General features: G+C 66.0%; 53 protein-coding genes and 2 tRNA genes (1 of these 55 running past the window's edge). 34 read left to right on the top strand and 21 right to left on the bottom strand.

The window, feature by feature from the left end; genetic code table 11:
- Positions 1-487 carry the 3' portion of an acyl-CoA thioesterase gene (locus E3T47_RS11785; RefSeq protein WP_134556516.1) on the top strand. The gene continues 71 nt to the left of window position 1, outside the view, so the window shows 487 of its 558 coding nt (coding positions 72-558); the start codon falls outside the window, past its left edge; the stop codon is at positions 485-487.
- Positions 488-805: 318 nt separating this feature from the next.
- Here the strand turns inward: E3T47_RS11785 and E3T47_RS11780 are convergent, their stop codons facing one another.
- Both E3T47_RS11780 and E3T47_RS11775 read right to left on the bottom strand, forming a co-directional pair.
- Entirely contained in the window at positions 806-1,312 is a 507-nt protein-coding gene (locus E3T47_RS11780; RefSeq protein WP_134556269.1) for an SRPBCC domain-containing protein, read from the bottom strand.
- 71 nt (positions 1,313-1,383) lie between these two features.
- Complete coding sequence (locus tag E3T47_RS11775; RefSeq protein ID WP_134556268.1) at positions 1,384-2,964, bottom strand: phytoene desaturase family protein; 1,581 nt, start codon at positions 2,962-2,964, stop codon at positions 1,384-1,386.
- A 95-nt stretch (positions 2,965-3,059) separates the two neighbouring features.
- Here E3T47_RS11775 and E3T47_RS11770 point away from each other — a divergent pair, with 95 nt between their 5' ends.
- Both E3T47_RS11770 and E3T47_RS16450 read left to right on the top strand, forming a co-directional pair.
- Positions 3,060-5,831, top strand: a complete 2,772-nt coding sequence (locus E3T47_RS11770; protein ID WP_241982219.1) for a choice-of-anchor I family protein — start codon at positions 3,060-3,062, stop codon at positions 5,829-5,831.
- Between the two features lie 54 nt (positions 5,832-5,885).
- Complete coding sequence (locus tag E3T47_RS16450; protein WP_241982217.1) at positions 5,886-6,749, top strand: 5'-nucleotidase C-terminal domain-containing protein; 864 nt, start codon at positions 5,886-5,888, stop codon at positions 6,747-6,749.
- Between the two features lie 145 nt (positions 6,750-6,894).
- On the opposite strand, the gene E3T47_RS11765 is transcribed toward E3T47_RS16450, so the two are convergent.
- Positions 6,895-7,854, bottom strand: coding sequence for a LysR family transcriptional regulator (locus E3T47_RS11765; RefSeq protein ID WP_134556267.1), 960 nt, complete (start codon positions 7,852-7,854; stop codon positions 6,895-6,897).
- Between the two features lie 157 nt (positions 7,855-8,011).
- On the opposite strand from E3T47_RS11765, the gene E3T47_RS11760 reads away from it, so the two are divergent.
- The 4 genes from E3T47_RS11760 to E3T47_RS11745 all read left to right on the top strand — a co-directional run bounded on the left by E3T47_RS11760 (position 8,012) and on the right by E3T47_RS11745 (position 16,658).
- Positions 8,012-11,593: a proline dehydrogenase family protein gene (locus E3T47_RS11760; protein WP_134556515.1), complete on the top strand. Its 3,582-nt coding sequence runs from the start codon at positions 8,012-8,014 to the stop codon at positions 11,591-11,593.
- A gap of 205 nt (positions 11,594-11,798) precedes the next feature.
- Positions 11,799-12,821 (top strand): 3-oxoacyl-ACP synthase III, encoded by a 1,023-nt coding sequence (locus E3T47_RS11755; RefSeq protein ID WP_134556266.1) that lies wholly within the window; start codon positions 11,799-11,801, stop codon positions 12,819-12,821.
- A 25-nt stretch (positions 12,822-12,846) separates the two neighbouring features.
- Entirely contained in the window at positions 12,847-15,660 is a 2,814-nt protein-coding gene (locus tag E3T47_RS11750; RefSeq protein ID WP_134556265.1) for an alpha/beta fold hydrolase, read from the top strand.
- Positions 15,657-16,658, top strand: coding sequence for an NAD-dependent epimerase/dehydratase family protein (locus tag E3T47_RS11745; protein ID WP_134556264.1), 1,002 nt, complete (start codon positions 15,657-15,659; stop codon positions 16,656-16,658). Before E3T47_RS11750 ends, E3T47_RS11745 begins: the two co-directional genes overlap by 4 nt.
- Positions 16,659-16,702: 44 nt before the next feature.
- Here E3T47_RS11745 and E3T47_RS11740 read toward each other — a convergent pair whose 3' ends face one another.
- The 3 genes from E3T47_RS11740 to E3T47_RS11730 all read right to left on the bottom strand — a co-directional run bounded on the left by E3T47_RS11740 (position 16,703) and on the right by E3T47_RS11730 (position 18,566).
- Positions 16,703-17,065, bottom strand: coding sequence for a GntR family transcriptional regulator (locus E3T47_RS11740; protein WP_422386490.1), 363 nt, complete (start codon positions 17,063-17,065; stop codon positions 16,703-16,705).
- Positions 17,062-18,120, bottom strand: coding sequence for a hypothetical protein (locus tag E3T47_RS11735; protein WP_134556263.1), 1,059 nt, complete (start codon positions 18,118-18,120; stop codon positions 17,062-17,064). Before E3T47_RS11735 ends, E3T47_RS11740 begins: the two co-directional genes overlap by 4 nt.
- 68 nt (positions 18,121-18,188) lie before the next feature.
- Entirely contained in the window at positions 18,189-18,566 is a 378-nt protein-coding gene (locus E3T47_RS11730; protein WP_134556262.1) for a GntR family transcriptional regulator, read from the bottom strand.
- A gap of 184 nt (positions 18,567-18,750) precedes the next feature.
- Between E3T47_RS11730 and E3T47_RS11725 the strand changes: the two genes are divergently transcribed.
- Positions 18,751-19,503 carry an ABC transporter permease gene (locus E3T47_RS11725; protein WP_134556261.1) on the top strand — a complete coding sequence of 251 codons (753 nt, stop codon included), beginning with the start codon at positions 18,751-18,753 and terminating at the stop codon, positions 19,501-19,503.
- 73 nt (positions 19,504-19,576) lie between these two features.
- Here E3T47_RS11725 and E3T47_RS11720 read toward each other — a convergent pair whose 3' ends face one another.
- Positions 19,577-20,014 carry an Lrp/AsnC family transcriptional regulator gene (locus tag E3T47_RS11720; protein ID WP_134556260.1) on the bottom strand — a complete coding sequence of 146 codons (438 nt, stop codon included), beginning with the start codon at positions 20,012-20,014 and terminating at the stop codon, positions 19,577-19,579.
- A gap of 225 nt (positions 20,015-20,239) precedes the next feature.
- Here E3T47_RS11720 and ddaH point away from each other — a divergent pair, with 225 nt between their 5' ends.
- The gene (gene ddaH, locus E3T47_RS11715) at positions 20,240-21,094 is read left to right on the top strand and encodes a dimethylargininase (protein WP_134556259.1); all 855 of its coding nucleotides are present in this window, start codon (positions 20,240-20,242) and stop codon (positions 21,092-21,094) included.
- Between the two features lie 76 nt (positions 21,095-21,170).
- Positions 21,171-22,436 (top strand): ornithine--oxo-acid transaminase, encoded by a 1,266-nt coding sequence (gene rocD / locus E3T47_RS11710; protein ID WP_134556258.1) that lies wholly within the window; start codon positions 21,171-21,173, stop codon positions 22,434-22,436.
- Between the two features lie 118 nt (positions 22,437-22,554).
- On the opposite strand, the gene E3T47_RS11705 is transcribed toward rocD, so the two are convergent.
- Together E3T47_RS11705 and E3T47_RS11700 are read right to left on the bottom strand one after the other, a co-directional pair.
- Entirely contained in the window at positions 22,555-23,928 is a 1,374-nt protein-coding gene (locus tag E3T47_RS11705; protein WP_134556257.1) for an alpha-hydroxy acid oxidase, read from the bottom strand.
- 29 nt (positions 23,929-23,957) lie between these two features.
- Positions 23,958-24,665, bottom strand: a complete 708-nt coding sequence (locus E3T47_RS11700) for a FadR/GntR family transcriptional regulator (protein ID WP_134556256.1) — start codon at positions 24,663-24,665, stop codon at positions 23,958-23,960.
- 86 nt (positions 24,666-24,751) lie between these two features.
- Here E3T47_RS11700 and E3T47_RS11695 point away from each other — a divergent pair, with 86 nt between their 5' ends.
- Positions 24,752-25,495 (top strand): dienelactone hydrolase family protein, encoded by a 744-nt coding sequence (locus E3T47_RS11695; RefSeq protein WP_134556255.1) that lies wholly within the window; start codon positions 24,752-24,754, stop codon positions 25,493-25,495.
- A 59-nt stretch (positions 25,496-25,554) separates the two neighbouring features.
- Here E3T47_RS11695 and E3T47_RS11690 read toward each other — a convergent pair whose 3' ends face one another.
- The 4 genes from E3T47_RS11690 to E3T47_RS11675 form a co-directional block, all read right to left on the bottom strand.
- Positions 25,555-26,475, bottom strand: a complete 921-nt coding sequence (locus E3T47_RS11690; protein WP_134556254.1) for a 2-hydroxyacid dehydrogenase — start codon at positions 26,473-26,475, stop codon at positions 25,555-25,557.
- Positions 26,476-26,550: 75 nt separating this feature from the next.
- The gene (locus E3T47_RS11685) at positions 26,551-27,456 is read right to left on the bottom strand and encodes a DMT family transporter (RefSeq protein WP_134556253.1); all 906 of its coding nucleotides are present in this window, start codon (positions 27,454-27,456) and stop codon (positions 26,551-26,553) included.
- 183 nt (positions 27,457-27,639) lie between these two features.
- Entirely contained in the window at positions 27,640-28,971 is a 1,332-nt protein-coding gene (locus E3T47_RS11680) for an MFS transporter (protein WP_134556513.1), read from the bottom strand.
- Positions 28,972-28,976: 5 nt separating this feature from the next.
- Positions 28,977-29,480, bottom strand: coding sequence for a MarR family winged helix-turn-helix transcriptional regulator (locus E3T47_RS11675; protein WP_134556252.1), 504 nt, complete (start codon positions 29,478-29,480; stop codon positions 28,977-28,979).
- A gap of 78 nt (positions 29,481-29,558) precedes the next feature.
- Between E3T47_RS11675 and E3T47_RS11670 the strand changes: the two genes are divergently transcribed.
- Positions 29,559-30,407 carry an alpha/beta fold hydrolase gene (locus E3T47_RS11670; RefSeq protein ID WP_134556251.1) on the top strand — a complete coding sequence of 283 codons (849 nt, stop codon included), beginning with the start codon at positions 29,559-29,561 and terminating at the stop codon, positions 30,405-30,407.
- A 9-nt stretch (positions 30,408-30,416) separates the two neighbouring features.
- The gene (locus E3T47_RS11665) at positions 30,417-31,469 is read left to right on the top strand and encodes a lipoate-protein ligase LplAB (protein WP_134556250.1); all 1,053 of its coding nucleotides are present in this window, start codon (positions 30,417-30,419) and stop codon (positions 31,467-31,469) included.
- A 65-nt stretch (positions 31,470-31,534) separates the two neighbouring features.
- Here E3T47_RS11665 and E3T47_RS11660 read toward each other — a convergent pair whose 3' ends face one another.
- Positions 31,535-31,873 carry a GNAT family N-acetyltransferase gene (locus tag E3T47_RS11660; RefSeq protein WP_134556249.1) on the bottom strand — a complete coding sequence of 113 codons (339 nt, stop codon included), beginning with the start codon at positions 31,871-31,873 and terminating at the stop codon, positions 31,535-31,537.
- Positions 31,874-31,922: 49 nt separating this feature from the next.
- Here E3T47_RS11660 and E3T47_RS11655 point away from each other — a divergent pair, with 49 nt between their 5' ends.
- Positions 31,923-32,912, top strand: coding sequence for a DNA-methyltransferase (locus tag E3T47_RS11655; RefSeq protein ID WP_134556248.1), 990 nt, complete (start codon positions 31,923-31,925; stop codon positions 32,910-32,912).
- A gap of 33 nt (positions 32,913-32,945) precedes the next feature.
- On the opposite strand, the gene E3T47_RS11650 is transcribed toward E3T47_RS11655, so the two are convergent.
- Positions 32,946-34,361: a GH1 family beta-glucosidase gene (locus tag E3T47_RS11650; protein ID WP_134556247.1), complete on the bottom strand. Its 1,416-nt coding sequence runs from the start codon at positions 34,359-34,361 to the stop codon at positions 32,946-32,948.
- Between the two features lie 192 nt (positions 34,362-34,553).
- On the opposite strand from E3T47_RS11650, the gene E3T47_RS15945 reads away from it, so the two are divergent.
- Positions 34,554-34,691, top strand: a complete 138-nt coding sequence (locus E3T47_RS15945; protein ID WP_166805709.1) for a hypothetical protein — start codon at positions 34,554-34,556, stop codon at positions 34,689-34,691.
- A gap of 35 nt (positions 34,692-34,726) precedes the next feature.
- Positions 34,727-35,431, top strand: a complete 705-nt coding sequence (locus E3T47_RS11645) for an amidase domain-containing protein (RefSeq protein ID WP_166805708.1) — start codon at positions 34,727-34,729, stop codon at positions 35,429-35,431.
- Here E3T47_RS11645 and pgm read toward each other — a convergent pair.
- Positions 35,428-37,044: a phosphoglucomutase (alpha-D-glucose-1,6-bisphosphate-dependent) gene (pgm, locus tag E3T47_RS11640; protein ID WP_134556245.1), complete on the bottom strand. Its 1,617-nt coding sequence runs from the start codon at positions 37,042-37,044 to the stop codon at positions 35,428-35,430. The genes E3T47_RS11645 and pgm overlap by 4 nt on opposite strands.
- Before the next feature lie 35 nt (positions 37,045-37,079).
- Between pgm and pheA the strand changes: the two genes are divergently transcribed.
- Both pheA and E3T47_RS11630 read left to right on the top strand, forming a co-directional pair.
- On the top strand, positions 37,080-38,036 hold the full coding sequence (pheA, locus tag E3T47_RS11635) for a prephenate dehydratase (RefSeq protein WP_134556244.1): 957 nt from the start codon (positions 37,080-37,082) through the stop codon (positions 38,034-38,036).
- Positions 38,033-38,503: a hypothetical protein gene (locus E3T47_RS11630; RefSeq protein ID WP_134556243.1), complete on the top strand. Its 471-nt coding sequence runs from the start codon at positions 38,033-38,035 to the stop codon at positions 38,501-38,503. The genes pheA and E3T47_RS11630 overlap by 4 nt, the downstream gene beginning before the upstream one ends.
- A 71-nt stretch (positions 38,504-38,574) precedes the next feature.
- Here the strand turns inward: E3T47_RS11630 and E3T47_RS11625 are convergent, their stop codons facing one another.
- Positions 38,575-39,561 carry a diacylglycerol/lipid kinase family protein gene (locus E3T47_RS11625; RefSeq protein WP_134556242.1) on the bottom strand — a complete coding sequence of 329 codons (987 nt, stop codon included), beginning with the start codon at positions 39,559-39,561 and terminating at the stop codon, positions 38,575-38,577.
- 75 nt (positions 39,562-39,636) lie between these two features.
- Between E3T47_RS11625 and serS the strand changes: the two genes are divergently transcribed.
- The 5 genes from serS (at position 39,637) to E3T47_RS11600 (ending at position 43,513) form a co-directional block, all read left to right on the top strand.
- Positions 39,637-40,917, top strand: coding sequence for a serine--tRNA ligase (gene serS / locus E3T47_RS11620; RefSeq protein ID WP_134556241.1), 1,281 nt, complete (start codon positions 39,637-39,639; stop codon positions 40,915-40,917).
- Complete coding sequence (locus E3T47_RS11615) at positions 40,914-41,729, top strand: HAD family hydrolase (protein WP_134556240.1); 816 nt, start codon at positions 40,914-40,916, stop codon at positions 41,727-41,729. Before serS ends, E3T47_RS11615 begins: the two co-directional genes overlap by 4 nt.
- 118 nt (positions 41,730-41,847) lie before the next feature.
- Positions 41,848-41,932: transfer RNA gene (locus E3T47_RS11610), tRNA-Ser, on the top strand.
- Positions 41,933-42,017: 85 nt separating this feature from the next.
- Positions 42,018-43,319 carry an LCP family protein gene (locus E3T47_RS11605; protein ID WP_134556239.1) on the top strand — a complete coding sequence of 434 codons (1,302 nt, stop codon included), beginning with the start codon at positions 42,018-42,020 and terminating at the stop codon, positions 43,317-43,319.
- Positions 43,320-43,422: 103 nt separating this feature from the next.
- Positions 43,423-43,513 (top strand) — tRNA-Ser (locus E3T47_RS11600).
- Between the two features lie 40 nt (positions 43,514-43,553).
- On the opposite strand, the gene E3T47_RS11595 is transcribed toward E3T47_RS11600, so the two are convergent.
- The 3 genes from E3T47_RS11595 to E3T47_RS11585 form a co-directional block, all read right to left on the bottom strand.
- Positions 43,554-44,684 (bottom strand): tyrosine-type recombinase/integrase, encoded by a 1,131-nt coding sequence (locus E3T47_RS11595; RefSeq protein WP_134556238.1) that lies wholly within the window; start codon positions 44,682-44,684, stop codon positions 43,554-43,556.
- A gap of 99 nt (positions 44,685-44,783) precedes the next feature.
- Positions 44,784-45,356, bottom strand: coding sequence for a hypothetical protein (locus E3T47_RS11590; RefSeq protein WP_134551485.1), 573 nt, complete (start codon positions 45,354-45,356; stop codon positions 44,784-44,786).
- Positions 45,357-45,434: 78 nt separating this feature from the next.
- A complete protein-coding gene (locus E3T47_RS11585) occupies positions 45,435-46,034 on the bottom strand; it encodes a helix-turn-helix domain-containing protein (protein ID WP_134551484.1) in 600 nt (199 codons plus the stop codon).
- Positions 46,035-46,138: 104 nt separating this feature from the next.
- On the opposite strand from E3T47_RS11585, the gene E3T47_RS11580 reads away from it, so the two are divergent.
- From E3T47_RS11580 to E3T47_RS11550, 7 genes are all read left to right on the top strand, one after another.
- Positions 46,139-46,348 carry a helix-turn-helix transcriptional regulator gene (locus tag E3T47_RS11580; RefSeq protein WP_233200524.1) on the top strand — a complete coding sequence of 70 codons (210 nt, stop codon included), beginning with the start codon at positions 46,139-46,141 and terminating at the stop codon, positions 46,346-46,348.
- Between the two features lie 178 nt (positions 46,349-46,526).
- The gene (locus E3T47_RS11575) at positions 46,527-46,940 is read left to right on the top strand and encodes a hypothetical protein (protein WP_134551483.1); all 414 of its coding nucleotides are present in this window, start codon (positions 46,527-46,529) and stop codon (positions 46,938-46,940) included.
- Between the two features lie 437 nt (positions 46,941-47,377).
- A complete protein-coding gene (locus E3T47_RS11570) occupies positions 47,378-47,740 on the top strand; it encodes a single-stranded DNA-binding protein (protein WP_134551482.1) in 363 nt (120 codons plus the stop codon).
- 60 nt (positions 47,741-47,800) lie between these two features.
- Positions 47,801-48,184, top strand: coding sequence for a hypothetical protein (locus tag E3T47_RS11565; RefSeq protein WP_134551481.1), 384 nt, complete (start codon positions 47,801-47,803; stop codon positions 48,182-48,184).
- Between the two features lie 331 nt (positions 48,185-48,515).
- Positions 48,516-48,776 carry a hypothetical protein gene (locus E3T47_RS15940; protein WP_166805707.1) on the top strand — a complete coding sequence of 87 codons (261 nt, stop codon included), beginning with the start codon at positions 48,516-48,518 and terminating at the stop codon, positions 48,774-48,776.
- Positions 48,777-48,961: 185 nt separating this feature from the next.
- Positions 48,962-49,702, top strand: a complete 741-nt coding sequence (locus E3T47_RS11555) for a hypothetical protein (RefSeq protein WP_134556236.1) — start codon at positions 48,962-48,964, stop codon at positions 49,700-49,702.
- Complete coding sequence (locus E3T47_RS11550) at positions 49,699-51,618, top strand: type IV secretory system conjugative DNA transfer family protein (protein ID WP_134551479.1); 1,920 nt, start codon at positions 49,699-49,701, stop codon at positions 51,616-51,618. The genes E3T47_RS11555 and E3T47_RS11550 overlap by 4 nt, the downstream gene beginning before the upstream one ends.
- A gap of 27 nt (positions 51,619-51,645) precedes the next feature.
- Here the strand turns inward: E3T47_RS11550 and E3T47_RS11545 are convergent, their stop codons facing one another.
- Positions 51,646-52,581, bottom strand: coding sequence for a DNA-processing protein DprA (locus tag E3T47_RS11545; protein ID WP_166784253.1), 936 nt, complete (start codon positions 52,579-52,581; stop codon positions 51,646-51,648).
- 615 nt (positions 52,582-53,196) lie between these two features.
- Between E3T47_RS11545 and E3T47_RS11540 the strand changes: the two genes are divergently transcribed.
- The 4 genes from E3T47_RS11540 to E3T47_RS15935 form a co-directional block, all read left to right on the top strand.
- On the top strand, positions 53,197-54,381 hold the full coding sequence (locus E3T47_RS11540; RefSeq protein WP_241982216.1) for a hypothetical protein: 1,185 nt from the start codon (positions 53,197-53,199) through the stop codon (positions 54,379-54,381).
- 19 nt (positions 54,382-54,400) lie between these two features.
- Complete coding sequence (locus E3T47_RS11535) at positions 54,401-54,730, top strand: pilin (protein ID WP_233200523.1); 330 nt, start codon at positions 54,401-54,403, stop codon at positions 54,728-54,730.
- An 8-nt stretch (positions 54,731-54,738) separates the two neighbouring features.
- Positions 54,739-55,434, top strand: a complete 696-nt coding sequence (locus tag E3T47_RS11530) for a hypothetical protein (RefSeq protein ID WP_134551477.1) — start codon at positions 54,739-54,741, stop codon at positions 55,432-55,434.
- Positions 55,435-55,445: 11 nt separating this feature from the next.
- On the top strand, positions 55,446-56,675 hold a 1,230-nt coding region (locus tag E3T47_RS15935), incomplete at its 3' end, for a hypothetical protein (protein WP_166805706.1).

The following is a 56,675-nucleotide window of genomic DNA, read 5'->3' as shown; positions in this document are numbered from 1 at the left end:
GCGCACCAACTTCGTGACGATGCCGACCGACCTGGACATTTTGCGGCACATGAACAACGGCGTCTACCTGTCGATCATGGACGTGGCCCGCTTCGACATGCTGCACCGCACCGGAGTCTGGGCCATCTTCCAGGAGCGCGGCTGGTACCCGGTCGTGGTCTCCGAGACCATCAGCTTTCGCAAATCGCTCACAGTCGGCCAGAAGTTCACGGTGGAGTCGCGCATCCTCGGCTTCGACGAGAAAGCCGTGTACGTCGAACAACGCTTCGTACGACCGGATGCCGACGGCTCACCCGAAATCTACTCCCACGGCTATATTCGTGGCCGCTTTCTCAAGCGTACCGGCGGCGTCGTGTCGATCGATGAGCTGCTCGAGGCCATCGGTGTCGCCCCCGACAATGTGAGTGTTCCCGATTGGCTGCTCGAGTGGAGTCACCATGCAGCCGCTCCCGCGGCGCGAGCTCCCGCTCCCAGCATCTGGAACTAGCCCTCTGCAGCCAGCTGAATCGGTAACCCAACAAAGCCACGACCAGCGTCAAGTGCGCCAGTACGGTTCGAGGCCGGGGTGTTAGAAAGCGAGAGAACCTCAATAACATATTGACTTTTTATTCGAGTCATCTGCGAGCTTGGAGGGGGAAGAGCGAGGTTGTTTCGGCCGCACTGAAGTGCTCCGCGCTTGCGAATACCGGCTCGAGACGCGACGCGCGACCGTACCCTGCACGCAGGCGCGCGGGCAGGCAAGCGAACGACAGATGCCCTCGTCGGCACCCACTATGGCGGTCCGTAAGGGTGAAAACTGCCGGGATCAGGCGGTGCGCACCGGAACGATGAGGTCCTTGTAGAACTGAGCGTGCGCTGGGTAGTAGTGCTCCCACGCGGGCAACGGCAGGCCGGCGCGGGAGGCGACCAGTCGATCGAGGTAGTAGTCCCAGCCCGGCCCCATCGTGGCGGCCTCCGAGGGGGAACGCAAGCGCTGCCCGAACGTGAGGTTGGTCATGCCGTCGCCCTCGACCAGGTGGAACAGCGCGCGCCAGGAATCCTCCCCCTCGCCGAAATCGCCGCTGAAGCGGTGCGGAGGCTGGCACTCGCGAATGCTCACGTACTCCCACTTGGCGTCCGGCTCCGCCGTCATCCTGAACTTGACGGCGCCGGTGGCCGGCGAACCGGTGTAGGTGCCGATCCACTTCTCGAGCTCGGCCGGGCGGGTCAGGCTCGCCCACACTTTTTCGATCGGCGCGTTGAACAACCGATTCAGCATGAGATACAGGCCGTCCTCGCGGTGAACGAGGCGTCCGGTGGGCTTGGCTGACATGGTGACCTCCACTGTGAGTGAAACGCGAGTCTTAGCTCAGGCTAGGCCACTTTGCGCCCCTCGGCTATACATCACAGGCCCTCCAGAACGGCCATGGCGGCGTTGTGGCCGCCCAGTCCACTGACCCCGCCGCCGCGCCGGGCTCCGGCCCCACAGATCAGGATCTGTGAATGCTCGGTGGCTACTCCCCACCGCTCGGCGGAGGTGTCGCGCGGCTCGTCATCTTCCAAAAACGGCCACGAGAGCGCGCCGTGAAAGATGTTGCCGCCGGGCATGTTAAGGACGTGCTCGAGGTCCAGGGTCGTTTTGGTTTCGATGCAGGGGTGACCGTCGGCATCCGTCATGAAGAGCGCTTCGACCGGCTCGGCGAGCACAGAATTGAGTGAACGCAGCACGGCGGCCTGCAGCTGGGCCCGCATCGCGTCGTTGTTCGCCTCGGTGAGCGCCCGATTCGGGGTGTGCAGGGCGAACACGGTGAGGGTGTGTGCGCCGGCCGCGGCGAGCTCGGGCGAGAGAATGCTCGGATCGGTCAGCGAATGGCAGTAGATCTCGCACGGCAGCATGGCGGGAATCAGCCCGGCCAGCGCCTGCTCGAACGCGGTCTGCAATTGTTCGTACGACTCATTGATGTGAAGGGTACCGCCAAAAGCGGCCTCGGGCGACACGCTCGCTTCCCGAAGCCGCGGTAGCCGGGTCAACAGCAGGTTGACCTTTACCTGCGCGCCCTCCGGCTTCGGCTGCGCTGGCGACGAAACAGCGGATGCCACGCCTCCCGCCGCCAACATCCCTCGCAGCACCCACGGCGCCACGTTCGCCAGCACGACCGCGCCCGTCACCGTCTGCAGTCGCCCGTACTGCCGGAAGGTCACAGCACCGTCGGGCGTGAGCGTCTCGACATCGGCGCCGACTTCGAGACGAGCGCCGGCCTCGCGTGCCGCGCGTTCGAGCGCCCCGGTCACGGCGCCCATGCCGCCGGTCGGTACAGCCCAGTCGCCGGTTTCGTTGCCGATCACGTGGTACAGAAAGCAGCGGTTGGCGTCGAGACTCGGGTCGTTCAGGCTCGTGAACGTGCCGATCAGGCCGTCGGTGGCCACGACGCCCCGCACGAGGTCGTTGGCGAACCGGTCGGTGATCGCCTCGCCGAGCGGCCGCTCGATCAGCGACGTCCACAGCGCGTCGTCGCCGACCAGCCGCCGGGCCTCCGAGCGTGTGAGCAAGGGTTCGCACACCGTGGGAAACACTGCTCGGGCCAGCCTCGCGGTGTCGTCGTAGAAGGCGTTCCAGGAATCGAAATCGGGCTCGGCTCCGAGGCGGGCGAACGAGGCCCTGGTCGCGTCGGCGTCGTCGTGGTCTACGAGGAGCCCGGCAGAAGAGACCCCCGGCGTATACGACGAATACCGCCGCCGGGCTAGCTCGATATCAAGCCCCAGCTCGCGAATGATTCGCGTCGGCAGCAGGCTCACCAGGTAGGAGTAGCGCGAGAGGCGCGCGTCGACACCGGCAAAGGCATTCGCTGAAATGGCGGCGCCGCCGACCTGGGGCTCGCGTTCGAGCACGAGCACGCTGCGGCCGGCCTGGGCGAGATAGGCGGCGGCGACCAGGCCGTTGTGGCCGCCACCGATGATCACGACGTCGTGCGTGGGTTCGCTCATGCCCAGATCCTATCGAGGGCTTGGAGTCACCTTGCATTCACCTACGACCGTTAAAAAGAAAGGTATCCAATGTCTGTGCCCAGGAGGATCACCGCATGAGCGCCTTTCGACGCCCCGCACGACGCAGAATTCCCATTGTCGCCCTGGCGGCCGCCGCCTGCGCCGCGCTCGCGGCCGCGCCCCTCGTGTCGGCGGTGCCGACGGCATCCGCTGCCATCGTCACGGCGCCCATCACCGCGAACGGAGCCGACCCCTACTTCGAGATGGCGCCGCTCGGCAGCTACGAGACCGGCACCTTTGACAAGTCCGCCGCCGAAATCGTCACCTACCACGCCGGCAGTGAGCGACTCTTCGTGGTGAATGCTGAACAGGGTGCCGTCGACGTGCTGAGCATCACCGATCCCACCGCGCCAGCCAAGCTGTTCGCTCTCAAGGCTGAGGGCGCCCCGATCAGTGGCGGCAGCGAGCTCATTCCGGAAGGGTCGACCGCCAACTCGGTTGCCGTGCGCGCCGACGGCCTCGGCGCCATGGCCATTGAATCGCCTACCAAAACGGATGCCGGCTGGCTCGTCTTCTTCGACGCCAATGCCTCCGAGCCCGACGTCCTGGGCGCAGTGACCGTCGGCGCGCTGCCCGACATGGTGAGCATCTCGGCCGACGGCACCTACGCCGTCGTGGCCAACGAGGGCGAGCCGAACGCCGACTTCACCATCGACCCCGAGGGTTCGGTGAGCGTCGTCACTCTGCCGGGCACCATGGCCGCACCGGCGCAGTCGGCTGTTGCGAATGCGAATTTTCACGCCTACGAAGCCAATGGCGGCAGGACGTTGCACGAGGACGTTCGCGTCTTCGGCCCGACGGTCAACACGGCGTTCCCGATCTCGGCAAACCTCGAACCCGAGTATGTAGCGATTGACGGAGTCACCGCCTACGTGGCCCTGCAGGAGGCCAACGCCGTCGCCGTCGTCGACCTGGTCACTGCGAAAATCACCGATGTCTGGCCGCTCGGCTTTCAAGACCACGGCATCGCCGGCAACGGTATCGACGCTTCCGATAAGGACTCGACGGTCAACATCTCAACCTATGAGGGCCTGAAAGGCATGTACATGCCCGACGGCATGAATGCCTACACGGCCACGGATGCTTCCACCGGCTCGGACGCCACCTACCTGGTCACCGCCAACGAGGGTGATGCCCGCGAGTGGGGCGACTACGTGGAGGGTAAGCGGGCCAATAAGCTCACCATCTGCGCCGACAGCCCGCTCTTCGGCAAGAACACCGATGCCCGGCTCGGGCGCCTGAACGTGACCACGGAAAACGGCTTCAACACCGCCAAAAACTGCTACGACGAGCTCTACTCCTTCGGCTCGCGCTCGTTCTCGATCTGGAACACCGACGGCACGAGGGCCTTCGACTCCGGCGGCGACTTCGAACGCATCACCGCCGCGGCGAACCCCGCGTACTTCAACTCCAACCACAGCGCGTCCAACCTCGAGGGCCGCAGCGACGACAAGGGACCGGAGCCGGAGAACCTCGCCATCGGCGACATCGACGGCCGCACCTACGCCTTCATCGGCCTCGAACGGGTCGGCGGCATCATGGCCTACGACATCACCGACCCGACCAACGCGGAGTTCGTGACCTACCTCAACAACCGCAACTTCGCCGCCGATGCCGCCACCGACCTGTCGGCGGCCGGCGACCTCGGCCCGGAGGGCGTCACATTCATCTCCGCAGCAGACTCACCGACCGGCAAGCCCATGCTCGCCGTCGGCAACGAGGTATCCGGAACCACCACGATCTTCTCGATCAACACCATTCCGACCGAGATCCAGGTACTCGGCATCAACGACTTCCACGGTCGCCTCGAAGCCAACGCCAGAAACCAGGAGGCCGGCGCTGCCGCGCTCGCCGGAGCCGTCGCGCAGTTCAAGACCGAAAACCCGAACACCCTGTTCGTATCCGCGGGCGACAACATCGGCGCCTCCACCTTCACGTCGTTCTCGCAGCAGGACGAACCGACCATCGACGCCCTCCTCGCGGCCGGGCTGGACGCATCCGTTGTGGGAAACCACGAGTTCGACGCAGGCTGGGACGACCTCGAGAACCGGGTCAGGTCATCGTTCGGTGACCCGCGCTATGCGCTCGGTGCCAACGTTTACCTGAAGGGCACGAAAACTCCCGCCCTGAGTGAGTACTGGGTGAAAGAGGTCGACGGCGTACGGGTCGGCTTCGTCGGCACCGTCACCGAGCAGACCGCCTCGATGGTCTCCCCGGCCAGCATCGCCGACATTGAGTTCGGTGACCAGCTCGAAGCCGCCAACCGGGTGGCCGCGCAGCTGCAGGACGGCAATACGGGCAACGGCGAAGCCGATGTCATAGTGCTGCTCACCCACGAGGGTGGTGTCGGAACTGACTGCGCCGCGATCGGCGCCGCCGATACCCTGTACGGCGATTTGATTCGCGGCGCGTCAGCCAACATCGACGCGATCCTATCTGGGCATACCCACGCCACCTACAACTGCTCCTACCCTGTCGACGGCTGGACCGACGGGCTCGAACGCCCGGTGATGCAGAGCGGCCAGTACGGCATGAACCTCGACCGGGTGAACATCTTGGTCGACCCGACCAGCAAGGCGGTTGTCTCGCTGACCAGCTCCCTCGTCGATCTGCACAACGGATCGGCCGGCCTGTTCCCGGCTGACCAGACCGTGGCGCAGATCGTAGCGGATGCCGCGACCCAGGCTGCTATCGTCGGCTCGGTCGAAGTCGGTGCCATCAGCGCCGACATCACCCGGGCCTACAGGGGTGTGGCAGAAGATCGAGGTTCAGAATCGACCCTCGGCAACCTCGTCGCCGACATTTAGCTCTGGGCCACCTCGAACGCGGACTTCGGCGGCGAGCCGGCCGAGATCGCATTCATGAACCCCGGCGGCGTGCGCACCGACCTCAGATTCGGCGAAGACGGAAAGGTGACCTACAAAGAGGTCGCCACCGTGCAGCCGTTCGCCAACACCCTCGTAACGATGGACCTCACGGGCGCCCAGCTGCGCGCGGTGCTAGAGGAGCAGTGGCAGCCCAGCCGCTCCAAGCTGCACCTCGGTGTCTCGGACGGCTTCAGCTACCTCTACGAGCCCGACGCTGCACAGGGCGAGCACATCGTCGGCATGTCCCTGAACGACGTGGCGATCTCCCCGACCGAGGTCTTCCGCGTCACGACGAACTCGTTCTTGGCCTCGGGCGGCGATAAATTCATGACCTTCGCCGCGGGAATCAATGCTACGGATACCGGCCAGGTCGACCTCGCGGCGACTGTCTCGTACTTCGAGCAGCACGCGCTCGTCGACCCGGCACCGCTCGGCCGCGCCGTGCTGGCCGGCACCGACTGGGCCAGTGTCGACGTCGGCGACGCGGTGTTCACCCCTGGTGAGCGAGTCACCGTCACGGTCTCCGGGCTGAACCCCGGCCAGGAGATCACCGGTACGCTCTACTCCACACCGGTCAACCTCGGCACCTTCGCGGCCAACGCTGCCGGAGTTGCCGTGTTCTCCGCCGTGATCCCGGCCAACACGCCGGTCGGGGCGCACACGCTCGTGATCACTTCGGTGGGTTTTGAGCCGATCACCGTCGGGGTGAACGTGGTCGCGAGCAGCACGAGCGCCCTGGGGTCCATCCCGGCGCTCGGCGCCGACCTCGCCCCGGCCGGCCTCGCCGCGCTGCTCCTGTTGCTCGGCGGCGGCGGCCTGGTCCTGGCCGGCCGCAAGCGCCAGGCCGCTCAGGCGTAACACCATCTCAAACGGATGCCCCGGCGCGGTCACACGTCGGGGCATCCGTCGGTCTCCCTCCCCGCCCCGCCCACGAGAGCGGGAAAGCGTTGCTTCGCTGGTACTGACGCAACGCTTTTTGCCTGCGCGGAGAAGGCGGCCTTCGCTACACCGGGGCGAGGGGCTCGAACGGCCGCGGCGGCGCGAGCGGGTCGGATTCGGTGGGCTTGGCCACCTTGCTCACTGCCCGGTCGAGGGCGCCGCGAACCGCGACGACGCCGGGACGCCCGGCACTCGACCGGCGCGCCGCCGAAAACAGCGTGCGATGCGGGGTGCCGGGCAGGTCGTGCAGCTGCACGGCCGGCATGCGGCCGGCCCAGACCAGGTCGGGCAGGATTCCCACCGCATTGCCCGATTCGATCAAGCGGATGTGCGCGATCAGGTCGGCGGTCTCGAACCGAACGTCGGGTTCGAACCCGGCCGAGCGGCAGAGCTGCGTCGCCCACTGCCGCGAGGCGGTGCCGACCGGTTCCATCACCCAGGGCAGCCCAGCGGTCTCCTCGAGGGTCGCCGCGCGCACCGTACCGGCGTCGTCGGGTGGAACCGCAAGCCGCAGCGCATCCGTTGCAAGGTTGACCCGGTCGAGGTCGGGCCAGTGTGCGCGCGTGTGGCCGGGATACTGCTCGGCGAGCACGAGGTCGAAGTCCCGCGCGGCCACCTCGAACAGGCCGCGCTCGGGCTCCCGCTCGGTCACCTCAACGCGCAGCGCAGGAAAGTCCTCGGCCAGAAAGGTGAGGGCGCGCGGAATCACGGCGAGGGCCGCCGACTGGAACACGGCCACCCGCACAGTGCCCGACACCGTCGTCGTGCTCGCGCGCAGGTCGGCCTCGGCGAGCTCGAGCAGCTCCAGTAGGTGGGTGGTGTGCTCGACCAGGATCTCCGCCTGCGCGGTGAGTTGCACCCGCCGACCAACCTTTTTAAGCAGCACGACGCCGGCCTCTTTTTCGAGCAGCGCGAGCTGCTGTGACACAGCTGAGGGGCTGTAGGCGAGGGCCGCGGCGACCCCGGCGAGGGTGCCGCGAATTTTCAGCTCGCGCAGCAGTCGCAGCCGCCTGACATCCAGCATCCGTTGCTCCTTGCACCGATAGCTATACCCAAAACCAATTCATTAGAAATTGTAACGAATATCATGCATAAACAATTGCTTTTGCTAAATATAGGCTGGCCACAGACTTGAAACACCAGAGCCACCCATCCGCGAACGAAAGACTAGTCTCGTGACCATGACCAACGCCTCCGCCCGTCCCGCCAACGAGGATTTCAGTTCGGAGGTCGTCAAACTCGTCAAGAAATGGCTCGACGAAAGCGCCACCATCCCAGCGGATGCCGCGGCCGAGCGGCTGGCCGGCGTGCTGAAGGACCCGACTGGACTGGATTTCACTGTCGGTTTCGTCGACGGCGTCATGCGCCCCGAAGACAAGATGGTCGCGGGCTACAGCCTGCAGAAGGTGGCCAAGAAGGCGCCCGGGTTTCTGCCGCCGCACATGCGCGCGGCCATCGGGCTCGGCGGTATTCTCGGACCGGTGCTGCCCTGGGTCGTCATCCCCGCCGCCCGCACCGTGCTGCGCCAGATGGTCGGCCACCTCGTCGTCGACGCCACCCCCGACAAGCTGGGCCCGGCACTCGTGCATCTCAAAGAGGGCGGCAACCGCCTCAACATCAACCTGCTCGGCGAATCGGTGCTCGGTGAGAAGGAAGCACTCGAGCGTCTCGAAGGCACCAAGCGCATCCTCGAACGCCCCGACGTGGACTACGTCTCGATCAAGGTGTCGTCGATCGCCAGCCAGCTGTCGATGTGGGCCTTCGACGAGACCGTCGCTCGCGTGATCGAACGTCTAACGCCGCTGTTCGAGTTCGCCGCGGCATCCGCTACCCCGAAGTTCATCAACCTCGACATGGAGGAATACCGCGACCTCGACCTCACCATCGCAGTGTTCGAGGGGTTGCTCGACCAGCCGCAGCTGGCCCAGCTCGAGGCCGGAATCGTGCTGCAGGCCTACCTGCCCGACGCCCTCAGTGCCATCCAGGGCCTCACCCACTGGGCGCAGAACCGCCGCGCTGCCGGCGGCGCACCGATCAAGGTGCGCCTGGTCAAGGGCGCCAACCTCGCCATGGAGCACGTCGACGCCGCCGTGCACGACTGGCCGCTCGCGACCTTCTCCACCAAGCAGAACAGCGACACCAACTACAAGCGGGTGCTCAACTGGGCACTCACCCCCCAGAACACCGACGCGGTCAAGCTCGGCATCGCCGGCCACAACCTGTTCGACGTGGCGTGGGCGCACCTGCTCAGCGTCGCCCGCGGCGTCGACGACCGGGTCGAGTTCGAGATGCTGCTGGGCATGGCCACCGGCCAGGCCCAGGCCGTGCGCAAAGATGTCGGCCAGCTGCTGCTCTACACGCCCGTCGTCGATCCCTCCCAGTTCGACGTGGCCATCAGTTATCTCATTCGCCGGCTCGAGGAAAACGCCAGCCAGGAGAACTTCATGTCGGCCGTGTTCGAGCTGACCAGCAACCCCGAGCTGTTCGACCGCGAAAAGGCCCGTTTCCAGGCCTCCCTCGACGCCCTCGATGACCGGCTGCCCACCCCCAACCGCGTGCAGGACCGCTCGAGCAACTACGACCGAGAGCGGCTCGTCGCCGCCCAAACGGATGCCCGCAGCCACGATATCGAGACCGCCTCCGACGCCGACCCGCAACTGACCAGCGCCCTGCTCGGCATCACCCGCGGCTCGGTTCCCCTGCACTCGAGTTTTCACAACGAGCCGGACACCGACCCCTCGCTGCCCGCCAACCGTGCCTGGGGCCGCCGCATCCTGGCCCGCGCCGACGCATCAACTCTCGGCACCGACACCATTGAGGCCGCCACCGTTCCCGACGAGGCAGTGCTGGGCACCATCATCGACGCCGCGCTGACCGCCGGAGCGGCCTGGGGGCAGAAAACCGGCGCCGAACGCGCCGTCGTGCTGCACCGCGCCGGGCTCGCGCTCGCCGCGAACCGCGACCGCCTGATCGAGGTCATGGCGAGCGAGTGCGGCAAGACCATCGCCGAGGGTGACGCCGAGGTGAGCGAGGCCGTGGACTTCGCCCACTACTACGCCGAGCGGTCCAAAGACCTCGATCGTGTGCAGGGTGCCATCTTCGTGCCGTCCAAGCTCATCGTGGTCACCCCGCCGTGGAACTTTCCGACCGCCATCCCGGCCGGTGGCGTGCTCGCCGCCCTCGCTTCCGGCGCCGGCGTCATCATCAAGCCCGCTACGGTCGCCCGGCGCACCGGCGCCGTTGTCGTCGAAGCACTCTGGGAAGCCGGCATTCCGCGCGAACTGCTCGCGCTGGTCAACCTGCCCCACCGCGACCTTGGCGCCAAGCTCATCGCCCACCCCGCCGTGAACCGGGTCATTCTCACCGGCGGTTACGAGACCGCCGAGCTGTTCCGCTCATTCCGCCACGACCTGCCCCTGCTCGCCGAAACCAGCGGCAAGAACGCCATCATCGTCACCCCCTCGGCCGACTTCGACCTCGCCGCCGCCGATGTCGTGAAGAGCGCCTTCGGCCACGCCGGCCAGAAGTGCTCGGCCGCGAGCCTCGTTATTCTGGTCGGCTCGGTCGCGAAATCGCAGCGTTTCCTCGGCCAGCTGGTCGACGCCGCGACCTCGATCAGGATCGGCCCGGCGAGCGACCCGGTCACCCAGATGGGCCCGATCATGTCGCCGGCCGACGGCAAACTGCTGCACGCCCTGACCACCCTCGGCGCCGAAGAGCAGTGGCTGGTCGAGCCGAAGCAGCTCGATGAGACCGGCAAGCTGTGGTCGCCGGGCATTCGCACCGGGGTCGCGCCCGGATCGTACTTTCACCTCACCGAGTTCTTCGGCCCGGTGCTCGGCGTGATGCACGCGCGCAACCTGGAAGAAGCCATCCGCTTTCAAAATGCCGTCGACTTCGGGCTCACGACCGGCCTGCACTCGCTCGACGCCGACGAACTGGCCCTCTGGGTCGACTCGATCGAGGCCGGCAACCTCTACGTCAACCGCGGCATTACCGGTGCCATCGTGCAGCGCCAGCCGTTCGGCGGGTGGAAGCGCTCCGCCGTGGGCGCCGGCACCAAGGCCGGCGGACCGAACTACCTCTTCGGCCTCGGCAGCTGGGTCAACGAACCGGGCCGCAACAGCTCGACGCTGCACCTGCGCGGCCTCGAGCAGCGCGTCACCGACATCATCGAAGCTAGCCAGCCGTTTCTCGACTACGCCGATTTCGATGTGCTGCGCCGCTCGGCCGTGAGCGACGCTCTGGCCTGGCGTGAGGAATTCAACGTCGTGCGTGACGCGGCCGACCTCGGCGTGGAGCGCAACCTGTTCCGCTATCGCGCGCTGCCGGTCACCGTGCGCCTGACCGAAACCGGCACGCTCGCTCAACTGCTCCGCGTGATCGCTGCCGCGACCCTGTCGACGTCGCGCTTCGACGTGTCGAGCACCGTGCCGGTGCCGCCCGCGGTACGCAACATCCTGGCCGAGCGCGAGATCCCCGTGGTCGTCGAGAGCGACGAGGAGTGGCTCGCGCGGGCCCGCTCCGGTGGCATCACGGCCAGCCGGGTGCGCCTCATCGGCAGCGACCCGGTGCTGGGGGCGCGGGAGGCGGCATCCGCTCTCGCTGAGGCTCTGAACGGCAGCCCGGACATTGCCGTGTATTCGAACGCGGTCACCCAGGCCGGCCGTATCGAAGTGCTGCCGTTCCTGCGCGAACAGGCCATCTCGATCACCGCGCACCGGTTCGGAAACCCGAGCACGCTCTCTGAGGGCGTGATCTAGCCCGGATACCGTTCGCAACCGCGGAGAAAACTGGCGGACCACCCCGAATCACGCGATTCGGGATGGTCTCGTCGAATATCTTCGCTGTTATGAGTGATCGGTCACGAGCGCCCACAGGCTACGTGCGGTCTACATACAGTTTCGTGGGGCAAACTCATAGGGGACGTATGATTACCGCTGTCCACAATTCGGCAGGGGTGCACGCATGAACGGAAATGCGACGACGACGCACCGAAACGTCGCTTTGTTGTCGGTCACGAGTCTGATGGCGCCCCTCATCACGACGTCCGAAGAAATCGACCGCCGCTTGATGCCCGTTTTGACGCGCCTGAAATTGCCCACTGGGCTGTTGCAGCGCGTGGCCGGCGTGTACGAGCGCCGCAATTGGGGCCCGAACGAGACCTTCGATGACGCCGCCGTCAAGGCCGGCAAGATCGCGTTGAAAGAGGCCGGCATCAAGCCGAGCGACGTGGGCCTGCTCATCAACACCTCGGTCACTCGCAAGCACCTCGAACCCTCTGTTGCCGTGCGCATCCACCACGGACTCGGCTTGCCGTCGTCGGCCATCAACTTCGACATTGCCAACGCCTGCCTTGGTTTCGTCAATGGCATGACGCTCGCCGCGCAGCTCATCGACAGCGGGCAGATCAAGTATGCCGTGATCATCGACGGCGAAGACGCCGACGAGATCCAGACCAACACGATCGACCGCCTCGGCCGCCCGGGCATCAAACGCAAGGACTTCATGAGCGAGTTCGCGAGCCTCACCCTCGGCTCTGGTGCGGCCGCCGCCGTGCTCGGCCCCGCGGATGCCCACCCCGGCGGACACCGCATCCTCGGCGGCGTCACCCGCGCTGCCACCCAGTTCAATGGACTGTGTGTCGGCAGCGTCGACGGCATGTTCACCGACGCGAAGGCGCTGCTCAAAGGCGGGATGGAACTGGTCGTCTCAGCCTGGACCGAAGCCAAGCGCGACTGGAGCTGGTCGAACATGGACCGCTACATCGTGCACCAGGTCTCGGACGTGCACACCAACGCCATCGTCAAGGCCACCGGTATGGACAAAACGAGGGTGCCACTGACCTATCCCACGCTCGGCAATGTCGGTCCGGCGTCGATTCCGATCACGCTCTCCCAGGAGGCGTCGAAGCTGCAACCGGGCAATCGAGTGCTGCTCATGGGCGTCGGCTCCGGCCTCAATACCGCCATGATGGAACTTGTCTGGTGACCGTGACCCGTTCAGAGATGGCCCTGTGACTGAAACCCGCACCACTTCTCGTCGTCTTCCCCGCACCGTTTCGGCCCCGGCGGCGCTGCCGCCGGCCGGCCTGGCGGGGCTCGACCCGGAGTGGTCACGGCTGTTCGAGGTCACACGGAGCGGCAGTGCGGGCGGAGTGACCCACGGCTGGCACTTGCTCGACAACGGCCCGCAGCTCGACGCGCTCGGCGTTCTTCCGGTCGGAACCATTCTGTGTGTGCACGGCAACCCCACCTGGGCCTACCTTTGGCGCGGCCTGCTGTCGGCGGCAACGGATGCTGCCGCGACCGGCGCGCCGGCCTGGCGGGTGATCGCCGTCGACCAGCTCGACATGGGTTTCTCCTCCCGCACCGGAAGTTTTCGTCCCCTCAAGCGCCGGGTGCGCGATCTCGGCGACCTCACCGACGCGCTCGATCTGGCCGGCCCGGTGATCACGCTCGGTCACGACTGGGGCGGCGTCGTCTCCCTCGGCTGGGCCGTCGACCACCCCGAGCTGCTGGCCGGCGTCATGCTGCTCAATACCGCGGTGCACCATCCCGAAGGCGACCCGATTCCGGCGCCGCTGCGGCTGGCCCTCGGTCGCGGAATCCTCGGCCCGGCAACCGTCGCGACGCCAGCATTCCTCGCGACGACGCTGGCCCTCGCGCATCCGCCGCTGTCGACCGAGGTCAAGCGCGGCTACCGCGCGCCGTATCTGACGAGTGCTCGTCGCGGCGGAATCGGCGGCTTCGTCGCCGACATTCCGGTCGCACTGGCGCACGAGAGTCGGCCCGAACTCGACCGCATCGCCGCAGCAGTGCGTTCGCTTTCGGTGCCGACACTGCTGCTCTGGGGTCCGCGCGACCCGATCTTCAGCGACCGCTACCTCGACGACCTGGTCGAGCGGATGCCGCACGCGCGCGTGCACCGGTTCGAGGGTGCTGGCCATCTGTTGGCCGAAGACGCGGACTATGCCGCCGCCGCGCTGCTCTGGCTGGGCGATACTGTCGCATGTTCTCCCGCCGATGCCCCGGTACTGGTCGAGCCGGTCGAGACCGCCGTCTCGGCTACGCGAGCCGCATGGGAATCCGTGGGGACGCATCCGTTGTGGCATTACCTCGACGAATTACAGTGCTCCGACGAGACCGCCCTCGTCGACATGCAGCCAGCCCCGCGCATGGTCAGCTGGCGTCTGCTGTCGCGGCGCGTGCGCCAGATCGCCGCCGGCCTCGTGCATATCGGCGTGAAGCCCGGCGACCGCGTCTCGCTCCTGGTACCGCCGAGCGCCGACCTCACCGCGGTTCTCTACGCCTGCGTGCGCATCGGCGCCATCGTCGTCGTAGCGGATGCCGGTCTCGGCCTGGCCGGCCTCACTCGCGCCGTGCGCGGTGCCCGCCCCGATTTCGTCATCGGTGCCGCTCCCGGGTTGATGGCCGCCCGCGTGCTCCGCTGGCCGGGACGAAAAATCTCGGTCGCTCGTTTTTCCGCGCCGATGGCGCGTCTTCTCAGTGTCGAGCACACCCTCGCCGAGCTGATCAGTCTGGGCCAGGCCCGGCTCGATGCTGGCGATGCGCTCCCGGCTGAGCCCGCCCCGAGCGACCCGGCGGCCGTGCTGTTCACTTCCGGATCAACCGGTCCGGCCAAGGGCGTCGTCTACACGCACGGGCAGCTCTCCGCGGTGAGCCGCGCCCTCTTTCTGCAGTACGGCGTCGGCGTCGGCACCGGCCTCGTGGCCGGCTTCGCCCCGTTCGCCCTGCTCGGTCCGGCCCTCGGCGCCCGCTCGGTCACCCCCGACATGGACGTCACCGCGCCCAAGACCCTTACCGCCACCGCGGTCGCGGCCGCCGTCGCCGCGATCGACGCGACGGTCGTCTTCCTCTCGCCCGCCGCCCTCGTGAATGTCGTCGCGACCGCGCAGGCGCTCACTCCTGTCGACCACGCGGCCCTGGCCGGTGTTCAGCGTTTTCTGTCGGCCGGCGCGCCGATCTCCGAGAGCCTGCTCGCCCAGGCGGCCGCACTCATGCCACAAGCGACCGCGCACACCCCGTACGGCATGACCGAGGGCCTGCTCATGGCCGACATCACCCTCGAGGGCATTCGTGCCGCCGCTGCGAGCGTCGCACGGCCGCAGACAGCGGATGCCGTGGGTCGCGCGGCTGTAGTGCCGACCACCCCGGTAGCAGAAACCCCGGCCGACACCGCGACCCCGGCCGGTGGCGTCTGCGTCGGCGGGTCGACCGCGACCACCCGCATCCGGATCAGCGCGCTCGACGCGAGTGGGGCATCCGTTGGGGAGCTGTCGGACCAGCCCAACGTGACCGGTGAGATCGTCGTGTCGGCGCCGCACGTGAAGGATCACTACGACCGGCTCTGGCTCACCGAGCGGGCATCGCGCCGCGGGGCCGTGCCGGGCGAACGCTGGCACCGCACCGGCGATGTCGGCCACCTTGACAGCGCGGGACGCCTCTGGGTCGAGGGCCGCATGCCGCACGTCATCGTGACGGCCGGCGGCGTCGTCACTCCGGTCGGCCCCGAGCAGCGCATCGAAACGCTGTCCGACGTTTCTCGTGCGGCCTTCGTCGGCGTCGGCCCGATCGGCACGCAGCAGCAGGTCGCCGTGATCGAAACCGTGCCGGGGGCCCGCCGGGTGCACCGGGCCCCCGAACCGCTCGCCGCAGCCGTGCGTGCGGCAGTCGGTTCGCCGGTCGCCGCCGTGCTCGTCGTGCCCGGCCTGCCCACCGATATTCGGCACAACTCCAAGATCGACCGCAGCCGGTTGTCGCGGTGGGCCGCCGGCATCCTCTCCGGCGGTCGCTGGGTCAAGCCGTGAGGGTGCTGGTCACGGGAGCCAGCGGATTTCTTGGCCGCGCCGTCGCGGCCCGCATCAGTACGGCCGGGCACGAGGTGCGCACCTTTCAGCGGCGGCCATCGGGCGTGCCCGGCGTCGAAGACGTGCACGGCTCGATCACAACGGTCGCCGATACCCCCTATGTCGGCCTCGCCTACGCCGTGAGTGGCATGGATGCCGTCGTGCACCTCGCCGCTAAGGTCTCACTCACCGGTGACCCGGCCGAATTCGAGGCCGTCAACGTCGGCGGCACCGGCACGGTTGTGCAGGCGGCCCGGCGTGCCGGCGTCTCCCGTTTTGTCTACGTCTCCTCGCCATCCGTGGCCCACGCGGGCCGTTCGATCATGGGTGCTGACGCGCTGCCCGCCTCGCCGGAGCACGCCCGCGGCGACTACGCCCGCACCAAGGCCAGGGCCGAACTGCTCGCGCTCGCCGCGGACGCACCCGAATTCAGCGTGGTCGCCGTGCGCCCGCACCTGGTCTGGGGCCCAGGCGACACCCAGCTGATCGACCGGATCGTCGACCGCGCCCGCCGTGGGCGGCTGCCGCTGCTCGGACACGGTGCCGCGCTCATCGACACGACCTACGTCGACAATGCAGCCTCCGCGATCCACGCGGCCCTCGATGCCGCCCCGGCCGTGCACGGGCAGTCCTACGTGGTCACCAACGGTGAACCGCGCCCGGTCGCGGAATTGCTCGCCGGAATCTGCGGCGCGGCCGGCGTGGCCGCTCCGACGTGGCGGGTGCCGGCATCCGCTGCCCGCATGGCCGGTTCGGTCATCGAGGCCGTCTGGCGTGCCCGCCCGAAAGGCGATGGCCAGGTCGCCGAACCGCCGATGACCCGGTTTCTGGCCGAGCAGCTCTCGACGGCGCACTGGTTCGACCAGCGGCGCACCCGCGCTAGCCTGCTCTGGACCCCATCAGTCTCCCTGGACGAGGGCTTCCGACGCTTAGCCGCCCACTATCGCTCACGCCCCTAGCGCCACCCGCCACCCTGTGCACGGCCAGAATGGTAGACGGGGCTCTACAAGCGGATGCCGAGGGCCGCGCGCGCAAACGCGAGAGCTTCCTCGGGTGCGACGCCGAGTTGGCGCGCCTTGCCGGCGAACGCCACGGCGGCCACCTGAACCTGCCGCTGGGCCAGGTCACCGCTCGCGGCGATGAAGGATCCGTTGCGACCCCGCGTTTCGATGACCTCGGCACGCTCGAGCTCTCGGTAGGCGCGGGCGACGGTGTTGGTGGCGAGCCCCAAATCTTCGGCGAGCCTGCGCACGGTCGGCAGTTTGTCGCCGGGAGCCAGTTCGCCCGAGCGCACTGCGGTGAGCACCTGCACCCGCAACTGTTCGTAGGGCGGTGTCGCCGAGCGCGGATCGACCAGCAGCATCATGCCGGGGTCTTTGTTCGGCTGTCCTGGTCCGGCCGGTCGTCGGGTTGGCCATCTTTCTGGCCGCCGGGGTCGCCGGGCTGACCGCCGGGGTGACCGCCGGGGTCGGCGGCGCCGGGCGTGCGTCGACGACGGTCGAGTTCGAGGGCCGTCTCTGGCCACAGCCGGCGCAGAAAGTGGGTCGTGCTGCGATTGCGCAGGCTTGTGACGCTCCAGCTGACCAGCACGACGACCAGCACCGGGCCCATGATCGTGAAAGAGCCGACCAGAATCTCGCCGATCGAGCCGGGCACCGGTAGGGTCATCGCTTCACTCAACGAGAGGAACAAGACGCAGCTGCTCACGGCGGCGATGATTCCGGGAATTCCCACGAGGCTGCGCAGGGTGGTGCTGCGAAAAGCGTCGCTCCAGGCCAGCTGAGTGTAAGTGGCCGCCGGTTGGCCGTGGGCGAGTAGTGCGTTCGCCGCCGCCCAAGTCGTCAGGCTCGCGGCGGTCGCCAGCGCCAGTAACAGCCCGGCCGGCCAGAGAATCGTGCGAACCGAGACGTCATCGAAGGCGCGCTCCGGGTTGATGGCGATGACCCCGAGCACTGCAATATAGCCGAGGGTGGCGAGGCCCAGCAGGCCCAGGGAGAACGTACGGTCAAGCGGCGTGACGTAGTCGGCCAGCCCGGGGGAGATGTTGCGCGCCAGTCGCGGGGTTTCGGCAACCGGAGCAAACGCCGAGCGGGAATCGTCGCCGATGAGAGCGACCGTCGACCCGACGGTCATCGCGACAACGACCAGGAGCCCGTTCCACGGGTTCTCATTGCCGTCCGTCACGACCAGCGCCGTGACGCCAACGAAGAGCCCCACCATCGACCCAACGATTCCCGCGCGTTCGCGGCGATAGATCCGGGTCGACAACTCGGCAACGATCTCGGGAGCCAACGCGAGCCCGACCTGCCGGGAGTAGGCGTGCAGCATCCGCCTGCGTGGTACGGCACGCGCGCTATAGACCAAGCGGATGCCGAAGCCCGCCAGTGCCAGCGTCGCCAGGATCACTACGACTGCATCCACGAAACCCTCTCTTTGTGCGTATTTTGTACCAGAGTAGCGCTACAAAATGCGAAGTGCAAGGCCGACAGTCAGACTGCGGATTGCCGATTCAGGGCCTCGGCGACCAGCCTGAGCGCATCGGTCGGGCTGACCCCCAGTTGCTCGATGCGCGTCGCGAATGCGTCGGCCGCCGCCTGAGCATTGCGATCGGCCGCATCACCCTTGGGAGCGATGAAGGATCCGAACCGGCCACGCGTTTCTATCACGCTGTCCCGCTCCAGCTCGCGATAGGCGCGGGCGACCGTGTTCGTAGCCAGGCCCAGCTCGGCGGCAAGGGCTCGCACGGTCGGCAGGCGAGTGTCGTGGGCAAGTTTGCCCGAGCGCACGGCCGCAATCACCTGGCTGCGCAGCTGTTCAAACGGCGGCGTACTCGATTGGGGGTCAATGACAATAAAGGAAGCGGGCATGGGACCCTCCGTTCAACGTTATGGGCAATTTTGCCTCGCTACAACCGATGCTGCAACAGCATACCCACGGTACGTTCCCCCGAAATGTTCCGCGAGTGCGGGTGAATGGTTGCTTCGACCATGTCGAAGCAACCATTCACCCGCTTTTGCGAGGGGGGTGGAGTTGGCTGGGTAGGCTCGACTAATGACCTTTCCCGCAGAGCTGGCCAGCCTGCTGCCCACCCTGGTCGGGGTTGTGCTGCTGCTCGCGGTGGTCGTGACGGTTTTGCGCGCGTATCGCACGCAGCATCCGTTCGCCCCGGCGCTCGCCCTGCTGCGCGGAACCCTGCAACTGGCCGCGATCAGCCTTATTCTCAGCGGAATCATCAACGACCCACTCTGGGTCGGTGTCAGCCTGCTCGTCATGTTCGCGGCGGCCGTCGGCACGGTCACCCGTCGCGTCGGCGCCAGCCGGGCTCACCTCGTGCGCGTGGCCGCGGCCATGGGACTCGGCGTGATCGTGACGCTAACCATTGTTTTCGCAACCGGGGCGATCGAGTTCTCGCCGCGCTACGTGCTCGCGATCGGCGGCATCATCATCGGCAATGCGATGTCGATCGCGACGCTCAGCGGGCGCCGCTTCTCAGAGGCGGTCAGCGACCACTGGCCCGAGGTCGAGGGTTGGCTGGCTCTCGGGGCCACGCCGCGGCAATCGACCCGCGACCTGGCCCGGCAGGCCGTCTACTTCGCCATCATCCCGTCCACCGACCAGACCAAGACGACAGGCTTGGTCACGCTTCCGGGCGCGTTCGTCGGAGCGATTTTCGGGGGAGCCTCGCCGCTCGAGGCCGGCCGGTTTCAGATCGTCGTCCTCGCCGGCATTCTCTGCGCCGGGTCGATCGCCGCGGTCACCCTGCTGCATTTGATCTCTCCGGTGCGCCAGAAGCCAGTCCTTTAGTCCGCGAGAGCGGGAAATTCGTGGCTTCAGCCCCGCGAAGCAAGGTATGTGCCGCTCTCTAGTGAAGGATGAGCTACGCGATCGAGCGCTGGATCAGACGGGAGAGCACGATCGCGCTGCGGGTATGGTCCACGTTGGGAGCCAGACGTACCTTTTCGAGCGCTGCCTCCAGCCCCGGAATGTCGCGCGCGCGAATGTGCACCATGGCGTCGGCGCTGCCGGTGACGGTTCCCGCATCGACGACCTCGGGCACCCCGGAGAGAATGCGTAGCAATTCGTCGGGCGCAACGGTGCCTCGGCAGAACAGCTCGACGTAGGCTTCCGTGCTCATCCCGTCGACGGCCGGGTCGACCTGAATCGTAAAGCTGCGAATGACCTTATCGGCCACCAGCCGGTCGACGCGCCGTTTCACAGCGGATGCCGACAGCCCCACCACCGAGCCGATGTCACCATAGCCGGCGCGCGCGTTCTGGCGCAGCAGGTCGAGAATGCTGTGATCGAGGTTGTCCATGGGGCGAGTCTAGGGGCCAGCTATACGCAAGATTGCGTTCGCACCGTACATCTCGAAGATTTCTTGCGCAAATCGGCGTGAAATGTCGATTCATGCTGTGTGAGACTGAGAGTGGCGTCCCGGAACGAGCAAACTTGGTCGTGCCGGGCTCTCGTGAGCGACCTGGTCCGCCATCCACCCCGAGTTCCGCCGGTCGATAGGCCCGCGGATCCCAAAAGGAGCCTCATGTCGATCAACTCAGCCACCCCCGTTCTCGCCGAAGAGGGCGCCGTTCCCGTGCGTACCGCCACCAAACGCACCGTGCTCATGTGCAAGCCGCAGTTCTTCACCGTTGTGTACCGCATCAATCCGTGGATGGACCCGGCCCTGCCCACCGACACCTCGCTCGCCGTCACGCAGTGGCAGACTCTTTACGACACCTACGTCGGCCTCGGCTTCGACGTGCAGCTGATCGATCCGATCGACGGCCTGCCCGATATGGTCTACGCGGCCAACGGCGGCTTCGTCATCGATAACCAGGCGTACGGCGCCAAGTTCACCCATGTGCAGCGCCAGCCCGAGGGCCCCGCCTACATGGACTGGTTCGGCGCCAACGACTTTAACGTACGCGTGCCCGTCGAGACCAACGAGGGTGAGGGCGACTTTCTGCTGGTCGGCGACGTCATCCTGGCCGGCACCGGTTTTCGCAGCGACTCCAACAGCCACGCCGAACTCTCGGCCATCGCCGGCCGCCCGGTGATCACCCTGCGCCTGATCAACCCGAGCTTCTACCACCTCGATACCGCCGTCGCCGTTCTTGACGACAGCAACATCGCCTACCTGCCGAGCGCCTTCGACGAGCCAAGCCTTGCCACTCTGCAGGAGCGCTACCCCGACGCGGTCATAGTCACCGAAGAAGACGCCGCCATCCTCGGCCTCAACTCGTACTCCGACGGCTACAACGTCGTCATCGCAGCCCGCGCCAAGGACTTCGAACGCCAACTGCGCGCGCGCGGCTACAACCCGATCGGCGTCGACCTGTCCGAACTGCTGCTCGGCGGCGGCGGCGTCAAATGCTGCACGCTCGAGCTGCGCCGATGACACTGTCTGCACCATCATCACGTCGACCAGCACCGCGCCGATCAACTTCGCCAACACGACCCTGAAGGAGCACGACATGACCACGAACCTGACCGACGCGCAGGCCGTAGCCGCGGCATCCGTTTCGCCGGCTGCTGCTGCCTTGATCGCCCAGGAGAGCGCGCACGCCGCGCACAATTACCACCCGCTCGAGGTCGTCGTGGCGTCCGGCGACGGTGCCTGGGTGACGGATGTCGCGGGTCACCGCTATTTAGACTGCCTCGCCGCGTACTCGGCCGTGAACTTCGGTCACTCCAACCCGCTGCTGCTCGATGCCGCCCGCGCGCAGCTCGGCCGGATCACCCTGACCAGTCGCGCGTTCTATAACGACCAGCTCGGCCCGTTCGTGACCGCGCTCGCTGAACTCGCCGGCAAGGACATGGTGCTGCCGATGAACACCGGCGCGGAGGCAGTGGAGTCCGGCATCAAGGTGGCTCGCGCCTGGGGCTACCGGATCAAAGGCGTCGCCCCCGGCCAGGCCAACATCATCGTCGCCGCCGGCAACTTTCACGGCCGCACCACCACCATCATCAGCTTCTCCGACGATGAGTCGGCCCGCGCCGGGTTCGGCCCATTCACGCCCGGTTTTCGCACCGTGCCGTACGGCGATGCCGCAGCGCTCGAAGCGGCGATCGACGAGAACACAGTGGCCGTGCTGCTCGAACCCATCCAGGGTGAGGCCGGGATCGTCGTGCCGGCCGCGGAATATCTGCCCGCGGTGCGGGAGATCACCACGCGGCTGGGCGTTCTGTTCATTGCCGATGAGATCCAGTCGGGCCTCGGCCGCACCGGTTCGACCTTCGCCTGCGATCTGGTGGGCGTCGTGCCCGACCTCTACCTGCTCGGCAAGGCGCTCGGCGGCGGCATCGTTCCCGTCTCGGCCGTCGTCGGCAACACCGACATCCTCGGAGTGCTGCACCCGGGCGAGCACGGCTCGACCTTCGGTGGCAACCCGCTCGCCGCGGCTGTCGGCCTCGCCGTGGTGAAGATGCTGGCCACGGGCGAATATCAGCAGCGCGCGACCGAGCTCGGCGCCCGCCTGCACGCCGGGCTCGCCGCACTGATCGGCCACGGCGTGATCGCTGTGCGTGGGGTGGGACTCTGGGCCGGCATCGATATCGACCCGTCTCTCGCGCCCGGCCGGGTCGTCTGCGAGGCGCTCCTCGCCCGCGGGGTGCTCGCGAAGGACACCCACGGCTCGACCATTCGCCTCGCGCCGCCGATCGTGGTCTCGGAGGCGGACGTGGACTGGGCCGTCGAACAGCTGCGCTTCGTGCTCGCCGACCTCGCCGCCGCGAAGTAGGTCCCCGGCCGTCTCACGCCGACCGTGGCAACGTGCATGGTCGCGCCCCATTCCGGTGACCGCTACGCCGGTTACGGTAGCGCGCACCCATACCGGGTGCGGTCATGCGCCGCCTCCCCTACTGCGCCGGGGCCGTCTTCTTCGGCGCACGATTCACCGGCGTGCCCGTCACAACAGCGGACGCGCTGTCGCTCGCATTCGAAGCCCTGCGCACTGGCGCCTTACGCACCGGAACCGCCTCGGCCGCGGCGACCAAGGGCGCGGCGACCGGCTGCAGCCGGGATAGCTGCGTCACGTGGCGGGGGTCCAACTCCTCGAGCGCGTTCACGCCGAGCAGGCGCATGGTGCGGGCCACCTGCTCCGACAGGATCGCAATCGTGCGATCGACCCCGGCCTCACCGCCGGCCATGAGGCCGTAGAGGTAGGCGCGACCGATCATCGTGAAGCGGGCGCCGAGCGCGATCGAGGCCACCACGTCGGCCCCCGACATGATGCCCGTGTCGAGGTGCACCTCGGTGTGGGCACCGACCTCACGGGCAACCTGCGGCAGCAAGTGGAACGGAATCGGTGCACGGTCGAGCTGGCGACCGCCGTGGTTCGATAGGGTGATGCCGTCCACACCGAGATCTACGAGACGCTTTGCGTCGTCGAGGTTCTGCACGCCCTTGACGACGACCCTGCCTGGCCATTGCGCCTTGATCCAGGCGAGGTCCTCGAAGTCGACCGTCGGGTCGAACATGGTGTCGAGCAGTTCGGCGACGGTACCGCTCCACCGGTCGAGGCTCGCGAACGAGAGCGGTTCGGTGGTCAGAAAGTTGATCCACCATTCCGGGCGCGGCAGCGCGTTCACGACGGTACCGAGGGTGAGCGCCGGCGGGATCGAGAAGCCGTTGCGCCTGTCGCGCAGTCGGGCGCCAGCGACAGGCACGTCAACGGTCACCAGCAGGGTGTCGTATCCGGCCTTGGCAGCCCGGTCGACGAGCGCCATCGAGCGGTCGCGATCCTTCCACATGTACAGCTGGAACCAGTTGCGGCCGTTCGGGTTGGCGGCCTTGACGTCTTCGATCGAAGTCGTGCCCATGGTCGACAGAGCGAAGGGAATACCGGCGCGGGCCGCGGCGTGCGCCCCGGCGATCTCGCCCTCGGTCTGCATCATGCGGGTGAAGCCGGTGGGCGCGATGCCGAAGGGCTGCTCCACAGGGGCGCCGAGCACGTCCCAACCGGTTGACACGGTCGACACGTCGCGCAAGATCGACGGGTGAAACTCGATGTCTTCGAAGGCCTGCCGGGCACGGCCGAGCGAGATCTCCGCTTCGGCGGCGCCCTCGGTGTAGTCGAATGCGGCCTTCGGCGTGCGCTTCCTGGCGATGACCCGCAGGTCGGAGATCGTCAGGGCGCCATCGAGCCGCCGCTTCTTCGCGTTGAGCTCGGGGGTCTTGAACTTCATCAGCGGGGCGAGGTCTTTGATCCTGGGGATGCGTCGTTGAACCATGGTCGTCCTATCGTGTCGTCGGCAAGGAATCAGTGGGAAGTGAGGTGGGTCTCGGCGTAATACCCCGAGATGTGGGCGTGCACGGCGAGGCGGGCGGAATCCGGTTGACCGGCCAGAATGGCCAAGAGAATGCCGCGATGCTCGAGTCTGAGACGAGCGGATGTCGCCGGCCAGCTGGGTAGGCCCGCCGCGCCCGCCCGCGCGTACCCCTCGATCGCGCTGCGGAGGCCGGCCATGGTCGCGGTGATGACCTGGTTGCCGCTCGCTTCGGCGAGCGAGAGGTGGAACTGGGTGTCGAGGGCGAGAAATTCGGCTTCGGTCAGGGTCTGATCCTCCATGGCGGTGAGGATTTGCTCGGAGCCGGTCAGGTCGGGGAAGGGCATGCCAGCCAGCTCGGCGACGACCGATCCTTCCAGCACGAGACGGGTTTTCACGACGTCGGCTACGTCGAATCCCTGCGCTGCGACCTGCAGGCGCATGAGCGCCGACATGCCGCCGCCGGGTCGGGCGACGATGATCGCGCCCGCCGACGGCCCGGAACCGACGGCCGTGCGAATGAGCCCCAGCACCTCGAGCACCCGCAGCGCTTCGCGCACACTCGATCTGCCGACCCCGAGGTCGGCCGCAAGCGTGCGTTCGGGCGGCAGGTGATCTCCCGGGCTGAGGCGCCCCTCGATCAGGTCGAGTTCGACGGCGTCGAGCACGACCTGCCAGGCGCGCGGGGCGATCGCGGTCATCGGGGTCCGTTCTGTGGTCTGACCACAGGCTACACGATGTTGCCGGGTTTGCGGGATACAGTTTCAGCCAAACCGGGAGAGACCACATGACCGCCGCGCCCCAGCTGATCGACCTGAAACTACCCGACGGACCGGGCGGCAGCGCCGGCCTGAAAGCCGTGCTCGCGATCCCTGCCGGCGACGGCCCCTGGCCCGGCGTCGTGCTCGTGCACGAAGCGTTCGGCCTCACCGAGGTCATGCGACGCCAGGCGGTGCGCTTGGCCGAGGCCGGCTATCTCGCACTCATGCCCGACCTTTTCACCGAGGGTGGAACCCGCAAATGCCTCGTCGCCACCTTTCGCACGCTGTCGGCCGGTGCCGGTCGGGCCTTCGTTGACATCGAAACGGCCCGCACGTTCCTGATCGAGCGCACCGACTGCACCGGGCGCATCGGCGTGCTCGGCTTCTGCATGGGAGGCGGCTTCGCGCTCGCTACCGCCGCGCGCGGCTTCGACGCCTCCTCGGTCAACTACGGCCGGTTGCCCAAAGACCTCGACGATCACCTACTCGGCGCCTGCCCGATCGTCGGCAGCTTCGGCGGCGACGACCGCTCCCTCATCGGCGCAGCGGCCAGGCTCGATTCCTCCCTCGACCGGCTGCGGATTGAGCACGACGTCAAGGAATATCCCGGAGCCGGGCACGCCTTTCTCAACGATGCCGAGACCGGGCCGCGGGTGCTGCGCCCCGTGCTCAAACGAATTCTTGGCGCCGGGCCCGACCCGATCGCCGCCGCCGACGCCTGGACGCGCATCGAAGCCTTCTTCGGCGAGCATCTCGGCGCATCACGGTAGAGGGCGCCTGCGGCCGATCGACTACAAAAGTAAGTCGGCCCTGGAGTTGTGAGGGCCAGCTAGCTCGTCAACACGACGTTGAGCGGCGGCTCGTCGCGCAGCATCCGCTTGATCTGTTCGCGCACCAGCCGGGCCATGCGCGGCAGCATGGCGCTCGAGGCACCGCCGACGTGTGGTGAGATGATCACGTTCGGCAGCGCGAAGAGCGGATGCCCCGCCGGCAGCGGTTCCGGATCGGTCACGTCGAGCGCGAGCCTGATGCGACCGCCCGTCGCGTGCGCGAGCAGAGCGTCGGTGTCGGCGACCGGACCGCGGGCGATGTTCACGAGCAGGGCACCGTCTCGCAGCTGGCCCAGGAAGGCGTCGTTGACCAGATGCTTCGTCGCGATGGTCAGCGGAACGCCTACGACCACGATGTCTGCCTGCGGGAGCAGTTCGGGCAGCGCTTCGAAGCCGTGGATCATGCCGCGCTCATCGCTGCGAGCCGTGCGCGCGACCCGGATGACCGTCGTTTCGAAGGCCAGCAGCCGGCTCTCGATGGCCCGGCCGACGCCGCCGTAGCCGAGCAGCAGCACGGTGCGGTCGGCGAGGCTGGCGTGGTGGGCTGGTGCCCATTCTCCGGCGTCAGCTGCACGCACGAAGGCGGGGATGCCGCGCTGGGAGGCGAGGATGAGCGCGAGGGCGAGCTCGGCCGTCGACGTCTCGTGCACGCTCGCCGCGTTGGCGTAGACGTGCCCGGCGGGCAGCACCCGGTCGACGCCGTCGTAGCCGATGGACTGGCTCTGCACGAGGCGGGTCTCGACGCCGGCCAGGTGCGCGAGGCGATCGGTCGCGCCCATGTACGGCGTGACGACGAGGTCGAACCGTGGCCGCGGGGCCGGCCCGTCGAGCGCCCACTCGATGACCTCGACGCCCGCGGGCAGATCGCCGACCGCCTCACGCAGCACGGAATCGGGCAGGCTGACCAGCAGTGAGTTCATTCCCCGAGCCTACGTTGCCCCGCCCTACTCCAAGGCGCGCCGCCGTCTCTGAACGGGGTCCGGGCCCCGCGCCGGTTACCGCCCGTGCGTCGCGTCGTCGCGCACCGGCTGGCTCGCCAGTGCGCGCGCCGGGTGCAGGGTGCTCAGCGCGACTCCGGCGAATACGATCACGCCGCCGACGAGCTGCGGCGTGGTCAGCTGGGCGCCGAGCACCACGGCGATGATCACCGTGAACACCGTGATCAGGTTCAGAAACAGCCCGGCCCGGCCCGGCGAAATGCTCTTCAGCGCCGCGTTCCACAGCACGTAGGAACCGATCGACGGAAAGATCGCGATGAAGATCACCGCCCAGCCGATGGCGGCATCCGCTGGCCAGCGCACCCCGCCGAGCAGCGCGACCGGCGCGAGCAACGCCGCGACGAACGTGCCCTGCACCGCCGTCGCGGTGATCGGCGGTACCGAAAGCCCACGGCCGACGATCGTGTAGAGGCTCCACACCACGATCGCACCCACCATGAGCACGTCGCCCGCGTTCGGCGTGCGCGTGAAAACGGATGCGAGCGCACCATCCGTGATGATCAGCACCACTCCCACAAGCCCCAGCCCCAGCCCGACAACGCCCCGCCAACCGATGCGTTCGCGCAGCAACACTGCCGCGAGCACCACCATCATGGCCGGATTCGCGGCGTTGATAAGCGACGCGGACTGCGGCGTCGTGTACTGCAGCGCGGTGTAGAGCAGCAGGTTGTAGCCGCCAACGCCGAGAGCCGCGAGCAGCAGCAGGCGGGGCCAGCGACGCAGCACCTGGGCCCAGTTCGGCCGCTCGACCACTTGGGCAAGAATCAGCAGCGGAATAGAGGCGAGCAGCCAGCGCAACCAGGTGAGCTCCACGGGGGAGAGCGTCTGCACGGCGATGCCGCCGACGATGTAGTTGCCCGCCCACAACAGGGTCGCAACGACGAGCGCAATGGTGGCCTTCATGCGCGCACGGGTGTCGGCGTTTTGCCTGACGCGGTGATGAAAGTGGTCATTGCCTGCCCATTGCTCAAAAAAAGAGGGTCTCTTCTTCGACCCTAGACCGCTCCGGTCAGCAGCCAGGGCCGCGCGGGTGCTGCCGGCAGTCTGCACTGGGGACGGGGTCCCGTGCGCGGAGCTAGCACGGCGCTAGCGCGGCGCGGTGGCTTCGACGATCGCGATCTCGCGAGTGGCCGTCTCGTGATTGAGTGCCGCGGCCTCCTCGCGCCCGTCCCCAGCATGCGCCACGCGCACCCGCGGCGCGGTGAACGGATGCACGTGTACCCGCAGCCGGCGATACCGCACCATCCAGAACAGCACGACCAGTGCGGCCAGCAATCCCGAGATCGCGGCGAGGCCGAGCGCCCAGCGTGGGCCGAAGGCATCCGCTACCCAGCCGACGAGCGGCGCGCCGAGGGGAGTGCCGCCGACGAAGATGGCCATGTAGAGCGCCATCACGCGGCCGCGCATCTCGGGCCGGGTCGTGGTCTGCACGTAGGCGTTTGCGGTCGTCATGAGGGTGAGCGACGACAGGCCGACCAGCACGAGGGATATGGCGAAACTGGCATACGTCGGCATGATCGCTGACAGGGCGCAGGCCAGGCCGAACATTGCCGAACCCAGAACCACGAGGCGCATGCGCGCGCGGCTGCGGCGGGCCGCGAGCAGCGCACCGGCGACCGCGCCGATGGCCATGATCGAGCTGAGCAGGCCGAACTCGGCAGCCCCCCGTCCGAACTCGATCGTAGCCATGGTCGAGGTGAAGATGGCGAAGTTGAGCCCGAAGGTGCCGATTAGAAAGACCGCGATCATGACGACGACGATGTCGGACCGACCGCGCACGTAACGGAAGCCGGCCATGAGCTGCCCGCGCTCGCGTGGGGCCTTCGGCTGGCGGCGCAGCTGGTGGGTGCGCAGCAGGGTCATCGCGAAGACCGTCGCGGCGAAGGTGACGGCGTTGATCATGAACACCCACCCGGCACCGACGGCTACCGTGAGCAGTCCGGCAGCGGCCGGGCCGATCAGTCGTGCGCCGTGGAACGACGCCGAGTTGAGGGCGACCGCGTTGGAGAGATTGTCGTCGGCGACGAGTTCAGAGACGAAGGTCTGTCGTGCCGGGGCGTCGATCGCGGCGACGACGCCGAGGCCGAACGCGAAAAGGTACACGTGCCACAGCTCGACGACGTCGGTCACGGAGAGAATGCCGAGGCCAAGGGCCAGCAGACCCATCAGGGTTTGGGTGAGGATGAGCAGCTTGCGCCGGTTGAACCGGTCGGCGATCAGGCCGGACCAGGGCATGAGCAGCAGCATGGGGCCGAGCTGCAGCGCCATGGTGATGCCGACAGCGGTCGCGTTGTAATCGGTGAGTTCGGTCAGCACGATCCAGTCCTGGGCGGTGCGCTGCATCCACGTGCCGATGTTGGACACCAACGCTCCGGCGAACCAGATGCGGTAATTGACGACGCTCAGTGAGCGGAACATGGCGCTCAACTGTCGGCGAGCTCCTTCATGATCAGGGTCGCGTCGGCGAGCACCCGGCGCTGTTCGGGGCTGAGCTGGGCAACGCGCTGCACCAGCCAGGCATCTCGACGCTTGCGGGTTTCGGTCATCATGGCGGCTGCGGCATCCGTTGTGCTGAGCACGATCTTGCGTCCGTCGAGCGTGGAGTCGGTGCGGGTCACGAGGCCGGCATCGACGAGGCACTTCACGGTGCGGGTCATCGACGGCGGGGTGACGCGCTCGAACTCGCTGAGCTCGGTGAGCGTCAGCGGACCGTGCAGGTAGAGCACACCGAGCGCCGAGAACTGCCCGCTGCCGAGCTCGTTCTCGGCCTTCTCCTGGCGCAGGCGACGGGCGAGGCGGCCGTTGGCCAGTCGAAACTCATGGCTGAGTTCGGCGGTGTCGTTCGCTGCGGCGGGCTGGCCGCGGAGGGGTGGCAGCGCCTTGATAACACCGACGGCTGCGGTCTTGGGATAACTTCGCGATTCCATATATGGTTAGCATAGCAAATTAGCCTTGCTAAGTACATTGCTGCGGGTCATTCGGCCCAAACACGGCAGACTGGCATCGTGCTCACATATACGGATGCCCACGGCCGGCTCATAACCTATTACGTCTGGCCGGTCCCCGCCGCCAGAGCCGTGATCCAACTCGCGCACGGCGTCGGCGAGCACGCCCAGCGTTATGCGTCGCTCGCCGCCGATCTCAACCGGGCCGGGTACACGGTCTACGCCGACGACCACCTCGGCCACGGCCAAACTGGACTGGCCCAGCACGGCGGCGATCACACCAGGCTCGGTCGGCTCGGTGCGGGCGGGTTGCGCGCGGCCGTGGCCGGCGTGCATCAGCTGAGTACGATCATCCGCTCAGACAACCCAAACCTGCCGCTCATACTGCTCGGGCACAGCTGGGGATCATTCATGGCGCAGATGATCGTGAACGAGCACGCCGCCGAATACGACGCCGTCGTTCTCTCGGGCTCGGCATATCGCTGGCCCGGCTATCTCGACGGCGGCGATCTCAATCGTAAGCACCAGGTGCTCGGCACGACCGGGGTCGAGTGGCTCAGCCGCGACCCGGCCGTCGCTGCGGCGTTCGTGGCCGACCCGCTGACCACGGCCACCCCGCTTGCGAAACTGTTCGGCCTCCGCGAGGCCGCCCGCCTGTTCGGTCGGCCGGCCAAGGACCTACCGATCGACCTGCCGCTGCTCGCACTGGTCGGCGGTGACGACACGGTTGGCGGAGAGCGCAGTGTCCTGAAACTGGTGAACGCCTATGTCAAGCGTTCCGGACTGCGCGACGTGCGCCTGATCGTCTATCCGGGTGCGCGGCACGAAGTCTTCAACGAGACCAATCGCGACGAGGTGATCGGCGATCTCGTGTCCTGGCTCGACGAGCGGTTTCCCGGCAAGCCGTAGGCTGAAACCATGCATGGTGAATATAAGGTTCCGGGCGGCAAACTGGTCGTCGTCGATCTCGATGTTGTCGATGATGTCATCACCAACTTTCGTCTGGCCGGGGATTTCTTCTTGGAACCCGACAATGCCCTCGAGGACATCAATGCGGCGGTGACCGGCCTGCCCGCCGGTAGCTCCGCCGCCGCGATCGCCTCAGCCGTGCGCCGGGCACTGCCCACTCGGGCCATTCTGCTCGGCTTCTCACCCGAGGCCGTGGCCGTCGCGATTCGCCGGTCGCTCGCGCAGGCGAGCACCTGGCAGGACTACGACTGGCAGATCATCCACTCGCAGAAGCCCGTCGCACCCGTGCTGCAGATGGCTCTCGACGAGGTGCTCGCGACCGAGGTCGGCGAAGGACGACGCCAACCGACCCTGCGCATCTGGGAGTGGAACGAGCCGGCCGTCGTCATCGGCAGCTTTCAGTCGCTGAAAAACGAGGTCGACCCGGAGAACGCCGCCAAGTACGGCTTCACCGTGGTGCGGCGCATCAGCGGCGGCGGCGCCATGTTCATGGAGGCTGGCTCGGTCATCACCTACTCGATCTACGCGCCGACGGACCTCGTGCAGGGCATGAGCTTCGCCGATTCGTACGCGTTTCTCGACGAGTGGGTCATCGAAGCGCTCAAATCGCTCGGCATCGACGCGCGCTACCAGCCGCTCAACGACATCACCAGCCCGACCGGCAAGATCGGCGGAGCCGCGCAGAAACGCCTCGGCAGCGGCGCCGTGCTGCACCACGTCACCATGAGCTACGACATGGACGGCGAAAAGATGGTGCAGGTGCTGCGCATCGGCCGCGAAAAGCTCAGCGACAAGGGCATCACGAGCGCCGCCAAACGCGTCGATCCGCTGCGCAGCCAGACCGGCCTGAGCCGCGCCGCTATCATCGACCGCATGAAAGAGACCTTCACCGGCCTCTACGGTGCTACCGCGAGTGACGTTACCGTCGAGGAATACGCCAAGGCAATCGAGCTCGTCGCGAATAAGTTCAGCACCGAGGCCTGGCTGACCCGGGTTCCGTGAAGACGCGATAAGCGGATGCCGGCGGCTCGCCGAGGGCATCCGCTTATCGCGCGCCTGCGCTCGGGCTACCCTCCTCGCGTCAGCAGGTCCTGATATTCCGCGTGCCGGTCGATCCAGTGCGCCACGTAGGAGCAGTCGGGCACCACGGCGAGGTCGGTGCGCACGCGCACGTCGTCAAGTGCCTGCTCGACCAGAATGCTCGCCAAACCGTGGGCACGCTGTGCCGGATCGACCTCGGTGTGCGTGAAATGCACGGCGGTCGCCGTCGTGATGTAGTCGGCCTGGCCGACTAGTTCTTCGCCGAGCAACACCGTGTAGCGGCTCTGCTCGGGGTTATGGCGCACCTGCAGAGTGCCGGTTTCAGCCAGCTCCTGCGAGTGGATGGTCGTCGATTCAGCAGTCATCTTGACAGACTAAGCCGATAGACGGCGCGCGGGCTGAAAGAATGGACAAATGCAAAATGCGTGGACGCCGACCAGCCCGAGCCGTGTCATCCACGCAAACAACCTCGAGGTGCTGCCAGGCCTCCCTGACGGCGCCTTCACCCTGATCTACCTCGACCCGCCGTTTAACACCGGCCGGTCGCAGAAACGGCAGAGCACCACCTCGGTGCGGTCGGTCGCCGTCGACGGCTCGCACGCGGCCGGCACGATCACCGGCTTCAAGGGTCAGCGGTACGAGCGCATCAAGGGTGACCTGCTCGGCTATGACGACCAGTTCGAAGACTATTGGGCTTTTCTGGAGCCGCGACTGATCGAGGCCTGGCGGCTGCTCGCCGACGACGGAACCCTCTACCTGCACCTCGACTACCGCGAAGCTCACTACGCCAAGGTGCTGCTCGACGCCCTCTTCGGCCGGGAGTGCTTTCTCAACGAGCTCATCTGGGCCTATGACTACGGGGCGAAGTCCAAGAACAAGTGGCCAACCAAGCACGACACGATCCTGGTCTACGTGAAGAACCCGGCCCGGTATTACTTTGACTCAACCACCGTCGACCGCGAGCCGTATATGGCTCCCGGGCTGGTCACACCTGAAAAGGTCGCCAAGGGAAAGCTTCCAACGGATGTCTGGTGGCACACGATTGTCTCGCCCACGGGCAAGGAGAAGACCGGCTACCCCACCCAGAAACCGGTCGGAATTCTGCGCCGTATCATCCAGGCCTCCAGTCGCGAGGGCGACTGGGTGCTCGATTTCTTCGCCGGCAGCGGCACCACCGGCGCGGTCGCAAACGCACTCGGCCGGCGATTCGTGCTCATCGACCAGAATCCCGAGGCGCTCGCCGTGATGCGGGTGCGGTTCGAGCTGGTCGCCGGCATCGACTTTTCTGATTTGACCGAGGAGAGACCTGAGAATGACGCGGTGGGCTCGCAGCCCTCGTTGAGGAAGCGGGCATCCCAGCAAAAGCTGCCGCAGTCGATAGCGGGTACCGCGAGACCCAACTGACGGCATCCGCTTGGCGGGGGAGGGCCGGAAGGCTCAGGCCGCGTGCACGGCCCGAATGTGCGCGGCATACCTGCGCCCGCTGTCTTTTACCGTGCGCTGAAGGGTGTCAAAGTCGACCCGCACGATGCCGAAGCGCTTTTCGTAGCCGTACGACCACTCGAAGTTGTCGAGCAGAGACCAGACGAAGTACCCGCGCACGTCGGCACCGGCCGCGATCGCCTCGGCCACCTTGTTGATGTGCGAGACGATGTAATCGGTGCGTTCGGAGTCGTGCACGCTGCCGTCGGCGCTCACCGTGTCGTCGTAGGCCGCGCCGTTCTCGGTGACATAGAGCGGCGGGAGCTGCTCGTACTCCTCGCCGAGGCGCACGAGCAGCAGGCGCAGCCCGTCAGCGTTGACTTCCCAGTCCATAGCGGTGCGCGGCAGTCCGCGGCTGGGAAAGGTGATGTACTCCGAGCCGATCCACGGCGACCCGACCGAACGCGCAGCGCCGCCGGCGTGTGAGTCGCTCGCCGAGGCGTCAGCATGCCCGCTCACGAGGTCGTCGTGATAGTGGTTGACGCCGAGAAAATCGAGCGGAGCGCTGATGATTGACAGGTCATCTGAGTGGATGACCTCGGCTAGGCCGAACGGCTCCAGGTCGTGCAGGGTGTCCACCGGGTAGGCGCCGCGCAGCAGCGGCTCGAGGAAGATGCGGTTGGCGAGCGAGTCGAGCCGACGGGCCGCCTCGACGTCGACCGGGTCGGTGGCGTCGCGTGGCACAGCATTGGTGAGGTTGAGCGTGATCCCGAGGTGCTGGGCTCCGGCCGAACGCAGCGCGTTCACGGCAAGCCCATGGGCGAGGTGCTGGTGGTGCACGGCGGCGACCGCCGCCCCGCCGTCCTGCCGACCCGGCGCGTGCACGCCCGATCCGTAACCGAGCAGTGAAGAGCAGAAGGGCTCGTTGAAGGTGGTCCAGTGGGTGACCCGATCGCCGAGCGCAGCGTAGACATCCGTCGCATACTCGACGAAACGGTAGGCGGTCTCGCGGTTGGCCCAGCCGTCCTTTTCTTCGAGGGCCTGCGGCAGGTCCCAGTGATAAAGCGTGAGCCAGGGCAGAATACCGGCGCCGAGAAGCTCGTCGACCAGTCGGGAGTAGAAGTCGAGTCCCTCCGGGTTCAGGGCGCGATCGCAGGGGCGCACCCGGGCCCAACTGATGGAAAAGCGGTAGGCATCGAGGCCGAGCGAGGCCATGAGCGCCACGTCGGCGGGCATGCGATGGTAGTGATCCACGGCGGTTTCGAGGTCGTCACCGCCCGCGATGGCACCCGGAACTCGCGCGAATGCGTCCCAGATCGAGTCTTCCTTGCCGCCCGCATGGCCGGCTCCCTCAATTTGGGCGGCGGCCGTCGCCGACCCCCAGATAAATCCGTGCGGCCAGGTGAACGGTGTGGGTTCGATCTGCGACATGACACGACGGTACCCCGCAACGGCGCATTCGACCAGAGCTTCGGATGTCCGCCAGCGCCCAAGTATGCAAACGCGGATATCGGGTCGGATATCGCCGTGAATCGCGCGTTATCGGCCCCGACAAACACGATCTCCGCGGTTGTGCACTCGGCATTCAGGACTTGCGATATTGGTCGCGGCTAAGCTCGAATCATGCTGCAGAATAACGAACCCACGGAGGCCGACCAGCGGCGCATCCGACGCCGGTTTCTGATCGGCGTTCTCATCGTCGGAGTGCTTGTCGCCCTCGCGGCGATCGCGCTCTACCTGAGCGCCGCCATGAGCGTTTAGGCAGTTCCTCCAAACGAAGTAGGTACATTGTGCAGTTGACCCGGTGGCAGCGACTCGGCCTGACCACGGCCGTCGGAGCGGTGCTCGCGGTCGGCGCCACCGCGATCGTCGTGCAGGCTCTCGAGGGTTCCCCTGAGCCGGCGAAGACCGCCCAGGCAACGGATGCCGCCACTCCCGCCGCAACGGACGACCCGGCTCGAGTCACCCCGACCGAACCGGCCGCTGCGGTAGAGGTCGAAGCGGCGCCGGTTCTCAGCGCTCCCGTCGCCGCACAGCTGGACTATCTCCTCGCGCACTGGCAGCTGGAAAATTACAACTCGGCCGAGTGGGGTGTGCTCGGCGAGAATGACTGTGTCAACTTCGCCAGCCAGGCCATGATCGTGCGCGGTTGGACAATGGACTCCGTCTGGTCGAGCCCGAAGAATGGCAATGCCTACGATGCCTCGGCGGCCTGGCGAAGTTCGACCGCCTTCATGAAGTACATCGCGTCGACCGGCAAGGCCACGGCGCTGACCGACCAGCAGCGCGATCAGGTGAAGGTCGGCGACATCGTGCAGTTCGACTGGGACAACACCGGCGACCGCGATCACACCGGCATCGTCACCAGGGTGGAGAAGGTCGGCGAGACCATCACCATCTCGTTCGCCGGGCACACTTTAGATTCCGACTACCGCTCGGTCGACACGGCCATCACGGTTGACCACCCCGGTGGCACGGCCTACTACTGGAGTGTTCCCTAGGCGATAGCGTCGTCCACGATCGCCTTGGCCTCGAGCTGAACCTGTGCGAGGTGGTCCGGGCCCAGAAAGGACTCGGCATAGATCTTGTAGACGTCCTCGGTGCCGCTCGGCCGGGCTGCGAACCACGCGTTCTCGGTCGTCACCTTGACGCCGCCGATGGCCGCACCGTTGCCGGGGGCCACACTGAACGCGCCGGTGATCTTCTCGCCGGCGAGCTCGGTGGCCGTGATCATCGAGCCGTCGAGCTTGGCCAGCGCGGCTTTTTGGGCTGGCGTGGCCGCGGCATCCACTCGGGCATAGGAGGGGGCACCGAAGTGCTCGGCGAGCTCGGCGTAGCGCTGGCTCGGGGTCTTGCCGGTGACGGCGAGAATCTCGGAGGCGAGCAGGGCCAGCAGGATGCCGTCCTTGTCGGTGGTCCAGACGGTGCCGTCGAAGCGCACGAAGCTTGCTCCGGCGCTTTCCTCGCCGCCGAAGGCCACCGAGCCGTCGATCAGGCCCGGCACGAACCACTTGAAGCCGACCGGAACTTCCCACAGGTCGCGCCCGAGAAAGCCGGTGACTCGGTCGATCATCGTCGACGAGACGAGGGTCTTGCCGACAGCGGAGTCGGGTTTCCAGCCTTCGCGGTGGCTGTAGAGGTAGTCGATGGCGACGGCCAGAAAGTGGTTCGGGTTCATCAGGCCACCGTCGGGCGTGACGATGCCGTGCCGGTCGGCGTCGGCGTCGTTACCGGTGAGGATGTCGTACTCGTCCTTGTGCGCGACAACGGATGCCATCACCGAGGCACTCGACGGATCCATGCGGATCTTCTCATCCCAGTCCAGGGTCATGAAGCGCCAGGTCGGGTCGACTTTCGGGTTGACCACGACGAGGTCGATCTCGTACCGGTCGCGGATAGCACCCCAATAGCCGACGCTCGCGCCGCCGAGCGGGTCGGCCCCGATGCGGATCCCGCTGGTACGGATGGCCTGCATGTCGATGATGTTCTCGAGGTCATTCACGTAGTGACCGCGAAAGTCGTAGGTCTCGACGGCGCTCGGCTCGCTCCGTAGAACGCCGACCAGACCGCCGGCGATGAGCTCGTTGGCGCGGTTGGCGATCCATGAGGTGGCGTCGCTGTCGGCCGGACCGCCGTGCGGCGGATTGTATTTGAAGCCACCGTCCATGGGCGGGTTGTGGCTCGGGGTGACGACGATGCCGTCGGCTAGGTCGCCGTGCTCGGCGCGGTTGTAGGCCAGAATCGCGTGGGACAGGGAAGGGGTGGGTACGTAGTCGTCGAACTCGTCCACGAGCACGCGCACACCATTGGCGACGAGCACCTCGAGGGCGGTCGTGTAGGCCGGGCCGCTCAGGGCGTGCGGATCGGTGCCGATGAAGAGCGGGCCGGTGATGCCCTGGCCGGCGCGGTATTCCACGATCGCCTGCGTCGTGGCACTGATGTGATCCTCGTTGAACGCGGTGTTCAGCGAACTGCCGCGGTGCCCGGAGGTGCCGAAGACGACCCTTTGGGCTGGCACCGTGACATCCGGTTTCAGGTTGTAATAGGCATTGACCAGCCCATCAACGTCGATCAAATCAGATTCCTGGGCGGGGGTTCCTGCTCGTTGGCTCATGAGCACAGTCTGGCACCCCCGGTAGGCTGTGAGCCATGCCCGACTCGCCGAATCCGCACCAGGCCCAGACCTACAGCTATCTCGGCCCGGCCGGCACGTTTACCGAGGCGGCACTCGCCCAGGTGGCCGAGGCGCGCGGTCAAATCTGGCGCCCGGTCAATAACGTGGGCGAGGCCTTCGCCGACGTGATCTCGGGTCGCAGCCTCGCGGCGATGATCGCCATCGAGAACTCGGTCGACGGCGGCGTCACGGCCACGCAAGACGCCCTCGCGAGCGTGCCGAACCTGCGCATCATCGGCGAATACCTCGTGCCGGTCAACTTCGTGCTCGTCGCCCGCCCCGGCACCACGCTGGAAGATGTGCGGGTCGTCAACGCGCATCCGGTCGCCTATGGGCAGTGCCGCAACTGGCTCGAACGCGCCCTGCCGAGCCACGGGCACATTCCCGCGTCGAGCAACGTCGCTGCCGCAGCTGCCCTGCTAGAAACTGATCAAGCGGATGCCGCGATCGCCCCGCCTGGTATCGACAAGCACCACGACCTCATTGTTCTGGCGTCAGAAATCGGCGACAACCCGAACGCGGTGACCCGGTTCGTGCTTGTCGGCCGCGGCAACCAGCTGACTGCGCCGACCGGCGCCGACAAGACCAGCCTCATCATCGAGCTGCCGAGCGACCGCTCCGGTGCCCTGCTCGACATGCTCGAGCAGTTCGCCACCCGTGGCGTGAACCTCAGCCTGATTCAGTCCCGGCCGATCGGTGATTCCCTCGGCCGCTACCGCTTCGTCGTCGACGCTGACGGTCATATTCTCGACGAGCGCGTCGCCGACGCCCTGCTGGGACTTCGCCGGTTCAGCCCCGAGGTGATCTTTCTCGGATCGTATCCGCGGGCTGATAAGCGCCCGATCGAGTTCACCTCGCGTTACGACGATGGCATCTTCATCGAAGCCCGCGACTGGTTGCGCGGCTTGATCGATGGGGAACCCGCCGCATGACCGAGCCGCGCTTTGACCCGGAACACGATGCCCGCTATCAGCGTGGCTATGAGCCCGGTAACCTTGCGGATCCCGCTGCGTCGGACATACCGGCGATTCTGTCGCCCGCCGCAGACAGCCCGCCGACAAACTTCGTTGGACCAACCGATGTCGGTTCGGTGCCCACACCCGACGCCGACGAGCCTCTCGACCAATTTGAGCCGGGTAATCCGTTCATCGTTGCCCTGTGGATAATTGGGCCAGTCCTCATCATCGGCGGGCTGATCCTGCAAGCGCGCACGATTCTTAGCACCTATTTCAGCTCGGGCTTCGCGGGATCCTCGAGCACCGAGGTGCCGCTCGAAATGGTTATGCAGCAGTTGATCTGGACTCTCGCACCCGCAATGACCGCAACCGGCCTGGCCACTGTCGTCGGGCTTCTGTTTTTCCATGCCCTGCGCTGGCGCTCCCGGTCAACCCGCCGATAAGACCCGCCAATTTGGCGAGTGAGGGGTCGCAAAACCACCTGAAACCGGCGGTGAACAACAGAAATGATGCGCTACTCGGCCGGCACGCGCACGATGAGCGCGCCCGCGTCGGCGTGCAGCCGCACCTTGCGCACCAGCCCGAACTCGTCGCCGTCGAGTTCGAAATCCTGCGGTTGCTCGAGCGCGATGCGAATGTCTGGCCCCCGCAGGGTCGTCATCACTCGTTCATTCGATGATTCGGTCGCCTGAATCATGCGGCGACCCACTGCCGAGCGGCGCAGCACCCCGTTCTCCCAGGTCACCCGCCGCCAAATGGTCAGCCAGCCGAGCACACCCTTGGGCTGCAGCACGGCAATGTCGAGAATGCCGTCGTCGAGGCGTGCATCGGGCAGAAACTGCAGGTTGCCCGGCAGGAGCCCGCAGTTGGCGACAAGAATGGCGCTCACCTGGGCCGGCCGGTCGACCCGCCCGGCAACGCTGTAACGGATGCGAAATGGCTTGGCTTTGGGCAGCGCCCGCGCCACGCCGTCGACGTAGGCGAGCCAGCCCACCTGTTTCTTCAGGTCATCGCGGGTGTGGGCGATCATCTGCGCGTCGAGGCCGAGACCGGCCATAACCAGGAAGACGTGTTCCTCGACCGCGCCAGCGTCGGTCGTGACGCTCGCCACGCCGAGGTCGATGGGCTTGTCGACCCCGCTGAACGCGATCGTTGTGGCGGCATCGATGCTGCCGAGCGGCAGCTCGAGGTTGCGGGCCAGCAGGTTACCGGTGCCCGACGGCACGATCGCCATGCGCACCCCGGAGTCACGCAGGGCCTCGGCAACGGCGCGAACCGTGCCGTCGCCGCCTGCCGAGAGCACCATCGATGCGCCAGCGTCGAGTGCCTGCTTCGTAGCGGCCTGGCCGACGTCGTCACGGCTGGTTTCGAACCATTCCGTTTCGGCCCAGCCGGCGGACTGCTCGGCCGCGGTCACGCTCGCGCGCAGCTTGGCGAGGTCGACTTTCACCGGGTTGTAGACGACGGCGGCGTGCTGGTTGAGTCGTTCGGAGGCGGTCACGAGGCCTAGGCTACGCGGTCGCCTCCGCGGTTGCCTCCGCGGTTGCCCAGCGGCAGGCGCTTGTAGACTGGCCGGGTGATTGATCCGGTGCTGTTACGCGAAAACCCTGACCTCTTCAAGCGTTCGCAGGAGGCCCGTGGCGACTCCGTTGAGGTGGTGGATGCCGCGCTCGCCGCCGACGCGAGCCGACGCGCATCCATCACGGCGTTTGAAGACCTGCGCGCCACGCAGAACCTTTTCGGTAAGACGGTGGCTCGGGCTTCGCCCGAGCAGAAGAAGGCCCTCGTTGCCGAAGCGCGCGGTCTCGCCGCGAACGTCAAGGCTGCCGGTGCCGCGGCCGCTGAGGCCGAGGAACGCTTCACAAAGGTCGTGAAGACCATCGCGAATCCCATCATCGACGGCGTTCCGGCCGGTGCCGAAGAAAACTTCGCGATCCTGCGCACCCACGATGAAGCCCCGGTCTTCGAATTTGAGCCGCGCGACCACCTTGAACTCGGCGAACTGCTCGGCGCCATCGATATGGCCCGAGGTGCCAAGGTCTCCGGTACCCGCTTCTACTTCCTGAAGGGCATCGGTGCCCGCCTCGAGATCGCTCTCATGAACATGGCGCTCGATCGGGCGCTCGAAGCCGGCTTCGTGCCGCTCATCACCCCCACCCTGGTGCGCCCCGAAATCATGGACGGCACCGGTTTTCTCGGCGAACACAACGACGAGGTCTATTACCTGCCCGCCGACGACCTCTACCTGACCGGCACGAGCGAGGTCGCGCTCGCCGGCTACCACAAAGACGAGATCCTCGACCTCTCCGAGGAACCCCTGCGCTACGCCGGTTGGAGCACCTGCTACCGCCGTGAGGCCGGCTCGGGCGGTAAAGACACCCGCGGCATCATTCGCGTGCACCAGTTCAACAAGCTTGAGATGTTCACCTACGTGTTGCCCGAGAACGCCGAAGCTGAACACGCCAATCTCGTCGCTCTGCAGGAGGGCATGCTGCAGTCCCTCGGCCTCAGCTACCGAGTGATCGACGTTGCCGCCGGGGATCTTGGTTCGAGCGCTGCCCGCAAATTCGACATCGAGGCCTGGGTGCCCACCCAGAACGCCTTCCGAGAGCTCACCAGCACGAGCAACTGCACCACCTACCAGGCACGCAGGCTGGACATCCGCTATCGCACCGAATCGGGCAAGACCGCGCCGGTCGCGACCCTCAACGGCACCCTCGCGACCACCCGGTGGCTCGTCGCCATGCTCGAAACACACCAGCAAGCGGATGGCTCGGTGCGCGTCCCCGAGGCGCTCCGGCCCTACCTCGGTGGCCTCGAGGTGCTCACGCCCCTTCCGGTGAAGGGAGCGAAATGACTTTTGACGTCACCACCGAGCCGTGGCTCGTCGCCCTCGACATCGACGGTACGACCATGCACGAAGACGGCTCGATCAGCCAGGCCGTGATCGATGAGGTCGCCCGGCTCGCCGCGGCCGGACACGAGGTCATGCTCGCCACCGGGCGTTCCGCTGCTGCCGCTCTGCCGGTGCTCGACCGGCTTGGTATCTCGCCGCGCTACGTGGTCTGTTCCAATGGGGCCATTACGATGCACCGCGACGCGACGGCGCCCATGGGATACCGCCGCGAATGGGTCGAAACTTTCGACCCGAGCGACGTGCTCACCTCGATTCGGGCACACCTCGGCTCGGCCCGGTTCGCCGTCGAAGACGAGCATGGTTTCTACCGCTACACCGAACCGATCCCCGATGCCACGATCGGCATGGACAGCGAACGGGTCGACTTCGATGAACTGCTGAAGCATCAGGCGACCCGGGTGGTCGTCATCTCGCCCGACCACGACATGGAAGAGTTCCTTCACGTCGTCGAGCGTATGGGCCTGAACCGGGTGAGTTACGCCATTGGGTGGACGGCCTGGCTCGACATCGCCCCCGACGGCGTCAACAAGTCAACGGCCATGGAGCGGGTGCGCGTGGCGATGGGTGTGCCGCGCGAGCGGGTGATGGCCGTCGGTGATGGCCGCAACGACATCGACATGCTGCAATGGGCCGCCGAATTCGGTCGCGGCGTGGCCATGGGGGAGTCGCCAGGCGACGTTCTCGCCGCCGGATCGGAGATCACCGGCAACGTGACCATCGACGGCCTCGCCACGGTTTTGCGCACGCTCTGACCGCCATCCAGCCGTTTACCAGGACCCTCTGTCAGCCTGTAGGGTCTGCCATCGGCTAGAATCGGCCCAGTTCGCCCAATTCTTCCGCGCAGTATTTCGTGTGGAGAATGGGCAACCGGGAGGGCTGTCCGAGCGGCCGATGGAGCCAGTCTTGAAAACTGGTGGGCAGAAATGTCTCGTGGGTTCGAATCCCACGCCCTCCGCAGCACCCGTGCAACGCAAAACCACCGGCGCACAATGATTGTCGCCTCAGGCCGACCAAGCTGATAACCCGATGAGAGGACACGAGTGAGCGACCAACTTCGCCCCCGCCGCGCCGGTTCCAGGGACCTCAAAACCATTGCCCGTCACGGCCGACTGAAGAAGTCGAACGCTGCCGTTGCCGTGGCGAAGGTCCTTGCGGGCAGCGTGGCGGTCGTCCTGGTCAGCGGGTTCTCCGTCGCTGCCATCGCCACCTACGACGTCGCTTCGAGTGTGCAGCCCAGCGTGCACCTCGCCAATGAGTCCAACGGTCCGGTACCCTCGATCGGCGCCATCGACGGCGGCGTGAACATGCTCATCGTCGGCAGCGACAGCAGGGTCGGCCAGGACGCAGCATTCGGGCCGGAGGACTCCACCGGCGACCTCAACGACGTGACGATGTTGCTGCACATCTCGGAGGACCACAGCAACGCCTCGGTCATCAGTTTTCCCCGTGACATGTTCGTCTCCATCCCCTCCTGCCCCGACCCCGATGGTGGCTCGTTCAGCGCCATGAGCAGCCAGAAGATCAACACCACGCTCAGCTACGGGGGCCTCGCCTGCACCGTGCTGACCGTCGAGAAGCTCACGGGTCTCGACATTCCGTTCGCGGCCGAGGTGCAGTTCAGCGGCGTCATGGACATGTCCTCCGCCGTCGGCGGCGTGCCGGTTTGCGTGGCCAGCCGCATCGAGGACGAATACACCGGAACGTTCCTTGACCCGGGCGAGCACGTGCTTTCCGGGTATGACGCGCTGCAGTTTTTGCGCACCCGCCACGGAGTCGGCGATGGCGGCGACCTGACCCGCATCAACAACCAGCAGCTGTTCATGTCCTCGCTCGTGCGCACCATCAAGAGCGCTGACACGCTCTCCGACCCGACCAAGGTATACGCCCTGGCCAAGGCGGTTACAGCCAATATGCGCCTGTCGGACAGTCTCAACAGCGTGACCACCCTCGCCTCGATCGCCATCGCGCTGAAGGACATCGATCTTGACCAGGTCGTCTTCGCCCAAGTGCCGACCGGCAGCACGACCGGAGGGGTCAAGCCCGTCCAGCCAGCCTTCGACAACCTGTTCGAGGCCGTTGCAGCAGATCAGCCCCTCGCGCTGAGCGGAACAACCGGCCGTGGCACGGTTGCCGACCCCAATGCTCCCGTTGAGGCTGTTCCTGCGCCGGCCGCGACCACGGATCCGGCCGCGACCGAGGCGCCGGCCGCGACCGAGGCGCCGGCCGCGACCGATGCGCCGGTGGCCACGGAGGCCCCCGGAGTCGTCCTGTCGGAGTCGGTGACCGGCCAGACCGCTGGTGACTACACCTGCACGGCCGGCCGAACCCTGCAGGACCAGTAGCCGGGCGCGGGCATCCGCTTTTCTGACCGAGAGTTTCATGGTGAAAGCGGATGCCCGTGGTACGGCTAAGATAAGACCGTGTGTTTGCGCAAGCGAACTCCAAGGAGACGTCGCATAGTTCGGCTTAGTGCACCACCCTGCTAAGGTGGAGTACCCTTTACGGGGTACCGTGGGTTCAAATCCCACCGTCTCCGCAGCCATTTGAACCCCTGAATCCCATATGAACACTGGGAGTCAGGGGTTTTCCTTTGCCCCAAAATTCTGTTTTGGCAACATTTTGGCAACATTTGAAAAAATAGCGGCCTGATTCAAACGGTCTGCAACGGCGTCCAGGTCGTCATCGAAGAGGTCCGCGTAGGTGTCGAGGGTCACCGCTGCGGAGGCATGACCGAGCATCCGTTGCACCGCTTTGACGTTTGCGCCGACGCTCACTGCGAGACTTGCGGCCGTGTGGCGGAGGTCGTGAATTGTCATCCGTGGTAGGCCTGCCGTCGTAAGTGCCGTCAGAAACCAGCTCCGCGTGCCCAGGCTTACCCGGGTGCGTTTGAGGTGGTTTCCGAATCGATCGGCGAAGACGAGTGCCGTTGCCGGCTTGTCTCGACATTCGTCACTCAGTCCGGGGAGTAGGAACGCGGGGAAGGGCACCGAGCGCACTTTGTAGGACTTCGGAGTTCCGACCTCTATCTGCGAACCGACCTCAACAGCGTTGCGATTGACGTTGATTCTGCGCTTGAGAAAGTCGATGTCCTTGACCTGAAGCCCGATGGCTTCGCCCCAGCGGAGGCCGCAATACGCCATTATGAGAACGAGAGTTGCACGGTCGCCGGAGGCGGTCGCCAGCGCTGCGACCTGTCTGTGTGACAGGTAGGTGTGCTCCTTGGCAATCTTGCGAGGCAGGTTCACGCCGCGCGCCGGATTCGAGGTGATTCGCTTGTCCTTGACGGCAACGTCGAGGGTCGAAGCGAGGACGCCGTAGGCGCGGAGGACAGTCGTCGCGCCCTTTACCGCGGTAAGTTCAGTCACCCACGACTGAACGTCACTGTGACGAATTTCGCCCACAGTTCGGGTGCCCCAAGCTGGCTTCACGTAGAGGCGCCACGCGATTTCAACCGGGCGCAGGCTGGAGGGCTTGAGATGTGACTGGTGGTGGAGCCATTGAGCACCCAATGTCGCAATGGTCAATCGACCAGCTGAGGCCTCGATGAAATCGCCGTTCGCCTTGGTGACTTCGACCGTTGAGAGAAAGAGCGCGGCATCCCGTTTCGTCGTAAAGCCGCGTTTCTGTGCTTGATCGTGGTCCGGCTTGCGATAGACGACTCGGTAGCGCTTACCGGCCTTCGTTAGATACGAGTAGATGCTGCCCATGATCTCACCTCGGGATCGTCAGTGATTGTGCTGGATCCACTCTCCTCTCGCCCACCGACATTGGGCTGGGCGAAGTCAGTAAGACCATCCCTCTGTTTCTCAGCCAGCCGCGGCCAGATATCTAGTGAGTTGTTTGATACGCCGGCTGAATTTAGGGAGGCGCACTTCGGTGGTGTCGAATGCAGTAGTCGCAGCGATTTTGTCAGCGGACTCTACGAATCGCTCGCCCTCGACTTTTACAGCCAAACGACTTCGCTCGCGGAGCTGCGTGTGGAGCTCCGGCGTCGCCAAGAGCTGGGCGCGTTCGGAGTGTTCGTCGTTGGTGGCCCAGTGGTAAGCGCCGTCGACCGCGCTCAAGATCCAGGCATCGAACTGGACCACGGTCATGTTATCGAAGCTCGAGCTGAGGTTGGCGATGTCGAACCGGGCCGAGGGTGTGGCGACGGGGGCGAGGAGGAAGATTGGCGAGACGCGTAGGGCCTTGGCGATGTTGAGCAGTTGGCTGACGAGAAGGTCGTCCTTGCCGCCAGCCTCGATATTCTGCACGATCGATTCGGTGACATTGTCGCCTAGGATGAGATCGGCGCGGGCGCTAGCCGAACGGATGGCGTGCTGCTTGCGAATCGCTTGAATGCGGTCGCCGATCCCAGCCTGCGCCAGGAAATTCATCACGCGCACAGAGTGCAACTCAAGGGCGATACCTCGACCGCTCACACGCGGACGATAGTTATTCGGCCCGGGCTCAGCGGTCTACTTGACCCATCCTTCGAGGTCCCAGCCCGCGTCGGTGAGATAGCTGCTGAGTTGTTCGATGCGCCGGTTTGCCTCGGCAAGTCGTTCCTGCGTGGTATCCCAGATCGCGGGGTCCGTGTTGACCTCACCCGGCGGCGTGAGTTCCGCTTCGATGGCCGCGTTGGTGGTGAGACGGCGGCGCTCGCGCAGGCTGGCAATGAGCTGGCGCATGGCCTCGAGCTGCGAGCGTTCCGTGCGCTCGGTGAGGTCACGCCACCGGTAGGTGCCATTCGTTTCCCCGGAGATCCAGGCATCGAATTCAGCGACGGTCATTCCCTCGAAGGTATTGCTGAGGTTTACCAGGTCGAGCGCGTCATGCGGGCGCCCGATTGGTGCAAGGAGAAAAACCGGTGGAACGCGCAGCGCGTGGGAGATGTTCAGGAGTTGGCTGACCGAGAGGTCCTGCTTGCGGCCGGCTTCAAGGTTTTGCAGGATCGCCTCGGTGACATTGCCGCCGGGCATGAGGTCGGCGAGGTCCTTGGCGGAGCGGATGCCGTGCCGTTTCCGGATGGCTTGAATCCGCTCGCCAATTCCGGACTGCCTCACAAAACCTGTCATGCCGACACCGTACAGCTATTGGTCCTTGTCAAACAGCGAAAAGCGTTTTATTGTGATCGCAACACGAAGCAATGAGTGTCTCGTGTCACCGAAGGGACGTAATCATGACCGAAGAATTCATCCTCCCCGTCGTCGTCGCCGAACTCACCGGACTGACCGTCGGCGGGCTGGCCCACCTGCGCTACTTGGGTCGGGGACCGCGCTTCTACAAGCCGACGCCGAAGAAAGTCTTGTACAAGCGGGCCGAAGTGATCGCCTGGGTCGAGGCGAGCGCACAGACGCAGACGGGCAAACGCGCCCTCGTGACGCGGTGAGGCCGCGCCTCCTGTTGCAGGCGACCAAATCGTCGGCTCGCGGCAGGCCAAAGATAAAGCCCCGGGTTGCACCCCGGGGCAAGGATCGAACACCCGCAAAGGATCTGATCTATGTCCAGAATACTGAAATTTTGCCATCTCGCAACGCCTCGCACCCGATCCGGTGGGTGAGAGCACTGTGGGCCTATATGCGGCTAAGGGCGCGGTTCTCGCAGCTGCACGCCTGGGCCTGGGGCACGCGGCAACCCGGCTGCTCGTGCACATGGCCTTGGAAACCTGGGACGACAACGACAACCCCGGTAATCAACCGCCGCGACGGTACTTCGCATCCCGAGAATCCTCGGCGATCGCCCTGGGCTATCTGGCTCCGGACAACGGATCAGAGTCGGCGTATCACTCGGTCAAGCGGGCGATCGCGGAACTCGTCGCCAGCGGCGCTATCGAGCGAGTCAGTGCTGGCCACCGTGGCCACAATGCCGAGTTCAATCTGCTCGTCGACAGCACGAGACCGGGCGGTCACCGACGGTACGAGACCAACGTCATTCCGATGCTTCGACGCGGAGGTTTGGGGGCCGGTGAGCGGCCTCCGTAGGGGGCCGTTTAGCGTACCGATAGGGGGCCAGATCTGGCCCTATAGGGGGCCACTGATCGGCCCCCCTAACAGTACTAACAGGACAAACAAAAAATTAACAGTACGCGCGCGCGAAAAACACCTGTGGATAACTTGCCAGCAACGTCGGGCAAAGGCCCCTTGATCGCGGCCGCAATCGGCGCGCATCCCCACCGCGTGAAACGCAATTTGTGACCTGTCCGGCCGATCACCGTAGCTCGCTACGCGCCTCCCGTTCCCAGATTCTCAGACGCGGTCGCTGGCTCCCTTATCTCGCCTGAAATTCGGGGCACTCCCAGCGCTCCCGCTCGCTATCGATTCTTCTCGCCGGACGGCACAAAAAATAGTTGGTCGAAGAACCCAAAGCCAACGACTCCCCACCGCAATTCAACGCACCACCCATCGAAGGAGAAGCACTCATGTCCACACGCACCATCATCGGCAACCTGGCTCTGGACCCCGAGGTCGTCACAGCCGGCAGCATTCAGATCACCAAGCTGCGAGTCATCGAGAACACAGGCGAGTACCGCGGCGGCAAATGGCTCGCCCACGACGCCGCAACCACGCATTTCGTGGAAGCTAAGTTCGAGCTCGGCCAAAACGTCGCCGCCACCTTGCATAAGGGCGACCCCGTCATCGTCGTCGGCCGCGAACACACTGACAGCTGGGGCGACGAGCAGACACGCCAATACGGCCGCGTCATCGACGCCGACAACGTCGGACCCGACCTCAACCGCGCCGTCGCCACCGTTCGCCGCAACTCCAAGCCTGACACCGAATAGCTATTCAGGGTGGGCCGCACGCGCGGCCCACCCTGAATACCTCATGAAAGGAGCACCACCATGAACGACCACGACAGCGAATTGATCAGCCGGGCGAACGAGCTGGCCGACATCGCACGCAGCCTGGCGCACGCGACTCGTGCGATCGAACGGCCCTACGACTCGTACCTGCTGCTCGGGTGTCTGACCGCCACCCAGCGCTCCCTCGGCCAGGTGTACGACCAGCTCGCCAACTGGCACAGCACCGTCGTCGACGGCGTCGAGTGCAACGGCGAAGACGGCTGCGGCGCCGGCTGCGCGCCCGGAGTCGCTCGGGCTGAACTCGGCCTTCGCGATGCCGCCCAATTCGCCGGCATCGTCGAAGATGCCCTCATGCAAGCCCACAACGCCAACAGCGTCGTCCGCTGGTTCGACAGCGTGGAACGATTCCGGCGCTTGTCGTAACGAGCTGATTCCGGTGACGGAACGGCCCGTGATCGCACATCGAGTTGTTCATGCCTCGACGGCTGAAACGACATAGAGCCGACAAGATTTGGCCGCTCGCGTCGACGCTTCCGCGGGTCCAGCGTCACAGGACGCCATCAATATCCGGGCCCCCATTTCGGCTTCGCCCGGCGGAGCAGGTCCAGTGCGGGCGACTGCTAGATGCGCAGCAGAGGGGCCAAAGATCGGTCGCAGGCACCACGTCGTCCGTCACGAATTTGACGCACGAAGAGCGCCACAAGCCTGCGCGGGTATTCGTCCACCTATTCACTGGCAGCGAATAGGTAAACGAATGGGTAGGGGGTCTCTTTCCCTGTCCCACCGCCGCCCCCTCGCTGCGCTCGCTTCCCAACCTCCCACACCCATCGTTCCTCAGTGTGTAGGAGGTTGGGAAGTAAAGGGGTGGTGGTGGGACAGGGAAAGAGAAGAAAAAGGTAGAAGAAAAAAACAGAAGTACAAAAACAAAAAAGAAAAAACTGAAAAGAAAAAAATAGGGAGAACAAGAAGAGAAGACAGAGAAGAAGTGAAAAAAGTGACGAGAAAAGCTAGGTAAAGCCGGCAGAAAATGTGGGAGCTGACGGCAGAGAGTAGGAAGCAATCGGATAAGAAAAACGACGAGCAGAAGCGGTGAGGTCGATGAGTTGAAGTGGACGATGTGCGGTGTGGCATGCGGGGCTGTGTCGGTGGCTGGGTGCAGAATCGTGGTGGAAAGCTGAAACGTTGTCAGTTTGGAGCTGGGTGATGGTGCAGGTGACGGAGCGCGACGAGGCACTTCTGGCATGGTTGGACGTTGTTCGGTTGGCGGATATGGACGCCGTGCGGTGGGCGTTGGGCGCCCTGTCTGGTGTTGGTGAGCCGGTGTCGTTGCGCCGGGCGCAGCAGTGGGCTGCGCGGATGATCGGGACTGGATTGCTGGGCCGGGGCCGGGTTGCGTATCGGGACGGGTCGATAGTGTGGGCCACGTATCTGGCGATTGGGAAGCCGGCGCCGAATCTGTTTCGGCAGACGACGCGGCATGAGGTAGCGGTTGCGACGGTGTCGGCGCGCTATCTGGCGCAGGGGTTCACGTGGCGGCGGGACCGCAAACCGAACAGCGTGCGCGAGCATCAGGCTGATGGGGTGGCCGAGCGTGACGGGGTTGTCGAGTTGGTGGAGGTGGAGTTGACGCCGAAGACGTGGCAGCGGTATCAGTCGATTTGTCAGAGCCACGCGTATCGCTTGGCGCATGAGGGGATTGATCGGGTGGTGTATTTCTGCACGGCGGACGCTGATCGGGCGGTAACACGGGAGGCGGACAAGCACCTGGTCCGCACCGACCGACCCCGTTTCGTTTCCCAACACTCCCTCGACGCACGCGGGTACTGGACCGGCGCCGAGCTGGGCGCCGGCGCCTACGCGACCGCACACGGACGAGCCGCCCACGTGGTGGAGCTCGAGAGCAGCAGCGGGTGGGGCGAGTCGACGCGGGTCCGCGCATGAGCGAGACGGCCGTTCCGGTAGAGACGGACGCCACCAGCGACACGATCGCGCGGCTGCTCGGCGCCGCGTTCGCGGTCGTCATGGTCTTGATTGCGTTGCCGCTGGTCGTGCCGGTCGTGGTGAGCCGGCTTGCCGGCGACGTTATCGCGACGAAGACCCGGTTCTGGGTGGTGTGGCGGTGGCAGTGGACGGTTAATACGGTCGGCATCCTCCTCGTAGCCGCGCTCCTCACTTGGGAGGCAATCCTGCTGGCGGACTGGATCCGCTCGGGGGCCGCGACCGAGTTCTTTGACGACGCTGAGTGGTGGGCGCAGCTCTGGTCGATGTTTGGTCCGTGGGTGGTGGCGAATTTCTTTGCCGGGGTGCTGTTGCTGCCGGCCGCGTGGTCGTTGCGGCGGCGGAAAATCGCCGAGCAGGTTCGGTCCCGGCGAGTATCGAACGTGGTGCGGCAGGAGAAGATTGAGACCGCACGCAAGCGTGCCGCCGACAGCAGCGTGGCCCGCCGCATCGGCGTGCGCCTCGAGGCCGAGACAGGCCGCATCGTCGGCACCACCCGCCAAGCGGTCACCGTGCCGCTGGCCGTGGGAGATCAGCGGCAGGCATTCGGGGTGACGAGCCGGGTGACGATTCGAACCCTCGCTGACCGCTTCTATGACATGCGCCGCGTGCGCGACTGGGTCGATGCAACCGGAAAATACCTGGTACTGCCGCCGACGGCATCGTCGGTGCGGGCACTGATCATCGCGGAGTCCGGCAGCGGCAAAACCGTCCTGATCAACGGACTCGTACTGTGTGCATTGGAATACGGGTGGCCCGTGTTCGTCATAGACGCGAAAGGCGACCCGGCTGACGCCGAGAACCTGGTCGCCGTGGCGCAGACCTATGGTCGCACCGCGACAACCGGCGGTACGTGGAACCTTTTTAACGGCACCGGCGACCAGATCACGGCGAAGCTGATGCGGCTGATGCCCGTACCTGACGGCGCGAACCAGCATTATCTCGATGAGATTCGTGGGGTGCTGCAAATGGTGCAAGGCAGGTCTCCGCTGAGCAGCATCGATGACCTGCGCGAGCGGTTGACCTACCCAGCCCGGTTCGTCGACGACACCGACGACCTGCCGCTGATCAACAAGCGCGTGGAGCGAGACGGGTCGACCGCGGGAGCACGGGCGTTGCAGAGCCTACTGGTGGCGCTGCGGCCGATGCAACGCTGGATCGGCCAGGACGGCTGGTCCTACAACGCGCCGAAAGCTGACGTGACGGTCATTCCGCTGTCGCCGGTCGACGATGCTCAGGCGCGGCTGGGTGATCTGCTCCTGCTGGACTTGCGGAACTTTCTCGCCACCCGGTTGGAGCGTCGCGACAAGTCCCCGGTGGTCGTCATCGTTGACGAATTCCCCCAGCTGGTGACAGGGTCGCAGGACCCGGGTGATACTGCGGGGAGCCTGTTTGAGACGGCGCGCAGCGCCGGCGTCGGCTTAGTCCTCGCGACGCAGAGCCCGGCGGGCCTATCTAACGATGAGGTCCGCCGTCGCCGTGCACTCACGAGTGGCGCTGCGCTGATCTTTGGCCGATCCAAAGACCCGGAAGATGTGGTGAAGTATGCCGGGACGGTGATGCGGATGGAATCCGCCGGCCGCGCCACCGGCGAGGAACTCGGCAGCGCCCGCGCCCAACACACCTACGTCATCCCACCGCAAGATGTGCGGGAAGCGGCGGACGGAGCGTTCTGGATCGTGCAGGGCGGCGCGATCGCTCCGTTCCGAGCACTGCCCAACCGGCAACTGCAGACACCACCATCCGCGCCGCTTACACCGGTGCCGGCGCCGGCGCCGGCTGACGTCGAGCGTGGTCGTGACGCGGAGGTCGTGCGGCTCGACGTCGTCGAGACGGATGAATCCGGGAGCGCCGCCTGACCGATGCGGGCGGCGCTCTCGCCAGGGTCAGAGTCGGTCGGCGTCGTCAATGGTGGCGACAAGTTGGGCGCCGTACTGACGGATGAGCCGGTCGCATCCCGCATTGGCCACGGTCGCAGCCAACCCGCGCACGGCACCGCACGGCCGGCCCAGTTCCATGGCGGTCACCGCGGTGTGCAGGTCCCCGGACTCGTATTCCGCTTCGACGATGACGGTCTTGGTTGCGAGCGCAGCGAGGAGTCGGTTGCCGCCTTGGAACTGCCACGCCGAGGGCGTGCGTCCCGGTGGGATTTCACTCACGATGACACCGCGCGTCGCGACTGCGTCGACCAGCTCCGCGTTTTCCGCAGGGCAAGTGTCGTCCATGCCCGTGGGGAGAACAACCACGTTGCGGCCGGCGAATGCCCGACCGGTGGCGAGGGCGGCGGTGTCGATGCCGCGAGCGGCGCCGGAGGCAATCGCCCAGCCGCGCTCGATTAGACCGGAGGCCAGGTCCACGCAAAGGTGCCTGCCGTACGGGGTCGCGAACTGCGTGCCCGTCAACGCCACGCTCGGCGCGCTCAGAAGCAAAGCGTCCCCGCGCACCCAGAGAGCAAACGGTCCTGCCTCTCCGAGGTCGGCAACGGATGCCGGCCAGTTCGAATGTGATGGCGTGAGCAGCTCGTACCCGCCTGCGACGGTGAGACGGATCGCGTCGACGACCCGGTTGACCGAGTACCGAGGCAGGCTGGTCGATCGCAGCTGCGCGATGGTCCCGTCTCTGCCACTGGCTGTATCGGGGTCGAGGCTGAGGAGGGCGTTCAGGGCTGCTTCGGCCCCATACCCTGCGATGAGTGCGCAAACGTGGGGGTCGCCCGGTTCGGCGATGGTGGCCCAGGCGGTGCGGGCGATGGTGTCGTGGCTGATGGGACTGCTTACGGTGGTGTCGGTGCTGATGGTGTCGATAACCGCAGCGATGGTCATGATGGTGGCTCCCTCTCCTGGACCGAATATTTTGTTTGCCTTCCGGCGAGAGAAATCGATAGCGAGCGGGAGAGCTGTAGTGCCCAGAATCTCAGGCGAAATAAGGGAGCGTGCGACCGCGTCTGAGAATCTGGGAACGCAGGCGCGAAGCGAGCTACGATGACCGGCCGGAAAGGTCAAACAAGCCCGTGAAAACAGGTCGCGAACGCGGCTCATTATTTGAGGTTCGCAGCGGCGTAGCCGCTTCCGCACAGGTCCTTGCGCTTGCGAACTGGCGAGCACTTGCCAAGGCGTGGGCGACTGCTCGGTCACGGGACCGCTGTTGTGGCCGGGACTTTTTGAGGGCATTTCGTGTCTTCTTGGCGGTGTGTCGCATTCAATGTCGGAGGTGAGCATTACTCTCGACTTAGACGGCAACGACGCCGCACAGAAAGGGAATCGTGACGGTGCACACCCGGTCCGCTCGAACGGATACGACAGCATGGCTGGCAGGAATATGCCCGGCTGTTGCCACAATCCGCCGACGCTCGGCCAACCTGCTGACCGATTCCGTGTCTTGTGTCGTTGTGGTGATTGTCGAGCACCGTATGGAGTCCTAGAGAGGGAGATTTGCTTGTGTCCAGTCAGAATCAGGCAACATCACAGACCACGAACCAGCACACTGACCCACCCGCGAGTACCGTGTTTCGCGGTGCGTCACGTGCCCAGGGCTACATCGAAGCGGATGCCCCCACTCCCGAACGTCCGGTTGTCCCGCTTCCGGAACGCCAAGCTGTCGACGAGAGTGGTGCACCGGCCAGCGCGATGCCGCAGCGGCCGGTAGGAATCCCGTCTGAGCCGGCTCTGGCCGATCTGTTTGGCGGTTCCGATCACGACCTCGGACTGCTCTCCACCGCGCCGCAGGCGCAGGGTGCGCAGCGCGGCCTGCGCGGTGTGCTCTCCCGCCTCGGGCTGCCGATGACGCCCGGACCGGCAGAGCTGGCCGAGCGCGAACAGACGGAAGCCTTGCGGCGGGATGAGGAAACGATCCGGCAGGCAACATGGACTCGCGCGGTGAGCGTGTTGGTCGCCAACCAGAAGGGCGGCGTCGGGAAGACGCCGTCGGCGATCATCGCCGGTGGAGTCCTTGCCGCCGCCCGCGGCGGATCGGTGTGCATCCTCGAGGTATCCGACGACCCCGGCGCATTGTCGTTCCGGGCGGAGGGAAACCCAGCCCGCGGCATGGGAGAACTCGTCCGCGACGTCGACACCATCACCAGCGCCGGGCAGCTCGCCGGCTACACCGCGCCTCAAACCTCGTTCGCGTCCGTGATCGGCACCGTGCGTCGCCGGCCGCGCCTGACCCATGACGATGTGACTGCGGTCGCGGCGGTCGTCGATCAGTACTTCGGCATCCGCATTATGGACAGCGGCAACCAGCCCTCCTCCTCAGCGTTCCAGGGCGCCGTCGATACCGCCGATGCGTTGGTGATTCCGGTGTTCAACGCCGGGGATGCGGTGTTGGAGGCGGTCGCGCTGCTCGATGTACTGCGGTCGGCCGGCGGGAAGGCGGCGAGCTTGGCCGAGCACGCGACGATCCTGCGGCTGACGGATGGGCGGCCGGAGAACCGGCAGGTCGTCGACCGGGTCGATCAGATTATCGCTGACGCGGGTGTCGAGCAGGTGTTCACTATCCCGTATGACCCGCACATTGCCGAGCGCGGGCAGATCACCCTCGGGCATCTCGCCCCGCAGACGCGACGGGCGTTCACCGCAGCGGCGGCGGGCGTCGTGCGTACCCTGCAAGCCACCGTCCGATAGCAGCGAAAGGCGAACCGTCATGCTCACAGAATCCCTGCAGACCCTCGTGGGCACCGTGGTGCGAACGATCGACAATCCGCTCGACGGCATCCTGCCGGACTTCACCATCTTCGGGGCGGAATTCACCCTGCTCTGGCAGAAGCTCCTCGCCGGGGTATGGGGGATCGGCATCATCCTGGCGATCGTGTTCCTAATCATCGGCATCATCAAAATGGCCAGCGCCTCCAGCGGTGGCAACCCCAACGAATACAAAACCGCCCGCAACCAAGCCATGTGGGCTGGTATCTCCCTCGGGGTGCTCGCCGCCCTCGCCGTGATCGTCGGCGCCATCCTCGCCGTCTTCGGATAGGAGCGCTCGTGCACGCGACCGCACCACCCACCCGCCGCACCTGGCCCTGGATCGTTAGCACCGCCATCCTCATCGGCGCACTCATCATCGCCGGCGCCGTCTACTTCGGCAGCCAAGCTGGCACTGTCACACCCACACCCGAGCCGACAACGCCGAGAGCGAGCAGCACGCCGTCGCCGAGCACCGCACCGGTCGACACGGAGCCGACCGGATGCCTCGGCGGTGAAACGCGAGACGCAGCCATGGTCCTCGCTGCGCAACAAGCTGCACCGCACACAAGCACAGGGGCAGTGGAGTACGCCGCGGCCTTCGTACGGTGGCTACACCAGTACCCCTACCCGTCGTCGGACGATGCAGACACTGTCGCGACTAGCGCTCTCGCTGCAGATATTCCGACCAAGGATTTGCGAAAGTTTTTTGCAAACAATCCCAACGTCTCGGGCGGGCTCGTGCCGGACACGACGGAATACTATCTGTCGACCATTCCCGGCGTGTGGCACATCGAATCGGCGTCGAACGATGAAGTCGTCGCCACGATCGGCACGGGGCTCGTCCAACAGGGGGCCATGAGCCCGACGTTGAAAGGATCAATTACCGTGACCGTCCGCTGGGAAAACGGCGAGTGGAAATTTGCGAAGTCTGAAGGGACTCGCACGACAGAGGACTTGTTCTCCATCGGTGCACCCTTTACGAGCGGGTGCTGACAATGCTGGGCATGGCGACCAAGCCCGGCGATGACCCAGGATTTTTCGGGGATCTCGTGGGCGGCATCGGTAATGCCATCAATGGTGCAGCGGGTGTGGTGTCGTATTGGTCGGACCCGTGGGGAAATACCTTCAAGATGCTCCGCGATACGGCGGAGGGGATGAGTCGGGACATCATGCCGGCGTTGACCAGTGCGACGCTTCCGGATCTGACGGCGGACTGGTTCATCAGCGCCTACAAGATTAGCTTTGCTACGGCGATCTTCGTCGCCGTGCTGCTGCTGATCCCGCAGGCCGTGCGAACGGCGCGCGGCGCCCAAGCGGGCCGCGACCTGGTCGAGTCTGTCGGACTGTACTTTGGAACATTTCTAGTCGGGGCCATGTTCGGCCCAATGTTCGGGATCATGCTGATCAACTTCTTCCACTCCCTGACGGACGTCTTCGTCGCCGCCGGCCTGACTGGCACGGCGACGACCGTCACCGTGCAGTTCAGCTCCATGATTGAGCAGGCCGACCCAGTCGGCATCACCGGCGGAATCGTCATGGGCGTCATCCTGATGATCTGCATGATCCTTGCACTCTTCCTGGTGCTGCTCATGTTGTTGGTGCAGCTGGTGACGCTTTACTTCACCGGGGTACTGCTACCGCTCGGGCTGGTGTGGATCATCGATAAGAACAAGCGCTCCTTCGGCTTGAAGATCGCCGCGCTCTGGATTGGGATTCTCGCGGCTCACCCGCTGCTGTTCCTGTTGCTGGGCCTGGCCTTTTCGATGACGGCAAATCAGATCAGCGCGTTTGGCAACAACTTCGGTCTGCAATCGATGGTGTCGCTGATGGTGGCCATCATCGGTCTGCTGATGGCCGCGCTCTCGCCGCTGCTACTGATGAAGTTCGCGCCGATCATTCCCATGGCTTTCGGCGGCACCACCGGTCCGTCCGTGGACGTCGGGAAGCACATCGGCGCCCAGAACATGACCGAAGCCACCGAACGCTACGGCCAACCCTCCACCGCAGAACGGGCCACCTCGACAACGACAAAGGAGTCCACGGATTCCACGACCGAGCGCGTCTCGGAATCCTCGACAGCTCCGGGGAGCCTGTCGGAGGTCATCGGCAACCGCGCCGCTGCGCCAGCCGGCACCGGTGCAGCCGGTGATGGCGTGACGCTCGGTGCCAGCCGGGCAGCGACCGCCACCGCGGGAGCCGCGGGCGCCAGTGCGGCTGCCGGAGCCGGCGCAGGC

Origin of the sequence: Cryobacterium ruanii, assembly GCF_004404055.1 — a bacterium.
Taxonomy (GTDB): Bacteria; Actinomycetota; Actinomycetes; order Actinomycetales; family Microbacteriaceae; genus Cryobacterium; species Cryobacterium ruanii.
The sequence above is the reverse complement of the archived record's forward strand: the minus strand, read 5'-3'. Positions and strand labels throughout refer to the sequence as shown.

Bases quoted from the DNA above. Each gene is read 5' to 3' on its own strand.
- E3T47_RS11535 (WP_233200523.1), top strand. From the start codon at position 54,401: ATGCTCACAGAATCCCTGCAGACCCTCGTGGGCACCGTGGTGCGAACG.
- E3T47_RS11615 (WP_134556240.1), top strand. From the start codon at position 40,914: ATGACTTTTGACGTCACCACCGAGCCGTGGCTCGTCGCCCTCGACATC.
- E3T47_RS11730 (WP_134556262.1), bottom strand. From the start codon at position 18,566: ATGCCCGCTTCCTTTATTGTCATTGACCCCCAATCGAGTACGCCGCCG.
- E3T47_RS11680 (WP_134556513.1), bottom strand. From the start codon at position 28,971: ATGTTCCGCTCACTGAGCGTCGTCAATTACCGCATCTGGTTCGCCGGA.
- E3T47_RS11720 (WP_134556260.1), bottom strand. From the start codon at position 20,014: ATGGACAACCTCGATCACAGCATTCTCGACCTGCTGCGCCAGAACGCG.
- E3T47_RS11780 (WP_134556269.1), bottom strand. From the start codon at position 1,312: ATGTCAGCCAAGCCCACCGGACGCCTCGTTCACCGCGAGGACGGCCTG.
- E3T47_RS11740 (WP_422386490.1), bottom strand. From the start codon at position 17,065: ATGATGCTGCTGGTCGATCCGCGCTCGGCGACACCGCCCTACGAACAG.
- ddaH (WP_134556259.1), top strand. From the start codon at position 20,240: ATGTCGATCAACTCAGCCACCCCCGTTCTCGCCGAAGAGGGCGCCGTT.
- E3T47_RS11665 (WP_134556250.1), top strand. From the start codon at position 30,417: ATGCATGGTGAATATAAGGTTCCGGGCGGCAAACTGGTCGTCGTCGAT.
- E3T47_RS11770 (WP_241982219.1), top strand. From the start codon at position 3,060: ATGAGCGCCTTTCGACGCCCCGCACGACGCAGAATTCCCATTGTCGCC.
- pheA (WP_134556244.1), top strand. From the start codon at position 37,080: ATGCCCGACTCGCCGAATCCGCACCAGGCCCAGACCTACAGCTATCTC.
- E3T47_RS11700 (WP_134556256.1), bottom strand. From the start codon at position 24,665: ATGACCGCGATCGCCCCGCGCGCCTGGCAGGTCGTGCTCGACGCCGTC.
- E3T47_RS11630 (WP_134556243.1), top strand. From the start codon at position 38,033: ATGACCGAGCCGCGCTTTGACCCGGAACACGATGCCCGCTATCAGCGT.
- E3T47_RS11685 (WP_134556253.1), bottom strand. From the start codon at position 27,456: ATGAAGGCCACCATTGCGCTCGTCGTTGCGACCCTGTTGTGGGCGGGC.
- E3T47_RS11765 (WP_134556267.1), bottom strand. From the start codon at position 7,854: ATGCTGGATGTCAGGCGGCTGCGACTGCTGCGCGAGCTGAAAATTCGC.
- E3T47_RS11570 (WP_134551482.1), top strand. From the start codon at position 47,378: ATGTCCACACGCACCATCATCGGCAACCTGGCTCTGGACCCCGAGGTC.
- E3T47_RS11675 (WP_134556252.1), bottom strand. From the start codon at position 29,480: ATGGAATCGCGAAGTTATCCCAAGACCGCAGCCGTCGGTGTTATCAAG.
- E3T47_RS16450 (WP_241982217.1), top strand. From the start codon at position 5,886: ATGAACCCCGGCGGCGTGCGCACCGACCTCAGATTCGGCGAAGACGGA.
- E3T47_RS11660 (WP_134556249.1), bottom strand. From the start codon at position 31,873: ATGACTGCTGAATCGACGACCATCCACTCGCAGGAGCTGGCTGAAACC.
- E3T47_RS11585 (WP_134551484.1), bottom strand. From the start codon at position 46,034: ATGACAGGTTTTGTGAGGCAGTCCGGAATTGGCGAGCGGATTCAAGCC.
- E3T47_RS15940 (WP_166805707.1), top strand. From the start codon at position 48,516: ATGGGTAGGGGGTCTCTTTCCCTGTCCCACCGCCGCCCCCTCGCTGCG.
- E3T47_RS15945 (WP_166805709.1), top strand. From the start codon at position 34,554: ATGCTGCAGAATAACGAACCCACGGAGGCCGACCAGCGGCGCATCCGA.
- E3T47_RS11775 (WP_134556268.1), bottom strand. From the start codon at position 2,964: ATGAGCGAACCCACGCACGACGTCGTGATCATCGGTGGCGGCCACAAC.
- pgm (WP_134556245.1), bottom strand. From the start codon at position 37,044: ATGAGCCAACGAGCAGGAACCCCCGCCCAGGAATCTGATTTGATCGAC.
- E3T47_RS11565 (WP_134551481.1), top strand. From the start codon at position 47,801: ATGAACGACCACGACAGCGAATTGATCAGCCGGGCGAACGAGCTGGCC.
- E3T47_RS11725 (WP_134556261.1), top strand. From the start codon at position 18,751: ATGACCTTTCCCGCAGAGCTGGCCAGCCTGCTGCCCACCCTGGTCGGG.
- E3T47_RS11695 (WP_134556255.1), top strand. From the start codon at position 24,752: ATGACCGCCGCGCCCCAGCTGATCGACCTGAAACTACCCGACGGACCG.
- E3T47_RS11580 (WP_233200524.1), top strand. From the start codon at position 46,139: ATGACCGAAGAATTCATCCTCCCCGTCGTCGTCGCCGAACTCACCGGA.
- E3T47_RS11655 (WP_134556248.1), top strand. From the start codon at position 31,923: ATGCAAAATGCGTGGACGCCGACCAGCCCGAGCCGTGTCATCCACGCA.
- E3T47_RS11760 (WP_134556515.1), top strand. From the start codon at position 8,012: ATGACCAACGCCTCCGCCCGTCCCGCCAACGAGGATTTCAGTTCGGAG.
- E3T47_RS11705 (WP_134556257.1), bottom strand. From the start codon at position 23,928: ATGGTTCAACGACGCATCCCCAGGATCAAAGACCTCGCCCCGCTGATG.
- E3T47_RS11595 (WP_134556238.1), bottom strand. From the start codon at position 44,684: ATGGGCAGCATCTACTCGTATCTAACGAAGGCCGGTAAGCGCTACCGA.
- E3T47_RS11650 (WP_134556247.1), bottom strand. From the start codon at position 34,361: ATGTCGCAGATCGAACCCACACCGTTCACCTGGCCGCACGGATTTATC.
- E3T47_RS11690 (WP_134556254.1), bottom strand. From the start codon at position 26,475: ATGAACTCACTGCTGGTCAGCCTGCCCGATTCCGTGCTGCGTGAGGCG.
- rocD (WP_134556258.1), top strand. From the start codon at position 21,171: ATGACCACGAACCTGACCGACGCGCAGGCCGTAGCCGCGGCATCCGTT.
- E3T47_RS11545 (WP_166784253.1), bottom strand. From the start codon at position 52,581: ATGACCATCGCTGCGGTTATCGACACCATCAGCACCGACACCACCGTA.
- E3T47_RS11755 (WP_134556266.1), top strand. From the start codon at position 11,799: ATGAACGGAAATGCGACGACGACGCACCGAAACGTCGCTTTGTTGTCG.
- E3T47_RS11550 (WP_134551479.1), top strand. From the start codon at position 49,699: ATGAGCGAGACGGCCGTTCCGGTAGAGACGGACGCCACCAGCGACACG.